Here is a 56,463-nt window from a genome sequence, read left to right as displayed (position 1 = left end):
GCAGACGACGAGCGTGGGGCCCGCGGTGGCGGGGTCGGTCTGGCGGTGCAGGTGCAGAGCGAGCAGGGTGATGGTCTTGCCCAGGCCCATGTCGTCGGCGAGACAGCCGCCGAGACCGAGCTCGCACATCTCGGCCAGCCAGGCGAGGCCCCGTTTCTGGTAGTCGCGCAGCGTGGCCTTCAGCGCGGGGGGCTGCGGGGCGGGGGTGCGGGATCCGGGGTCGCCGATACGGGCGACGAGGTCGCCGAGCGCACCGACCGCCGTACAGCGAAAGGTCTCTCCGCCCCGCTCCGCTTCGCCGGTCAGCGCGGCGCCCAGCGCCTCCATGGGAGTGAGCGGTTCCATCCGGCGGCGCTTGGCGCGGGCCACCAGCTTCGGGTCGGCGATCACCCACTGGTCGCGCAGCCGGACGAGGGGGCGGCGTGTCTCCGCGAGGGCGTCCATCTCGGCCTCGGTGAGCGGGTCTCCGCCGAGTGAGAGCTGCCAGCGGAAGTCGAGGAGGGCGTCTGTGTCGAGCATGGCGCCCGCACTGGAGCCGGGCGCGGTGCGTTGCCCGATCTCCGCGGTCGCGGTAAGTGCTTTGACGAGTTCGCGCGGCCAGTGCACGTCGACTCCGGCGGCGCGCAGCGTGTCGGTGGCGTCGCCCAGCAGGTCGAGGGCCTCGTCGTCGGTCAGCCGCAGCTGGTCCGGAGCGGCGCTCTTCAGCAGCCGGTCGAGCGGTGGCCAGACCTGGGCGCCGCGGCGCAGTGCGAGCAGCGTCTCGGTTTCGGCGCGCGGGCCGAGCAGACGCTCGGTCTCGGCCGGCTCGCTCCACAGCTGTGCGGCCTCCACGACGAGCGCCGGATCCACAGCGCTGTGCAGCTGGAGGACGGCTCGGAACTGCCGGCGGCGTCCCTCGGGTACGTCGACCCGCAGCGAGAGCCTGACGTCGGCGGTGAACGCGGCGGCGGTCTCCTCGGCCCACTCGTGCAGGGTGGGCACGGCACGCGTCTCGCGCCAGGCATACGGCAGGGCTCCCACGGCGAGCGGAGCGGCCGGAGTACGGACCAGGGCGTCGGCGACCGCGTCGCAGAACCGGCTTACCAGCGGGGCCGGTTCGGCGATCCGAAGCGGGGCGGGTCCCGGCTCCGGCAGGCAGTGGCCGTGAGGCGGGAAGGCGGCGGCGAGGGCGTCCAGCGTCCGACGCTGGGCGGCGGTGAAGGGGCCCGCCTGCCAGGTGTCGTAGCCGGCGGGGGTGAGGGCCGGGTGGAGACGGCCGTCGGCGAGCAGCCGGAGCGCGAATCGGGCGGCGGCCTGCCAGGCGGCGGCGGACGGGTGCGGTGGCTGCGCCCCGGACAGCGCGGCAATACCGAGGGCGACGGGCAGCGCGTACCCCTCCACCTTGCGCAGTCTGACCGAGCGGCCGTGCGGCAGCACGAGTTCCGCCGCCGCGGTCTCGACGCCGGGTGCCGTGCCCTCGGCGGCGGCTGCCCCGGCGGGCTGCCAGAGCAGCAACCGGCCGAGGCGGGCAGGCTCACCGGGCAGGAACACCGCCGCCCAGCCGTCGTCGAGCAGGCTCCTTGCCCAGGCAGTCGACTCCGGTGCGGCCAAGGGCGGCACGCCCCCCGTGCCCGTGCCCTGCTCCCGTACGAGGACTCGTGCCACTCTCTTTCGCCTCACCGTCGCCCAGGCGGTCTTCACCGCATCTTCGTTCACCAGCAGGCTGGCGCTGCCGTCACCGGCGGGAGTGGGCCTTGTTCGCCGCGGTACGCATGCGTTTGGCCAGCCGCTTGTCGACGCCGCGCAAGCCCTCGCCCAGTTCGGCGAGCACTTGCGCGGTGGCTGGGTGCTCCACTCGCCACAGCTCGTCCACCCGCTGTTCGAGCGCTTCCGGCGACGTGTTCCAGTTCTCCAGGAAGCCCCGTGTCAGCTCCTCGCTCTCCTCGGTACCGGCGAGGACCGACAGCCCGTCGACGAGCAGCCACAGCCCGGCTTCCTCCGCCCGCTCCGGTTCCACGCCCGATTCCGCCCCAAGGCGTGCGCCCAGGGTCGCGGTGGCCACCTGGCGGCACCCGTCGGCGTCGGAGTCCGCCGCCTTGCGCAGCACACGCAGTGCCCGGGGGTCATCGAGGTCGGCCAGCACCAGTTGGGCCACGGCGCGCTTCGCCGCTGCCTCGGGACCGTCTCCCGCGCATGCGTCGAGCAGCCCTACCGCGGCATCCGTCGCCGAACGGTGTGCCAGCCACCCTTCGACCTCCCGGCGCATCTCCGCGGGGGAGTAGCCCAGGAGTCCCCGGAGCAGAGCGTCAGCGTCCGCTTCGGCGTACTCACCGAGCAGGGGCGCGGACACACCGCACTCCATCAGGTACGCGCGGAGCCCGTAGCGGCCGAGTGGGGTGAGCCGCATACGGTGCCCGCGCTTGTCGTCCCACGACCGGTCCGATGCTGCCGTCGAGGTTCCCGAACCGCCGCCCAGCTCCTGTCCGACCATGGCGTTCAGGAGTGTGTGCAGAGGCTCCTCGGCCGAATCGTCGCCGTCACCGCGCTCGTACTCCACCGCGCCCAGCAGGAGGAGCCCTTCCCCGAGCTCCCGGAAGGACGCCGCGAGCAGCGCATGGAAGAGATCGAACTCCGGCCCGTCGTCGCCCACCTCGCGGGCCTTTGCACGCAGGTCGTCGACATCCACCCAGGCATCGTCCGAGGCGTCGTACAGCAGGCCGGCCAGTCCGTCGGCGATCTCGGCCGTCAGCTCGCCCAGCTCACCGTGCCACCCGTCCAGCACCCCCGTCTCACCGATCTCCTCCAGCAGATCGCCCATCGTGGCGGCCCAGAACTCCAGGAGGCCCTCACCGGTGAAGTCGGTTGCCGCGCCACCCCACGCGCGGCCCCCGCTGATCGTGATCAACCCGCCGTCCACGGCGAGCCACCACGGATCATCGAGAACGGCCACGTCCTTGGCGCTGCGCAGCGACTTCAACGCACGAGCCCGCGCGACGGCATCGGCAAACGGCGAGTCGTCGCCGGCCAGCTTCCACAGCTGGAGCTCCTCGACGGCCTCACGGGCGAGCGCGGGCCGCAGCACCCGGCCGGCGGTGACCTGCCGGCCCTCGTGGCACCAGGCGGCGAGCCGCAGCGCAGCGTCGAAGAGCGGAATGCCCCGCACGGTAGCGACGAGGTCCTCCCGCGGAGCCAGGGTCACTGGGCGCAGCACAGTCGCATCCTCGGCCGGTCCGTCGACTCCGGCATCGACCGGATCGCCCACCCCGCAGTGCCCGCACGTACACAACGCCACGTCGTCGGCAGTCAGCCGACGGACATTGCTGCGTCCGACCCGGTCACCGGTCGGCGGCTTCGCCTTGCCGGACACCGTGTCCGGCGTCAGCTGGGCCAGCCGCGCGGTGATCCCGTCCCGGTCGAAGGCCGCCGGATCGTAACCGGCCGCCCGCAGCTCGGTGACGAGCTCGCCGTACGGGCCATCCCCGGCCCCGTCCGAGGTCTCGAGGAACTCCAGCACCTCGGCCAGCCCCCACACGCCGCCGATGTCCTCGGCCGGTACATCGGCGCGACGCCCGCCGACGCAGCGCACCGTCCGCTCCGCGCCGACCGGGCGCGGCAGTGACTTCTCCAGCGTGATCCCGTGCTCCCAGTCATCGCCGAAGTCGTAGACGTAGCGCAGCCGTGTTCCCTCCTCGGCCAGCACGTCGCCGAGCGCGGTGGCGTCCTCGTCGCCGACCTCGTGGCCGAAGCCGAGATCGATTCCGGTGAGTCGGGCCGCATCACCGTACCCCCGGCCGAACTCGTCGGTGAAGAGATGCAGATGGCCACCGTGCCATCCGAAGGCGACCTGGATGGCGTCGTGCAGCGTCCCGAGCGAGGTATCGGACGGCAGCACGAGGCGCCGCCACAGGGGCGGTCTCGTGCCGTGCAGCACGATCTTCAGCTGGAGATCGGACGGGGCCGTCTTCCCGTCTCGCCGCATCTGCTGCTCCTACCGCACCAGGGCCACTCGAACGGCCCCATCATGGCGCTGCCGGTGTGCCCGGCTCAAACCCGGTTGTGGCGGCCAACGTCCTTCTGGATGCACACGGTCCCGACGCCGCCCGCAGCGGATATCCTCTGCCCTCGCGAACTTTCGGGGTGGCACAGGCGCTCGGGAGCGCATGGCCTACCGGCCACGGCTGTCGCAGCCCTCGGCATGTGCGGGACGCGGCGTGACTTCGGGATTCGTCGCCTGACCAGGTGCGGTCTCGTCCGGATTCGATCAGCGCATGGCCTACCGGCCACGGCTGTCGCAGCCCTCGGCATGTGCGGGACGCGGCGTGACTTCGGGATTCGTCGCCTGACCAGGTGCGGTCTCGTCCGGATTCGATCAGCCGATGTCCGGATCGTCGGACTCTCCGAGGAGTCGGGCCGCGAGGTCATCGGCCCACTCCACGGCCCAGGTACGAAGAGCGGCGATGGTGGTCTCGTCCAGACCGTAGGCGGCGAAGGCTTCGTCATCGGTCCACTCGGTGCCCAGGAGCCGCCTGTGCAGCTCCGCATGTCCGTCACGCGGCTGCCCGAATGCGGGAGGCGAGCCGGGGGAAGGCGTCCTCCCACACGGTGCGCACGGTGCGCCCGACGAGGGTACGCAGCACGGGCCACAGCTGGAGGAGCAGATCCCGGTTGAGGTGGCGGGGCAGGTCGTCGTGCAGACCGTCGTGCAGGACGATGCGGTACAGACCCATGCGCTGGCGAGGCTTGTGCAGGTCGTATGAGGTCATCCCGGACCAGGCCAGGTGCAGCGGCAGCTCTACGACACCACGCGTCGGCCGGTGCAGCTTCTCCAGCGACTCCGGCACACGGCGCCGGAACTTCTCGCGGTACAGCGCGAGGTCCTCGGCGTCCGCGCCCGAGAAGTCCCTCGGCGCGGGTGCGGGGTACTGAGGGCTGGAGGACATGCCTCCATCATGACGGCCGCAGAAGCGGTGCGGGCCATGATGCGAGCCCGCGCCCGGAGTGAGTAGCGCAGACCCGGTGGCAGTGGCAGAGGCTCTCCGGTGCGAGGGTGAGGAGATCGCCCGCAACACTTCTCCCCAGGCACTCCCCAGAGTCCGAGATGGGCGGTTCGTGTGGGAGGTGCAGGTGCAAACCGTGTGCGCTGCACGAGTGGGCCGGTCGCCCCCTATAGCCAGTCCCGCCGCTTGAAGACTACGTACAAACTGACGCAAACGACCCCCATCAAGCCGACCGCGAAGGGGTATCCGAAGCTCCAACCCAGCTCCGGCATGGAGTCGAAGTTCATGCCGTAGATGGTGCCCACGAGAGTGGGTGCGAACAGGATGGCGGCCCAGGCGGAGATCTTCTTGAAGTCGTCACCCACACACCGCTGACCTGCGGAAACCGGCTGGTCAGGCGCTCTGACCTGCGACGATCCGCCTTTCAGGCTCTTTCGCCGTGCTGCCCGTTGATGCGCCCGGCCCTCCCCAGCCGCTCCCCAATGGGGCTGCGTTCTCCCCAGTTTCTCCCCAGCCGCAGCAGCCTGGGAAGACGGATCGTCACCGGCCAGAGCCTGATCCGAGCGTCGCTCCGAGTAGATCGTTTTCCCGGGACGTCGCGGCCCGGCGCAGGGCCTCGTTCTCCTGTGTCAGCACTTGCTACGCCAACGTGCTTCGAGCTCTCCTGGCTGGTTGTTCCGGGCTTGGTCCCATCGTCGATGTCCGCCCGGCACACCCACTTCCCAGCGTCATCGCGTGGACTCCGAAGTCGGCGGCCACCTGCTCGATCGTTACGCCCGGGCCGCGGATACTCGCCACCCCGCGACGTCCTGGCGGGATTGTTCCGGGTTGGGGGTTTAGGCGCAGCGACATCCTTTCCACGCGCCCCGCAGTGCAAGCCAGATCAGATGGCACCCGACGTGCGGCAGCCCCGGTGCCCACCGGCAGCCCCTGCTACAAGCAGTTGGTGGCTGATACCTGTATCTCTCTGCTTCGCCGATCCATGCCTCTCAGGTAACAGTAGAAACAGTAGGCATCGCGCGTCACATTAACCTAGTGAATCTGATGGCGGAAACAGGTCGCGAGGTGGCTTGCAGAATCAAGTGAATTTCGGATTCTCCGTCATCTCGCCGGACCGTGTGGACGCTACGGCTATGCGACTTCATCTCCTGCGCTGGATCCTCGACCCCGTCACCAGCTGGCAGGCGCTTCGGGTGTCCACGGCCAGCCGTGGACGCACTTCATTCGACGTGGCCTGGCGGCGGGCCAGGGTCGCTAGACACCCTGAAGAGGCTCCCTATGTGTGGCTCGGACACAGGGCTCCCGCTGGCACCGAGCAGCATGACCAGACCGGCAACAACCGGCCACATGGCCCGATTCGACACGACTAGTTTTCGGTCGACAACAGCGGTGATCGAGAAGGCCGTGGGCTTTCCGCCACATTCTGAAAAGGATTCCTCGACGCTTGGCCGGTTCGTGAGAATCAAGAGCCTGCCAGCCAGACAACGGGGGAGAGTGTCATGCCGGATCCTGTAGAGATCGCCCTGATCAGTTCAGCCGTGCCCGCCACGCTAACCTTCCTGTTTCAGCGACTGGAACACCTGCTCAGCCCACGCCGCCGTGAGAACGAGCCCGACGTCAGCCTTCCCGACACCCTGGTCGGAGCGCTTCAGCTGCCCCTGCACCCGAACGAGGAGCGCCTTCAGGTCTACGAACGTGAACTCGAAGTGCTCCACCTCGTCCTCCAGGGTTACGCCGGCCGTAGCCTGGACACAGACATCACAGACCCGAACCTGCTGCGCAGCATGACGATGCTGCGGGCCGCTCTCGAGGACATCTACGGGCAGCGCCTGACCTTTGAAGGCGAGAACCGCCCAGCCTCCGGGCCGTTCGTCGAACAGAAGCTGACCACACTCACCGGTGAGGCCACCGGCATGGATGCCGACGAGATTAACGGGAACGCCCGGGTCGCTCAGCAGGTGGAAACGGTCGAGGCAAACGCCAAGCTTATCGGAATGAAGGCGCGCCGGATCGGCGGATAGCAGCGCCGAAACGCCACCCGCTGCGCACCCGCGCAACGGCGCCATCCGTCCGAAGGGCCGTGTGTTGACACTGAATGAACCGACCGTCCCCAGCCAGCCCCGCGGCCTGCCGGCACTGGCTCCACCCTCCAACGGCACCGACGAGACCAAGCCTCCCGCCGCCCTCCCCTCCGGGGCCGCCTCTACTACCCCTGCGCCTGCCACAGTGCTCGCGCAGGACGGCGTCCAGCCCGCTGCCGAGCAGTCACCGGTGCCTGCGGAGGCGACCACCACAGCTGATCGCGTGTCCGAACCGGATCGCCATGCCGAAGACCTCACCAGCGACGCCGACTTCGCGCTGAGGGTCGAACAGAAGGTTCCGAACAACCAGGGCACGGTCATCGGCGTTCAGAACAACCACGAGATCCAGCGACTACGCGGAACCCCTCTGACCGACGACTGGGTCCGCGGGCGCCTGCGCAGCTTTGCCAGCAACGACGAAACGACGAAGGCACTCGAGACGATCCTCGAAGCCCACCGCGTCGTGGTCATCCACGCGCTGCCCGGTACCGGCCGTTACACCACTGCCCTGCACATCCTCACCACCTTGCGTATGCGCTCCATCCGCCAGGTCAGGCGTCTCCCCGACGACAAGATCGAACTCGAAGGGCTTCTGGACCAGGACACCGGCTGGATTTTGGACCTGCGACACGAGACACAGCCGCTACCCACCGCCACCGGACTTCATCTGAGAGAGATCGCGGATCATCTGCGCGAGACCCGATCGTTCGTCGTCGCCGTCGTCCACACCGACACCTGGACGAGCGTGGCTGTCGAAGCATCAGATCTGGATCATCAGCTCAAGCCCGCGGACGGGCTCCGTGTCGCCCGCGCGCACCTCGCCGACCAGCCTCTCAAACCGAGCGAGGTGGACCAGTGGCTCAGCGACAGCGGGATCACCAGCCACCTCCAGCACGCCACACCAGCGATGGCGGTCAGCTGTGCCCACACAATCGCGTCGGCCGTCACGCTGAACCGCTCAACGGCGGAACCGAAATCCTTCGACGAACTCGTCGGCTTCGTCATCCAGTCCGCGCAGAACTGGCGTAGCGAACTCCTCAATTGGCACAGGGAGCAAACCGACAGCGGTCACCGCACCTACCTGCTCGCAGCCGCCGTACTCGACGGAGCAACAGCCCAGACCGTCTACGACTCCCACCTCAAGCTCGGCACGGCACTCGAAGACACACCCGTACCCACTAAAGGCCAGCGTGGCCCCGGCATCATTGAACTCACCAACACCATTAATGCAGACCTCGGCGCCGACGACCGCGTCCGCTTCCTACGCCCGGGATACGCCGAAGCCGTCGTCGACTACTTCTGGGTCGACCGCCCCCACCACGTCGAGGCCTTCACCCACTGGACAGCCGAGCAAGCAGCCCTCCTGTCCGGCGGCCTCGGGATCCGTCTGGCTGATCGCGTCAGCCAGTGGGTCATCCGCTACACCCTTACCAAACAGAGCCTGACTGTCCTGCGCGCGACCGCCACCCACTGGGCAGCCACAAAGAACCTCAGCGGCCACGCGGTGGACCTCCTGGTTGCCGCCGCCATTGACCCGCAAACCGGCAAGCTCGCCCGCGATAAATACCTTCAATGGGCCAGCGCCCCCGACCAGCCACCCCCCGATGAACGCGGTCACACCCCGGTCGCCCTCAAGCGCGTCCTCGCCGAAGCAATGGCACAACTCGGCCCCGCCTATCCCAGGGTCGCAGTGAGGCGACTGGCAGACCTCGCCGCCCACACCGGCAACGCCACCGTCACACAAGCCGTTGGCGAGGCCCTGATGGCCATGTGGGACCAAGAAGGCTTCGCGGAACGGATCCGCGACACACTCACCACGTGGTTCACCGCAGCACAGCACCATCAAACCGCGGCCGCCCGCCGCGCCTTCCTGCATCTCGCAGAACGGACCGGCCCCTACGGCATCCCCATCCTCCTGGCCACAGACAACAGCGGACCAGACCCTTGGACCCTCACGGGCTGGCGCCGATCCCTCGACGACGCCAGCAGTAGCCAGATCCAAGGCGCCGTCAACGCCTGGCTTGACGCCGCGCTCGCACACCGCGACCTCCGCACCACAATCGTCACCACCTTCACCGAAGCCGTCTTCCGATCCGATACCGATCGCACCTACCTCGCTCAGCGGTACATCGTTCTCAACCACGCCGCCAATGGATGGGAACCTGCCCACGCCGGGCAGCAGCCCACGGAACGTACCCGCCTGCGCGACGAGGTGCTGATCGCCATCCGAGAGGCAGACCCCACAGCCCCGATCCACGCCGGCGATGCGCCGACTACGGCGTAGAGGGGGTGGCTGGCCTCAACCCCGGGCGGGCAACCTCAGCATTACTTGCCCCATGCCCAATGTGATGCCCGGCCACCCCTTCACCCTCACCCTCACCGGGGCGTGGGAAGAACTCCCCTCGCCGCGTCCCCACCACAATCCCGACGCTGCCGCCAGCCACCACGCCCTGACCATCGTCCGCAACATCACCTCGAACCTCACTCCGGCTGACGCCGTCCTGGCGGCGGCCCGCATCAACACGCTCCTCGGTCAGGCCTCCGACATCCCGGGCATCCCTGTCAGGCTCGTCTGGGCCCACGTCGACCTGAGCACGGACCTCGAGGCACTCAGCGCCACGACCCGACACCAACGTCACCAGTACGAGGAGGAACAACGCCGCGCCGAACAGGCCCGCCACCTGGAGACGGCTCGCGCCTTCCGGACCACAGTGATGAGCGACCCCTCCCTGGCCCTGGCCTACTGGTACGCCACCGCGCCGCACACCATCGACGAAGACACGCTTACTCGCCTCGAACAACTGCATAGCCAAGTAGCTGCCTACGCACCACAAGGTCGCTGGGCACTCCTCGCCCGTCTGCTTCACACCTTCACCAGTGACCTGACCACCGATGCCAAGAACCACCTGATCGACACGATGGCTGCCCTCACCGACCGTTACGGGCAACCTGACATCGCCAGCGAGATCCGCACCCTGCACACCCCAGACCTGGCCGAGCAGCATGTCACCGCTCAGGGGTCAACCCCCTGAGCGCCCCAGATGCGACGAGGGCCGCCGATGACAACGGGGAACACTCACGCAGCGCCGGCCGCCGAATTGGCGGGCCGACGGCTGGCGCGGGTAAGCCGCAGGTCATCACCACTCCGCCTGGAACAGGCGAAGCTAGGTCCATGGCTCTCGACTTCGGCCAGCCGCACTTCAAGCGCGCTGCATCGATCCGGTGCTGCGTTGTCCAGGCACCGTACGAGTAGCGTCCGCACGCCCTGCTGCATGAGGCGTCGCTCGCATAGTCTCCCAACTCACAAGACCTGCCCCTGCCCTGCAGCTTGGAAAAGAATCATGTGATTCGCACGGGCACTTGGCGACCGTCCAATAGTTGGGCCAGCGCGTTGATCTCCTCCTCGGGCAGGGCGATGGCGGCCAAGCGGCGGGCGCGAGTGACGGCGACGTACCAGACACGCAGCACCTCGTCGGTGGCCGGATCCGAGGTGGCCCATCGTTGGACACTTCCGAGGTCGGGCAGCAGTAGCAGGACCCCGTCGGCTTCGTCGCCTTTGAGCTGGTGGACGATGTTGGTACGTATGCCGGTGGCCGGCTGGGAGCGGGGCAGTGTGGGTTTTCCTGCAAGGCGGCCCTTGCTGCCCTGCGGAGCAGCCCCGGGCAGAGGGGGCCAGGCCTTCATGGCCTGCCACACCTGTGGACCCCATTCCTTGTGGGGTGCAGGCAGGCTGTGGAGGAACGCGAAGGCCGTGCGGTAGATCTGACCTGCCGATAGGCGGTGAGCAGCCGTGATGCGGTCGAGGCCGCCCGTTTCGCCTGGATACCAGTAGCCGAACAGGGCGCGTATGGCGGTGGCGCAGGCCCGGGCGAGGTCGTCGCTGGAGGCGCCCGTGGTGTGGACAGCGGTGCGGGCCCAGGCCAGGCTCGTGATGGCGTTGGTGTTGGGCTTCTCCCGGGCAATTCCCGGCAGGGTGGCGTATCTGTAGGCGGTCACGAGGCAGTCCTTGGCCTCGATGGCGTACTCCTCGGCGCGTGCACGGAAGGCATCGACGATGTTGTCACCGGTCGGAGAGTGCAGGTGACGGCTGCCGGAGGTGGCGAACCGGGTGGGCAGCAGCAGGACAGGGATGTCGTCGTCGCGCATGACGGATGTGTCCGGTGGGCGTTGTCCCGTGCGCAGGGTGGCCGCCAGGTGGCAGATGACGGGAGAGCTTCGCCAGTTGCCCGTCAGGCGGTGAGGAGTGTGGGACAGACGGGCTGCGAAGTTCGCAAGTGCGTGCGGTTCGGCGCCGCGCCAGGCGTAGATGGCCTGGTCCGGGTCGCCGACGAGGATCAGCGGTAGGCCGGCGTCGTGCAGTAGCTGGAGAATTGCCAGGTCGGCGGCTGAGCAGTCCTGGGCCTCATCGACGACGATTTCCGCGAACCGGGAGCGTAGCGGGGGCAGTAGCTTGGCTGAGGCCTCGGCGTTGTGCAGGTTCCACAGAGCCAACAACCGTGCCTCATGCCCGGTGAAGTATCCCTGCTGGCACAAAGACTTGCGGGTGGCGAAGATCTTCTCCTGCCAAGCCATGCGGTCGTAGGCGCTGGCTTCGATGAGCTGCCTGGTGTCGTAGTCGAGGTTGTTCCAGACCACCTCCTCGCGCGCTGGATCGTGCGAAGGGTGCAGGGCCATGGGGAAGCGGTGCAGTGAGATTTCGCGGTCTGTACCCGGCACCGGGGCCTTGATGCTCGCCCACGAGTCCAGTAGCCGGGGCACGGGCTCGGCTGGACGCCGAGGCTTGACCAGGAACTCCCACAAGAACGAATCGAGCGTGCCGATGAAGTGTGGTGCCTGGACGAGGTCGGCGCGGCCCGCCTGGCGGCAGCGGCGGGCCATCTGATCCCGCGCTACCCGAGTAAACGAGATCAGTGCCCGGCCTTGGCGTAGCAGCCGTCTGGGCGACTGCAGATGGCGGTTGGTGATCACATGCGTTTTGCCCGCGCCTGGGCAGGCGGGTACGTAGGCCGGAGCGATCACCGTTGTTGCGGTGTTCTGCTGTGCCTCGGCGTCGGCTCGCACCGTCTTCGTCTGCTCCGGCTCGCTCATGGCGTGATCAACCCGGCAGCGCTGTCGATGGCGACGATGAAGCGGATGGCGTCCGCCAGGTAGTCGGGCACGGTGAACTCAACTGCCGGATCGCCCAGCACATCGGCGAGCTCCTGGGCGAAGAGGCCCTTGGAGATCTCGGTGCCCTTCACGACCTGCTCGTCCGCGCCCGTGGCAGTCCTACTGGTCTTCGCGACGAACAACTCCCCGAATGCCAGGGCGGGGTCCTTTGCCTGGGCGACTTGCTCCCAGCGTTCCTTCGAGCGCGGCGCACACCGCAGGAACGCGGCCTTCAGGGCGGCGATGTTGTCGGCCGACCACAGCGCCGGTTCCAGCGTGCGGGGTGCCGCGGCCAGGTGTAGCTCACCAGGCGAACCCCAGCGGAGGGGAAGCGCCCGCAGTGACTGCAGCCGGCGCGGTTCCGGCTGGTCGGGTGCCACATCGGTGTCGGTGATCAGCACCACCCGCCGTCCCAGGCTCATCCCGTCCACGGGTGCCAGAAGTACCCGCAGATAGACCTCGAATCCGACGCCGTCGACGATCACCCGGGTGGTGCCGAAGAAGCGTTCCAGTGCTTCGGACGCTTCCCGGACTGCTCGTGCGTCTGAACCCGCCGGGGCGGCAAGGACCCGCTCGGCCAGGGCGGGCAGCAGAAGAAGTTCGGAAATGCCCTCCACCAGAATTGCTCGTGACGCGAATAGTAGGGCGCTCTTCGTGGCATCCAGGTAGCGGTCCAGATGCCTTATCCGATCTGGGCTCAGATGCAGCCGGGGAATCGGCAAAGGATGTGCCTGCCAGCCGCTGGACCACCCGGCCGGGCACCGGGCCATAATCACCAGATTCTCCACGCTGGCGGCAGCCGACAGGATCGGGGAATGGGTCGTGACCACCACCTGCAGATGCCCGGCCGGCTGGGACGGGTCACCGGCAGGACGACAGCGCGAGGCCCGCGCCCGCTGCTGCAGGTAGCGCAGCAGCAGCGTCTGCAGTTGCGGATGCAGGTGCGCTTCAGGCTCCTCGACCAGCAGCAGGGTCAGGTCGGCGTCCGCTGCTGCGTCCAACTCTGCCATCACTGTGGCGATGAACAGGGCATTGGAGTAGCCCAGCCCCGAGGCCGACAGCGGAAGAGGCTGGCCGACGGCATCACCCAGCAGCACCCGGAGCGACCGGGCGATCGACGCGAACGTAGGCTCGGCCAGCGCGAGTTGACTAGTCTGGGGGTGTGCGCCGACGGTCATGTTCCGCAGAGGGTCATTAATTTTCTCGCTGACTCTAGCCACGTCCGGATCCGCAGCCACCCTCTTCAGATCGCTGCCGATCCGTTCCACGAAGGCATCAACCTGCTCATCGTCCCCCAACAGCCCGCGAAGGATCATCCGCACCCGGTCCCCGCCAGCCGAGGCCAGCTCTCGCTCCGCGTCGCGCAGCGCGGGCAGGTAGACATGCCGCACGCCCCCACGAGCGGGAGGATCGCCTGTGACGGGGAGGCCCACGCCCTGCGTCCAGACGGTACTTCCTCGGCGTCCGCCCGGCTGTGGTGGTGTCCAGGACACCTGCCACCGCGCGGTACGACTATCGGGAGCTCCTTCGGGCAGCAGTGCCTCCAAGTACGCCCCACTGTGCTGCGGACCGATGCCTGCTACGTCCAGTTGCAGGAGAGGGCCGCCCAGCGTGGCCGCAGCCTGCAGGACGTCAGCTTCCTCGAAGTACCGTATTCGGCGCCCATCCAGGGGATCCGCGAGCAGTCGGAGCGCGTCGATCACGCTCGACTTGCCTGCGTTGTTCTCCCCGACCAGGACCGTAACTTCCGGCCGCAGCGGGATCTCCACCCGCTCGCATGATCGGAATCGCTCTACCAACACCTTGGACGCGTACACCGCTCGCCCCACCCCTGATCCGTCACCCAGAGCAACAGTGATCATATGATGGTAGGTGTTGTGTGGCGTGATCTGTCCGTCATCTCCAACACTTCTTGCCGCAAGGGCACGTCGAGTCTTGGCTGCGCTCGGCGATCGTTTCCCGGCGTGGCATCCGTCGGCTGCCCGATCGGGATACCGCAAGCGCCGCCCGCTACGTGCATGCCGCCATGGCGGCACCTCGCCGTGAAGAACGTTGAAACGTCATGCTCTCCGGGTGCGATGCGGCGAGGTAAACCCGGCCGTGCGGAAGGTGTTGCGGATCTCCGCCAGGGGCTCGCGAACGCGGTTGTAGCGGAGCTTGTTGGTGAGGAGGACTGCCCAGCGGTCCTGGGCAGGGCTGATCCACATGCCCGTGCCGGTGAAGCCGTAGTGGACCCAGACGTCTTCGGCGGGGTCGGTGCCGGGGGCATGGTGCCAGAAGAGGCCGCGGGCGGGGGTAAGGGTGCCGGTGTGGATGCGGAGGGAGTCCGCGGTCCAGGTGGGGCCGAAGGCGGCCTGGGTGGGGGCGAGCATGTGGCGGAGGAAGAGGGCGAGGTCGTCGAGGACCGAGAAGGCGCCGGCGATGCCGCAGACGCCGCCGAGGAGGCGGGCGGAGAAGTCGTGGGCGGTGCCCTTGATGTGGGTGCCGGTGGTCTCGTCGTACTCGGTGGGGGCGCAGCGGACCGCCTCGGTGGCGGGGAGGGGGCCGAAGCGGGTGCGGGTCATGCCCAGGGGGTGCCAGATGCGGTCGGTGGCGAGTCGGTCCAGGGGCTGGCCCGAGAGGTGTTCGGCGAGGTAGCCGAGGATCAGGGCGGCCCGGTCGGTGTACTCGACTGCCTCGCCCGGCGGGCGGTGGAGGGCTTCGTGGAGGACGCCGTCCCGGATGTCCTGGGGGTCGGTGCCGTAGAGGTTCTTCAGGTTGGCGCGCAGGGGCAGGCCCGCGGTATGGGTCAGGAGGTGGTGGGCCGTGGCCCGGGCCAGGGGGTGGCCGGCGACCTCGTCCCAGAAGGTGCCCAGAGGGGCGCGGAGGTCGAGCTTGCCCTCTTCGGCGAGCGTGCCGATCGTGGACCAGACGGCGAGGATCTTGGTGAGGCTGGCCACGTCGAAGACGGTGTCCAGCCGCATCGGTTCGTCGGGCTGGTCGGGGTCGAGGAGGCCGACGGCTCCGCTCGCGCTGGTGCCGGCGGCGTCCCCGACCGCCCACACCGCGCCGGGGTAGACATCCCCGCGCACGCCGGTCTGGAGGAGGTCTTCGATACGGGCGGTGGAGGGCGTGGTCATGGTCTCCCGATCGTCGTACGGCCGCGGGCGGTCCGTCGGTCAGGGTAGTGAGGCCACCGGGGCGCTTCCGGCTCCGCCACGGGCAGAGTCAGGTGAGCCGGTGGTGGAGGGGGATCCTGGCTCGCATCTCCCGCCGACTCTCTGCGGGGACCTGGGTGACGAATTCGGGTGCGAAACTCGGCGTCGGCGTACCGTGCTGGGGGTGACGGATACGACTCGAGAAGACGGTCTGGCGGCAGTGCTGCCCACCCTGTCCGACGCGTTCGGGCTGGGCGCGGTAAGCGATCGGCAGTTCCTTGCCCATGGCCTGATGAACCGGAACTGGCGTCTCGTGACGGCTGCCGGCGTGTACGCGCTCAAGGAGATCACCGACGTTCCTCTGCCGAAGGCTCGCAGGAACCTCGCGGTCCTCGTGGACCTGGCTCGGGAGGGCATCCCGGTGCTGGCGCCGCTGGCCGACGCGAATGGGGACCTGGTGGTCGAAGTAGGTGGTCACGGCTACTGCGTCCTGCCGTGGGTGGACGGCGAGCACGTTCAGGGGACGGACCTCCCGCTCGACCAGGTCCGCGATCTCGGTGCTCTCCTCGGCCGCCTGCAAGAGGGCCTGCGGCGGCACGGGCCCGGCCCGGTTCCGGAGCGGGCACCGGTTGCGAAGGTCCGCGACGTGGCGGAGGCCGATCGGGCCGCCGCTGCTCTCGCGAGTCGCCTCCCGGCCGATCCGGTCACCGACTTGGACAAGGCCGCCGCCGAGGCCCTGCACAGCCGCCGAGGCCTCCTCGCCCGGTACGCCGGTGCCCGGCCGGACGGCGAGGTGTCGGCCGGGCCGTACGGGTGGACGCACGGCGATTTCCAGTACCGCAACTTGCTGCGCCGCGACGGCCAGGTGGTGGCGGTACTGGATTGGGACCGGCTCGGGGTCCGTCCGTACGGGGAAGAGGTGGCGCGGACCGCGCAGGTGCAGTTCGGGGTCGGTGGTGTCTTCGACCTCGACCGTGTCGCCGCGTTCTGCTCCGGGTACCGGTCCGTGATCGATCTGTCCGAGGGCGACCTCGCCGACGCGGTGAAGCGGCTGTGGTGGAAGCGGCTGACCGACTTCTGGCAGCTGGAGTTCTACCTCGACCGCCAGGACCCCACCTTCGGCGAGATGTTCCTGACGGACGAGGCACTGCTGAACTGGTGGACCGACCGCGCCGACGAGGTGCAGGCCGCCTACGCGGCTCGTTAGCCGGCGGAGGCTGCCGCCGGGATGAGCCCGGCGGCAGCAAGCTCGGGCAGGCACGGCCGGACCAGCGGCGCTGCGCCGGCACGGGCCTTCGCGCCGAGGTCGGCCCGGTCAGCCGTCTCGATCGCCTGCACCCAGGCGTCCACGTCGTCGGGGTGGACGATGATTCCGCCGTCTCTCACCGCCTCGGGAATGCCGCCGCGGGACGAGCCGATCGTGGGGACGCCGTGGAGCCCGGCTTCCACAATCACCCGGGGGAAGGCGTCGTCGACCTGAGAGGGCACGAGCAGCAGGTCGTTCGCGGCGTAGATCGGGCCCATCGCGTAGGTGCGGGGAACCCAGCGGACGTTCGGGTACGCGCTGAACTCGCGTGCCGTGTCCCACCAGCCCTCGACGAGGGTGAACCGGAGGGCGGGCAACCGGTGGATCAGCTGGTGCAGGAGGGCCGCGCCCTTGGCGGGGATGGGGTTGACCATCAGCACGCCGCCGGGGACGCGGGCGGCTGTGCCGTGCTCCGCGGCGAGGAGGGGCCCGGCGCCTTCGGCCGGCGCGAACGGCGGGTAGAAGACGACCGCCTTCGTGTCGGTGTGGGCCTGGGCCCGTCCGGCGACGAACTTCGACGTGGCGAGGGCGACGTGCGGTCGGCCGTGGAGGACACCCATGCTGTTGGCCGAGACCGAGTGCAGCCATCCGGCGACCCGCGAGGACCGGCGTGCAAGGGCGGCGAGGTCGGCCGCCCGTTCCTGCGAGGTCACCACCAGCTCCGGCCGGGCCTCAGCCAGGAGGCCCTTCAACGTCGCTCCCACCCTGTCCTGCGGCACGGCCCGGCACGAGACGCCGTTCCACTGGTAGCGGACCTCCCCGCCGGCCTCCCCCCACACGGTTCCGTGGGCCCGAAGGTGGGCGTGCAGGTGGCCGATCTGGGGAGACCCATTCCAGGGGGCCTCGTGGCTGCCGAGGTAGACGACCCGCCAGCCGGCCCGGACGAACTCTTCCGCCAGGAGCTGCTGGGAGACCTCCGCGCCCCCGACCAGCAGCGGTGGCGGGGTCCGCCGCCATGCGAACAGCACCGTCGGGCCGGTCACCGGACACCCGCCCAGTACGTGAAGAGGGCCTGCACCACGGCGGCAGTCTCCGTCCGGTCGCCGTCCCCGGAGGCGACGGCCAGCTCCGCAGTCGCCGGGCTGTGGACGGGGCGGCAGAAGTAGTCGCGGAAGTGCGTTAGGAAGGCGGGGTCGTGGAGGAAGTAGTCGGGCTCGACCTCGTGGTGTCCGGCCGCCTTGCGCCGCAGGTGCAAGAGCTCGGGCGTCACGTCCAGGTACAGGGTGTGGTCCGGCCTCAGGTGCGGCATCTCCTCGACCCGTCGGCACAGTTGCGGCAGGATGCCGAAGCCGTGGATCTCGTCCATGGCGTGGGCGTGGGCGAGGAGGGTGTCGACGGTTCGGTCCAGGATGACCAGCCCGCCATGCCGACGGGCGGCGCGCACGCGGTCGCCCTCGATCTCCATGAACGTCATGAACGCCTCCACCTGCTCGGCGGCCGACCGGGTGGCGGGGGTAGGGATGTCCTCGCGGCGCGCGAATGACTTCACGTAGCAGGGGAAGAACATCGCGTCCCGCATCGCCGGCACCCGGTGCAGCCGTCCCAGGGCGGAGGTCTTGCCCCCGTACGAGGGGCCTTCCAGGCCGAGGATCACCACGACCCCCCGACTCGGTGGAAGCGTTCCGCGAACTGGCCGCGCGGACGGCCGTCCGGGTCGGGCAGCAGGTTGGCGGCGACGGTGTGGGCGTGCCGGATCGGCCGGTACATCTTCCGCGCGGGGTGCATCTGCGAGCCGTGCATGTGGAGCAGGGTCACCTTGTCCAGGACGGTGTCCGTGATGTCCTCGACCTCCGGGGTGAGGATGTCGCGTGCCCGCTGCCGGAACAGTTGCCGGTCGCATCCGGACAAGGCGTATGTGGACCAGAAGGCGGCGTCCTCCCAGAACCACCGGCAGCCCAGGCGGCGCGCCGCCTCGTGGACGGCGAGGTGATCGGGGTGTCGGGTGACGGCGGCCGGGGCGAGCAGTTCCGCGTCGTCCATCCCGTCCAGCACCTCGGCGAGCTCGGAGGTGATCCGGTCCACCTGCGCGGGCACGGGTGCCCGGTACGGCTTCTCGGCATCCTTGTGCCCCAGACCGACCCGGGCCGCTCCCAGGGGCAACAGGGACTGGGCGGCTTCGCGGTCGCGGAGTTCGGAGACCGCCTCCACGCTGTTGTAGGTGCTTTCGAGGGAGGGGTGGACACTGCGCGAGCGGGTGAAGACGGTGACCACGGTCAGCGGTCGGGGACGGGCGAGGAAGGTCCCGGAGGCGGACAGGACGAAGTCGTCGTGGTGGGGTTCGATGACGACCACCGGCCGCCCGGACGGCTTGCGCGGCTCGATCCAGTACGGCGCGAGGGTCAGCGGCGCCGTCAGCGTCATGATCTCCTTCGACCCGGTCAAGGAGTCCATCCAGGACCGGTGCGCGGTCAGGAGGTCGGTGGGGAAGGTGTAGATGCCGTCGGCGTCCGGCAAGGGAAGGCGGGTCACCTGAGGTTCTCCGATCATCGGACGGTGGTGGCGTACCAGTTGCGCCAGAAACGGGGCGAGGTCAGGCCGACGCGGACGATCAGCGGGTTCTGCCACCAGAGCATCCGGGCCGTGGACCAGGCGTCGTAGCGGCGGGTGGAGGGCCGCACCCGGAGGTCTTCGAGGACCGCGACCGGCCCGCCCGTGCGGCGGCCATAGGCGGTCAGTCGGGCGAAGAACTCCATGTCCTCGCTCATGAAGTAGTCCGGCCGGTACCCGTGTACAGCCTTGAAGGCGTTTCGGGTGCAGAACTGGTTGACGCCTTGGGCGCCGCCGTGGCGGGCGCGGTGGTGGTCCCAGTAGGCGCAGAGCAGACGGGCCCCGAACCGGGCGGGGGTGTAGAGCGGTGGGATGGCCCCACCGACGGCCCCGGCGTCCATCGCGGCGACGGCGGCCGTGATCCCCTCCAGCGGTAGGGCCACGTCGGCGTCGATGAAGAACAGCATCCGGCCCTCGGCCGCGCGGGCTCCGGTGTTGCGGACCAGGCCGATGCTGCGGACCGGCTCCGTCACCACCCTGGCCCCCAGCTCCTTCGCGATGGTCGCGGTGTCGTCGGTGGAGGCGTTGTCCACCACGATCACTTCCCCGGTGAGGCCGGACAGGGCCTCCCAGGCCCGGAGGGAAGCGAAGACGGTGGGCAAGTAGCGGGGCAGGTACTCGGCCTCGTTGTACGCGGGGATGATCACCGACAGATCGGGATCGGTCACAGCACGGTCCTTCCTGGTTGCGGGGACAGGGCAAGGTGCAGGCGGGCCGCCCAGGCGTCGTGGTCGCGGCCCTCCCGGTGGGCGGCGTAGGTCCAGCCGCGAACGGCCTGGAAGGCCACATAGGCGTCCAAGAGCCGGGTATCGACGGGCCGTCCGTAGGCGGCGGCCATGAACACCCGGTCGGACGGCTCCAGGGCGTCGCAGGTCACGAGGGTCTGGGCGAGGTCGTACTCGGGGACCTCGACGGTCGCGGCCTCGAAGTCCACGAGGTAGTCGGGGAGGCGGGGCTGGCCGTGTTCGCCGGCGGTGAGGCGTCGGGCGCATCCGCGGATCACGTTCTCCAGGTGGAGGTCTCCGTGGCACCACACCAGCCGTTCCACGCGGGCCCCGGCTGCGATGACCTCCAGGGCGGGCGCGAGCCGGACGAAGACCTGTTTGGGGCAGTGCGCGGCCAGGGCGCTGACCTGCTGGCCGATGCCCGGCGCCAGCGGGACGCCGGGTGGGGCCTTGGTGCTGTGGAAGGCCGCCATCAGCAGGGCGAGCCGCAGCAGGACAGCCGGACGCGGGATCCGCCCGGCCCGGACGGCGTCGCCCAAGGTGCTCGTTCCGGCATCGGCGGTGACCAAGGCGGAGACGGGCAGACCGGGAACGGGGCCGTGCCCGATCACGGCCGGTACCCGCACCCGCCCGGCGGCGGTGACTGCGGCCAGGAGACGGGCCTCGTCGGCCGCTCCGTGGGTGGTGTCGGCTGCGAACAGCTTGACCACCACCGGGCGGCCGTCGGCGAGACGGACGCGGTAGACGGTCGTCTTCGGCCCGTGGCGGACCTGCACAGTCTCGGCCGGAGCCGACCCGGCCAGCTCCGTGCAGGCCCGCTCCACTGCCGGGAACGTGCCGCCGCCGGTCACCGTGCGCCCGCCCCGGCCAAGTGCCGCACTGTGCGGCGCATCTGCTGCCGATAAGCACGCACGTCCTCCGTGCCGGGGCACGAGCGCATCCACGGCTTGTGGCCCCCGACGAAGTGCACCACGTGCCCGTCCCGGCAGGTGACCGGGCGGCGGAGGACCCGGCGGACCCAGTCCCCCCGTTGGAGGAACCGGTCCACCTCGAACCGGTTGAACACCGGCCCGACCGGATGCACGGCCCCGGAGGACAACAGCCAAAGGTTCAAGGCGCACTGGTCGTTGTGCTTGATGTACCGCCACCCGCCGACCAAGGCCCGCTGGACCCCGGCCCGCATGGGGGAGAGCATCGGCGCGGGGACCCACAGCATCCCGGCGTTGAAGTAGGTGCGCCCCACCAGGTGGGGCCAGCGCTCGGCGACCCCGGGGAGTGCCGGGCACTGCCCGACGGCCGGGTTGAACTCGTCCTGAACGGCGCCGATCCGGTCCGCAGGCAGTCCGTCCAGGGGCGCGGAGACGTCACCGCGCACGTGTACGTCCGCGTCCACGTAGATCAGGAACGGCCGGTCGAGGAAGCCCGGGGTGAACCCGAACCTCAGGTGGGTGGCGACGGAGATGTAGGCGGTGTCCGCCATGACGCTCTCGGCCGGCGGGGTCTGCCAGCGCAGGTCGAAGGAGCCGAACCCGCAGCGGCGGGCGAAGGACTCCATCACGGCGGCCTGCCCCGAGGACAGGCCGTTGGTCAGTACCCGTACCGCGCTCTCGCGGCGGTCGGCCACCGGCAGGTGGTCGGCGACCGACCCGAGGGTGACCAGGGCGGGCAATAGGTAGCGGGCATCGACGCACATGCCGATCGCGTACATGCGGGTGCCTCCAGGGCGAGGTTCGACTGAGCCCGGCGCCGGGCCGGGCAGGTGGCGGGCTTCCGGCACCGGCGCCTCCGGGCAGGCCGATGCCGGAAGCGGTTCAGGACTGACGCAGGAGGTCCGTGTACCGGGCGAGGTGGGCCACTGACTTGGCCAGCAGCCGCAGCGCTATCGCCGGATCGCTCCCGCAGTCCCGGGCGACCTTGCGGGCGAACCGCACGGTGGCGGCTGCGATGTCCTTCTGCCGGCTCTCCGGCAGCATGTCCGCGTACCGTTCAGCGGGTGCCGCGAGGGTGCGGACGCGCTCGCGCAGCCGCTCCCGCAGCCGGACGGACGCCTCCCCGGCCGGTTGGTGGTCGGCGAGGGCGAGGGCGGCCTCGACGTCCCCGGCGACGGCGGCAGTCGCAGAGGTGATCGCGGTCTCCTGGTCGGCGGAGGTGACCGTGGCTGCCTCGCTCGGTACTGCTGCTGCTTCGTGCGCGAGTACGGTCACGATTCCGCTCCCATCCGGCTGCTGCCAGTTCGGCTGTGCGGACAAGTAACCTGCGACCGAGCCGCGTTGGACATGACGAATCGGCTCGTGCCTACTCGCGTGACCACTGACGAAAAGTCCCGACCTCCGCTACCTCGGATGTCAGCCCCACCCCTACCGTGGCTGCATGGTGCGGAAGCGGAACGCGGAATTAGAGACCTGGATGAAGGAACACGGGCTCAGTGCGGGCGCTCTTGCCGAGCAGGTCAACGACGCCATGGCAGACCTCACAGGCCACCGAGGCGCCGTCACCGAACGGACGGTCTACCGGTGGCTGTCGGGAGAGAACCGCTCGCCCCAGGATCGCCAGTGGCAGGCTCTGGAGGTCGTCTCCGGGCTTCCTGCGACCGACCTGGGGTTCGTGCCCCGTGCCCGCCCCCGCCCCGCAACGCCCTCGGCACGACTGGAGGACCCTGTGCTCGGCCGTCGAAGCTTCATCTCCGTAGCCACCGGCGCCGCCGTCGCCGTGTCCACCGGCACTGCGACCGCAGCCCCCCGACCCACCGTCGGGCATTCCGACGTCGACCGCCTGCGCGTTCTGCTGGCCGAACTGTGGCTCCTGGACGACCAGAACGGCGGCGGCCCCGTTCTGGAGAGGCGCGCCGCCGACCTCGCCGCCCGTACGCTCAGCCTCCAGCAGCACGGTTCCGCCAGCCAGCGCGTCCGCTCCCGCCTCTACGCCGTCGCCGCGTCCTTCACGGCCTTCGCCATGTTCTCCGCCATCGACGCCCGCCGGCTGGGGGAGGCCCAGCGCTACCTGGAGCAGTCCGTCACGCTCGCAGGGCTCTCCGGAGACGGTCAGGTCCAGCACCAGACCTGGCGGTACGCCGCCATGCTCGCCGGACAGCGCGGGCGGTACGCCGACGCCCTTGCCGCGGCCGAAGCCTGCACCGGTACCCGGGCGCATCGCACCGACCCCCTCTACGCCTCGCTGACCCATTCCCGGATCGCCCTGACCTCCGCCAGCCTCGGTGACAAGACCCGGGCCCTCCGAGCCCTGGACCGGGCCCACGGTGCCTACGACCGGGCCGATCCCGCCGAGGCCCGCCCGTCTTCCGTCGCCTTCTACACGCGGGGCGAACTCCACGGCCTGACTGGCATCACCCACTACCGGCTCGGCGAAGCGGAGAAGGCCGAGTTCCACGCCCACCGGTGCATCGCCGACCTCCGCGACGACCAGCACCGCAACCGTGCCTACTACCTGTCCCAGGCGGCCCTCGCGCAGGTCGCGCAGGGCGACGTCGAGCAGGCCGTGGCCACCGCCACCCGCGTCATCACCCCGACGGGCGCCGACTCGGGCCGGGTCCCGCACCTCCTGGGCAGCTTCACCTCCGCACTCAACCAGGCGGCCCCCAAGTCCGCCGTCACCCGCCAGTGGAACGACCGCGCCCGCACTGCCTGAACCGTCACGAGACAAGGAGCACCATGCCCGCCCCGGAGATCACCCTTCACCGCTACGGCACCGACCAGCTGCCCACCATCCGCCCCACCCTGGTCGGCGTGTACGCCGAGGTGTACGAGAAGGAGATCGGCGAGGACCCGTTCTTCTCCGTCGACCGCTTCGAGGGTCGTCTGACGGGCCACTCCTCCCGCCCGTCCTGGGAGGCCGTGGTCGCCTACGACGGTGGCGAGGCCGCCGGCTACGCCTACGCCGCGGCCCTGCCCCAGAACACCGGCTGGTGGGCCCACATGCTCCAGCCGCTTCCCGAGGCGGACACGACCGAGGACGGCACCCGCACCCTCGCCCTCTTCGAAATCATGGTTCGCGCACCCTGGAGGGGCACGGGCCTGGCGCACCGGATCCACGAGGAACTGCTGGCCGGTCGCACCGAGGAACGCGTCACGCTGCTCGTCGAGCCCGGCCACCCGAAGGTGAAGGCCCTCTACGAGGGGTGGGGGTACGAGCACATCGGTGATCAGCAGCCGTTTCCCGATGCTCCGGTGTACACCACCATGCTCCGCGCACTCCGGTCTGATGGCAGTCCATCTGTAGGGCGGTCCTGAGGCCTGGAACCGTCCTGAGGGCGGCTCGGGCGAAGCCGGCGACGGTGACGCCGACGGCCCTGGCGGCGGTCGCAACGAGCGCGTGCTCGTCGTTCAAACGGACGCTGCACACTTTGGAGTGCTGACCGTCCCTGTGGATACGTCATTGTGCACGAAGCTCAGGCGCGGTAGCGAAGGTGCACGCGACTTCGCGCACGCAGTCTGCTGCTCTTTCCTCGGCTGCGATCCGCCCTCGGTCGCTGCCTGGTGGACCGGTCCCCCTGGCTCCGGTCCGCTCCCGCAACTCCAGGGGCGGGATTGGTCGAGACACTCTCCCCCGACGGGGAAGAGCGTCTTGGCCGATAACTTGCTCCATCTGGGGCTTGGGTAGGGGTCGCCTGCTTGGAGGTTGTGGGGACGCGTGGCAGTGGGGTTGTCGTGCAAGAGCGTCCCTCCTGTCGGTCGGGCTGGAATGGCATCGAGGCTGTGGGGATGGGGAGTAGGAACGCCAGCTCGCCCCGCGACGGATGCGCGGGGGAGCAGCGTGATTTTCAGACCGGGCCTACGCGGCGTCTGCTTGGCTGCTGTTGAGTTCGGCCTGGACCTGCCGGGTGATCTTGTTCCGCCGGTCCCTGCCGATGGGGAGGCCGCGAGCGCGGACAGCCGTCTCGATGTGGCGGCTCGACGCGCGTCCGTCGCGTCCGAGCGGGGCGGTGAGGGCGATGGCGAACAGCTCGTCGTCGGTGGCGGCGGGCTTGCGGCCGGTGCGCTTCTTCGGCGGGACGTGGGCTTCCGCCACTTGATCGGACTCTTCCGCCACATCGACTGATGCGCCCTGTACGGCGCCAGCCGGAGTGGGGCGGTCACCCTGGCGGCCTGTGTGCCGTTCCGGGTCCGGGAGCTGCGGTGTGGCGGAGTGCCCGCGGGGACGCTCCAGGTCCGCGGGATGTGCTGAGGGTTCCCCTGCCGGACGGCGACTGTGGCGGGACTCCTCGGCAGCGACGTGGCGATGGATCTGCCGCATGAGGACGCCGAAGGCGAAGAGCGCGGCTGCTGGTGGGACAGCGGCAACGACGTAGTCGAGGGCCGGGGCCGGGAGTCCGCCGGACCTGCTGACGCCGGCGACGTTCAGGGCGATCGAGCCCAGCGATCCGGCAGCGGTGAGGGAGATCGCCCACCCGTCGGATTCCTGGCGGAGGCTGGCGCGGAGCATGAGCACTTCGCCGGCGACGATGAAGGCATCGAGCGTGGCGGGCCATGCCCACTGGCGGGTGGGGGAAGTCCCGAGGCCGTGCCGCCCCGCGACTTCGGCGAGGTGGGCGTAGGAGAGCCAGAAGCCCGCGGCGGTGAGAGCGACGATGACGCATCCAGCGATGGCGAGGGCGTACCGCTCGGCCGTCTGCGTGCGGGGGGAGGTGGTGGTCAAGCGGGTGATGCTCCAAAGGGGTGGGCGCGCTCAAGCGGTGGGGGAGGTGCGGCGGCGGTCGGGCCCGTTGAGGATGACCCGGTGGGTCATCTCGGAGAGGCGGGAAGCGACGCGGTCACCGAGGGCGGCGCGGAGATCGTCGATGGGGAGGTTGGTCGTGAGAAGGGTGGGGCGCAGGTACTCGTACCGGTGGTTGATCAGCCGGTAGGTCAGCTCCTCCGTCCACTCGCTGCCCTTCGCGGCGCCGAGGTCGTCCAGGACCAGCAGCGGGCAGCGGGCCAGGGTGTGCAGTTCACGCTCGGCGTCGAGTCCTGGTCGCGGCCTCAGGCGGGCGTACAGGTCGGCGGCGGTGACGGCTTCCCAGCGCAGGCGGACGCCGGCCGCGAGCAGGCTGCGGACGGCCCCGTAGGCCTGGTGGGTCTTGCCGGTGCCGGTGGGGCCGGCGATCAGCAGCGACGGGCCCTCTGCGATGCCCCGTGTGCCGGACGGGCCGGGGCGCCCGGCACGCCTGATCTCGTCCACCCAGGCGGTGACCTGGGGGTGATCGGCGAGGGCCTGCCGGTAGCGCGGGGGGATGCGGGCGTCGGCCAGTTCCAGGGAGGTGACCGGCTGGGGCGCAGGCTCCGGTTCCTGCGATTCCATGACGGACGGGTCCATGCCCCGGCGGCGCAGGATGCCAGCCATGGCCCGGACGCTGTGGTCGGCGGGCTGCGGGAGGGCGGTGGTGGTCAGAGGGCACCCCCGTAGGCGGCGGCGACGTCGGTGGGGTTGGTCCAGGGGCGGTGGGCGGCGATGGGCGTTGAGGCACCCGCGTTCATGACCTCGTGCACGAGGCTGGGCAGGGTCTTCGGGTGGAGGCCCTTGGCACGGTGGCGGTCGAGACCGGCTCGTACGTGGGCGGGGTCGATGCCCTCGTCGAGGAGCTTCTTGGCCTCCTGCCCGAGTTGGCCGAGCACGGTGGAGGGAGGGCGGTGCTCGCAGGCCGCGGCGTACTCGGTGATGAGGTCCTGCGCCGAGACGGTCTGGGGCGCGGGGGCGCTCACGCCTCCCAACGGGGTAGTTCCTAGATCCCTGTTCCTAGGTCCTAGATCCGGACGCTGAGGGCTCACGTCAGGCGCAGTGAGCCCTCCCTCAACCGGCTGTGAGGGCTCACTAAACTGCCCCTGACCTGCGGATTCCCTGCTCATGGCGGGCTCACTGCCTGTGGCCTGACCCGTCCTGGAGACCTCAGTGACGGCTTCGTGCACCGGCAGTGAGGGCTCACGCGGGACGCCGAGGTCGTGGTGCGGGCAGGACGGGATCCTGCTGATGCTGGGGCGGTTGATCTTCTGGTGGAGGGCGAAGGCGACGACGTGCAGGTACTGCCTTCCGTCCTTGCCCTCGTAGCGGCAGATCAAGCCGGCCGCGTCGAGCTGCGTCAGATCGTCCTCTACCTCCACCGGGCCGTGTTCGCGGCGCAGCGACCACAGCTGTCCGGCGATGACGGCGGACTGGTCGCGGATGCGGCCCTTGTCGTCGGCTTGGGTGAGCAGACCGAAGAAGGTCCGCTCGGCGCTCAGGGACACGGCCGCCAGGGACTCGGAGGCGAAGGCCTCGGGCTTGATGGTGCGGATACGGGCGATGGAGATCGACCGCCTTTCGAAATCGGGGCAGGCAAACCGGCGGGGCCGGGGTACGTGGACAACACAGCCACACCCCGGATCCAGAAGTCCAGACCTGGCTCAAGCGGCCGTGAAAGGTTTTCCGGTCGCACGACCGTAAACCCGAAACCCCGGTCGGCGAAATTGCCCGCGATATCCGATGTCGGCCGGGGATCGCTCACAGCAGACGGGGAATGCCTTCCCGAGCCTCCGGCGGGCAAGCTACAACACACCAATGCCGCCACGCCCTCTTGAAATCGGACCCGCCGGACGCGCCGCCGCCCAGGCCATCGAACGCACCCGCGTGGCCCGTGGATACTCCCAGCGCCAGCTCGCCGCCCGGGTCACCGCACTCGGCCGCCCCATGACCTTCACCGCTCTCTCCCGCATCGAACGCACGGTACGCCGCTGCGACATCGACGACCTCGTCGCCATCGCCGCAGCCCTTGGATCCTCGCCGAACGCGCTTCTCGCTGGTCCGTCGTGCCGCCCCGAGTCGCTGAGGGTGGGCGGAATATAGCCGACGATCCCCGGTTTCCGAAACCGGGGATTCTCCGCACCATTGGTGGTTCCTGGAGGCTGCTGCGCCTGTGAGTGGCCAGTGCTCTATTTCCCCGTTCCCTGCGTAAGGAACTTCGCTTGTCCGTCATCGATCCGATTTCACCTGTCGGTGCCCCCGAGTTTCGTCACCGTTCCACCGTCGGCCGTGCGTTTCTCGGGGTCCAGGACACGGCAGCGTATCTCGGCATTTCACCCAAGACGCTTTACGTCTGGCGTCACCGGCGGCAGGGTCCGCCCAGTTTCCGGATGGGCGCCCGCGGGCGGGTGACGTACAGGGTCGATGAGCTCGACGCCTGGATACGTGCGCAGGAGCAGGCTGACTCCCGCTCCAACCCCGACCTCAACCCCGTGAGCGCCGCACCGAAGCGGCGCGCTGCCTGCCCGGCAACCGTCTGACGCTTCCGGCCGACCGTCCCGAACCCCTATCTGCAAGGAAGCACTTGGCCGGCTACATCGAAGACCGCTGGATCAACAAGAAGAAGGACCCCGTCACCGGCAAGCGCGAGCGCACCGCCCGGTACGGCAAGGGCAGCCGGTATCGGGTCACGGGCATCCCGGGTGTCCGGGGCATGTCGTTCGACACCCTGGAAGATGCCAAGGCGTGGCTCCGCCGGGCCGGCACCGACAGCGAGCGGGGCGAGTTCGTCGACCCGCGCGACGGTTCTATCACCTTGGCCGACTTCGTCACGTGCCACTGGCGCGTTGGCGTTCGCGGCGCGCCCGGCACGATCAAGCGGATCGACGAGCGTGTACGACTCCACATCCTTCCGCACCTCGGTGCGGTGGCGCTGCGCGACGTGTCGGCGACCGTCCTGCGTGGCTACATAGCCATGCTCGAAAGCGAGTGCTCTCCGCGGTACGCCCGGCAGATCCTGACCTCGCTGTCGAACATCTTCGAGACCGCGATCGACGACAAGCGCTTGGTGCGCAATCCGATGCGGGCCAAGACGGTGCGCTGGCCGAAGGCGCCGGACGAGGATCGTGACGCGTGGCCACTGGCAACGGCGCAGAGGGTGCGGGACGTGATCAATCCTCGCTATCGGATCGCGGTCGTCGTCGCGCTGGGGTGTGGGCTGCGCCAGGGCGAGGTGTTCGGGCTATCGCCGAAGGACATCGACTTCGAACGCGGAGTCATCCGGGTGCGCAGGCAGGTGCAGCTCCTCTCCGGGCGCCTCTACTTCGCCCTACCCAAGGGTGGCAAAACGCGCATCGTCGACATGCCCCGGTCGGTGGCCACGGAACTGGCCGCGTACTTCCTCGACCATCCAGCCGTCGACGTCGAGCTCCCCTGGGGCGGACCGGAACCCGACCGGGAGAGGCAGAGTTTCCCGCTCATCCTGACGACGACGTACGGGAATGCCATCCGCGCCAACATCTTCAACGACGAGGCCTGGAAGCCGGCCCTCGCAGCGGCCGGAGTCATTCCCGTACGGGAGCGGGGCACCCGGTGGAAGGCCTCCCGCAAGGACGGTTTCCACGTGCTCCGGCACACTTACGCCTCGGTCCTCCTCGAAGCGGGCGAGTCCATCGTCACGCTCGCACGGTGGCTTGGCCACTCAAGTCCGACCATCACCCTCGACCACTACGCCCACTTCATGCCGGAGGCCGGCGGCAAGGGCCGCGCGGCCATCGACGCACTGCTCGGCACGGTGCCCGAGTACGTGCCTCAAGGCCTGGTCACGGCGTGATCAATGGGTGGCTGGCTGCCGGATGTCAGTGGTGTTGGCGGCGTTTCCAGCGTGACAGGGCCCGGAGGCGTCGGTCAGAAGCGGTCGGTTGGATGGCGCTCCAGGTCTAAGCGCAGCTGACCATGATGGACTCGGCACACTACGCGGCGGCCTCGTGAGCCGTTGGGGTCGGGTTCGGCAGTCGTAGCGGTGGGTGTAGGGCGTGTCCGGACGGGTGGGAAGGCGACGGCCATCCCACCCGTGCTCTCGGCGCGTTGTGTCATCGCGGGTCCCGAGGAAGCGTCAGAAGCCAGCGCCCTGACCTGCATCAGCCAAAGAGCGCCGAGCCTGCCGCGATGGTGGCCTGCAGGCCCTGGTCGGTTCCGGCTGTGACCAGCGCGGGCGCGATCATCCGGCGGATGGACCGCCAGATCCTGGCCCCGCGCCCGGGATCGGTGCCTTCCCGTTCCAGGCTGTCGATCTCCCCGGCGAGGTCCTGGGCGTCTTGTTCGGGCAGTTCAAGGCTGGGCGCGAGCTCCCGGAGTTGGGTAACCAGCGCGGAGAGAGCAGCCGGGGCAACACCGTTGTTGGTCAGGGCGTTGCCGCTCCCGGTGGATATGGCGCTGTTGGTGATGTCGCCGTTGAAGAACATGCTGCCGATGTTGTTGGTGATGCTCGGCCCGGGCGCCTGCTGGTTGTTCATGAAGGTCCTCAAGGTTGTAGGGCCATGTGCGAAGTCGGTGCCCATGGCGGTTGGCGCGATGTCGGTGTAACCGGGGGTCTGCTGGACCCGGAGAAGTCCGCGCTCGGCGAGGTAGGTGACTGCCGCGTTCACTTCGTCCCACGTGACCTGCGTCCCACAGAACCACCACGCCTCGTCCAGGGCGAACAGCTGCAGGCTGGCCCAGCCGCCCGCCGGGGCGTTCTGATAGGCCCAGCGCACCAGCATGTTGTGCAAGTGGGTCTCACGCTTTGCCTTGGATTCCGAATCCGTCCGCAACTGGCACGCCTTCTCCAGACCGCCCGCCGTCAGCCTGATCAGGGGTGAGGAGCCATCCGCCTGGTCGACCACACGTGTCACCAGCCCGCGGGAGAGCAGCGACGAGATGATCGCCCGTTCATCGGCTTCGTCCAATCGGGCGCTGCTCAGGATCTGCTCAGTGTTCAGGATCTCCTGCAGATCACCGCCTGAGACGTCGAGGGCACACTGCATGAACTGGTCGGCGTACCGCTCGATCGACATCCTCAGATCGTATTACTGGGCAGGCGACCCAGCCCACTGCTCGGCCGTGATCTCCGAGCTTTCCCGGGCATGTGACAGTCCCCTGCCGGGCAGGTCTGGTCTGCTGGGTGCGTGCAAGATGTCGGTCCATGGATAAGTGGTTCGATTTCTTCAAGGACAACCCCGAGGTCTTCACGGGCCTCGTCGCGGGTGTTGCGCTCGTCTCCTCGTTCCTCGGGAGCTGGCTCTCGGCATGGGTGCAGGCCAATGGTGGCAAGGCGCAGGCTGCTGCCGCACGGGATGCGGCTCGGATCACCGCTGAGGCGCAGCACCTGGCCGCCCTGCGGGACGACCGACGCGTACAGATAGCCGCGTTCATCCGCGCCTCTCGGGACGCGACGAGGCACGCGACCGGGATGTTCCTGCGGGAGGGGCAGGTGGAGCAAGTGGGGGCGGCCTGGGAGGAGGTCGGTCTACGGAAGGCAGAGATTGAGCTGATCGCCCCGGCAGCGGTCGTGGCCCTGACCGGCCCTGTGTACGACGCGGTCGACGAGTACACCACCCTGGCACTGCTGCGCGCACCCGCCTTCCGCGCCTTGAAGGCCCTGGCGGGCGTCGCTGCCGGCACCGCCGAGTACTCAATCGCCCACCAGGCGTACTCGGCGGTCGAGGAGCTGCGCAGGTCGTGCGTCGATGAGTTGGCGGAAGAGAACGAGCGCAACGGGCACCGCCAGAATGCCTACGGACTCCTGGCGCGGGCTGACTGGCTGACGCAGGACCAGAGGGACCAGATCCTGGCCGACGCGGAGCTCCCGGCGGTCAGAGCAGAGCAGGAGCAGCTGTTGAACGCCCACTCGGTGGCCGTGCTCGCCCTGGCGGAGGCGACCCGGGAGGTACTGCGTGCCAACGACGTCAATGCCCTACCGGCTGCGGTACCCGCCGCCCGGTCGTGGTGGCGGCGTACCGGTGACTGACCCGGGGTTCGCGCCCGGACCAGGAAAATCATGTGCCCGAGGTCCCGTCGCCCTGAACAGGACATTCAAGGATTCGAGGTCCGCTCATTGCCCCTTTGGCCCTGATCTCGGCCAGCCCGGCGAATAGCCACACACCCGACGGCATCGACGCCGAGCAGGTGCTGGGGCCGTGTGAGGGTCAGGGGTTGGGATCGCCGCTGTGGCCGAAGATCAGCGCGGCTTTCACCGTGTCGAGATGCTCAGGACACGAGAAGTACGCCTTCCGCTTGCGGAAGAGGCCCCGCGACTTCGAGACACGATGCGTGGCCCATTCGGGCATGTTGAAGTCAGCCGTCTCCGGCCGCCGGTAAGTGCAGCTTTGGATGTCACAGCCTGGAGGAACCATCCGCGAAGGGTCGATGAGGTACAGCGCGTTCTCGACCACATCACGCGTAGTCATGCCCATCTCGCGGCGCTGAGCGGGGGTGATGTAGGTGACCTCCTGGGTGACGACGAGCGTGCCGTGTATGAGCTCTTGATGCTGTGGCATGAGCGGACCCTACTGAGGGCGCGGGCCCTTGCGGAACGGCCCCAGCCGTCCGTCACTCGTTCGGGGTTTCGTCCTGGCCCTCGGTTCGGCGGGCCCGGACGACCCTGGCCCGCTCCGGCACCGTTCTGGACGCGCCATCCGCGAGTTTGGCTACGCCCCCCTTCGGGAAACTCGAACCCATGGCCTTTGCGTTTTCCCCATCCTGCGCGAGGCGACATGACGTGTCACTGAAGGCGGTTGACGGCACGGGCGCAGCGCGGAGCGTGGGGGAGTGGCCTGCGGGGGCGGGCTGCGCATTCTCCCCAGATTCTCCCCAGGGGGCCCTGCGGGCCACTTTCAGGTGTTCGCAAGAGCTAAGTTGATCAACGGTGTTGATGTGTGGTCTACAGCCAGTCGCGCTTCTTGAAGATGACGTAGAGGCTGACGCAGACCACTGCCATCAGCAGGATCGCGAAGGGATAGCCACCCGCCCACTTCAGTTCTGGCATGTCTTCGAAGTTCATGCCGTAGATGGTTCCCACCAGTGTGGGTGCAAAGAGGATGGCCGCCCACGAGGAGATCTTCTTGATCTCCTCGTTCTGTTCGAAGCCGGCTTCGGCCAGGGCGCGCATTTCGGCGTTCTGCTGTTGGGAGACCAGGGTCGCGTTGACCGTCAGGATCTCCGTCAGGGCCTGGCGGAAGCCGTCGACGCGTTCGCTGGTGTGGGTCACGTGGTCGGCGACGTCGCGGAGGTAGCGCTGGAGCTCCTCGTCCGTGCCGTACTTCGCGAAGCCCGCCATCAGGCCGTGGAGCATGGCCACCAGGGGGCGGGTGGCGCGCTGGAACTCGACCATCTCCCGGGAGAGTTCGTAGATGCGGCGGGAGACCTCCGGGTCGCCGCGGAACACCTCGGTCTCGATCTCGTCCATGTCGTTCTGGACGCCCTCGACGACCGGGGCGTAGCCGTCGACCACCGCGTCGAGGATCGCGTACAGGGCCGCCTCCGGGCCGAGGGAGAGGAGCTCGGGGGTTTCTTCCATGCGGCGGCGGACCGCGGGGAGGTCGGGGGCGGCGCCGTGCCGGACGGTGATCAGGAAGTCCGGGCCGACGAAGATGTGGAGCTCGCTGAACTCCACCTCCTCCGGGGCGTCCAGGTAGCGGGCGGCGCGCAGGACCACGAACAGGGTGTCGCCGTAGCGCTCCAGCTTCGGGCGCTGGTGGGCTTCGAGGGCGTCTTCGACGGCCAGCTCGTGGAGGTTGAACTCCTCGGCGAGGGAGAGGAGTTCCGTCTCGGTGGGGCGGTGCAGGCCGATCCACGCCATGCGGTTGGGCTGTTCGCGCAGCCGGCGGAAGGTTTCCGCGAGCGTCGCCGGAGTCGCCACGCGTCTGCCCTGGCGGTAGACCGCGGAGTCGATCACGCTGCGGTGGTCCCCGGGCGTCTCGGCCGGTGTCTCGGCCGGCGGGGGCGTGGCGCGGCGCCACCCCGGTCGCTTCGGCGACGGCGGGGGGCGGCGGTCTGGGCGCTCCGGCATCGCAGGTCAACTCCCGGCGGGTCGAGGGTTCGGGCAATGAGTGGCGGGTGGTGGGTGGTGGGTGGCGGGTGGTGGGTTGCTTTCCTGTGCGTTCCGGTTCGTTCCCCGGTTTGTTGCGGACAGAAGGTGTCCGCGATCGGGGATAGCTTGGCGGCATGGCCTCCAGGACGACGCATCCCGTACTCGACACCCGTTCACTGAACCGTGCCACGCTCGCCCGCCAGCTACTCCTCAGCCGCGCCGAGATGCCCGCGTCGGACGCCGTCGCGCACCTGCTCGGGCTCCAGGCGCAGAACGTCAGGCCGCCGTACTTCCAGCTGCACGCACGGCTCGCCGGGTTCCGGCCCGCCGAGCTCGCCGGGCTGATGGAGTCCCGCCGGGTGGTCCGGACGGTCACCCTGCGCTCCACCATCCACACCCACACGGCCGAGGACGCGCTCACGCTCCGCCCCCTCGTGCAGGCGCCCCGGGACCGGGAGCTGGGGAACTTCCGCAAGGGCCTCGTCGGGGTGGACCTCGAACGCCTCGGCGAGCTCGCCCGCGCGTTCGTCGAAGCCGGGCCGCGCACCCCGGGGGAGATCCGCGAGGAGCTGCTGGAGCACTGGCCCGACGCCGACCCGCAGGCCCTGTCCGTCGCCGCGCGCTGCCTGCTGCCGCTCGTCCAGGTCACGCCGCGCGGGGTGTGGGGGCGCAGCGGGCAGGTACGGCTCACCACCGTGGAGCGGTGGCTCGGCGTCGAACCGGCCCGGGAGCCACAGGGGGGCGAGCCGGGCCGGGACGGGCTCGTGCTGCGCTACCTCAGCGCCTTCGGGCCCGCCTCCGTGAAGGACATGCAGGTGTGGGCCGGGCTCACCCGTCTGCGGGAATCCTTCGAGCGGCTGCGGCCGCAGCTGGCCGTCTTCCGCGACGAGAACGGCGTGGAGCTGTTCGACCTGCCCGACGCGCCCCGGCCCGGGGCGGACACGCCGGCGCCGCCCCGTTTCCTGCCCGAGTTCGACAACCTCCTGCTGTCGCACGCCGACCGCACCCGGGTGGTCCCCGCCGACTTCAAGGGCCGCACCTGGACGGGCAATCAGGCGCACTGCACCCTCCTCGTCGACGGGTTCCTCGCCGGGCTGTGGCGCCTGGACGCGGACGGCCGGCTCACCGTCGAGCTGTTCGGCAAGGCCACCCGGCAGGAGGAGGACGCCGTCGTGGCCGAAGGCGAGCGGCTCGTCACCGACATGGCCGGGGGCCCGGCCGGGGCGGGCGCCGTCCGCTTCGGGTCAATCCACGGCTGACCCGCCTCTGGTGGGGCGCGCGGCCCGCACGGCACGATGCCCCTCATGACGCACAACACCGTCGAGAATGCAGGGGCGGCGGCCGGGAACGGCGCCGCCGCCGGGTTCCGTGCCGCGCGGGACTTCCTCCTCGCCCACCGCGAGGACTACGAGGGCGCCCGCGCCGGATTCGGCTGGCCGCGGCCCGAGCGCTTCAACTGGGCGGAGGACTGGTTCGACCACCTCGCCCACGGCGACACCGGCTCCGCCGACGCCCTCCGCATCGCCGAGGAGGACGGCACCAGCCGCGGCCTGACCTTCCGCGAACTGTCCGAACGCTCCTGCTCCGCCGCGAACTGGCTGCGCGAGCAGGGCGTCGCCGCCGGCGACCGGGTGCTCGTCATGCTCGGCAACCAGCGCGAACTGTGGGAGGTCATGCTCGGCGCGATGCGGCTGCGCGCCGTCGTCATCCCCGCCACCCCGCTGCTCGGCCCGGCCGACCTGCACGACCGCATCGAGCGGGGCCGCGTCCGCCACGTCATCGTGCGCGCCGACGACACGGGCAAGTTCGACGGGGTCCCGGGGAACTACACCCGGATCGCCGCCGGACCGCAGGTGCCCACCGGCTGGCGGCGCCTGGAGGACATGTACCGGGCCGCCCCGGTCTTCACCCCGGACGGCGAGACCCTGGCCGGCGACCCGCTGATGCTGTACTTCACCTCCGGGACGACCGCCCGCCCCAAGCTCGTCGAGCACACGCACGCCTCGTACCCCATCGGGCACCTGTCCACCATGTACTGGCTGGGCCTGCGCCCCGGTGACGTGCACCTCAACATCGCCTCGCCCGGCTGGGCCAAACACGCCTGGTCCAACCTCTTCGCCCCCTGGAACGCCGGCGCCACCGCCTTCGTGTACAACTACACCCGCTTCGACGCCGAGCGGCTGATGGCGGAGATGGACCGGCACGGCGTGACCACCTTCTGCGCCCCGCCGACCGTGTGGCGGATGCTGATCCAGTCCGACCTGGGCAAGCTGAGCAACCCGCCGCGCGAGGCGGTCGCCGCCGGCGAGCCCCTCAACCCGGAGGTCATCGAGAAGGTCCGCGACGCGTGGGGCGTCACCATCCGCGACGGGTTCGGCCAGACCGAGACCACCCTCCAGATCGGCAACTTCCCCGGGGCGCGGGTGAAGCCCGGCTCGATGGGGCGGCCCGCGCCCGGCTACGAGATCGTCCTCCTCGACCCGGTCACGGGCAAGGTGTCCCCGGACGAGGGCGAGGTCTGCGTGGACCTCGGCGCGCGCCCGGCCGGGGTGATGACCGGCTACCGCGACGACGAGGAGCGCACCGCCGAGGCCATGGCGGACGGGCTCTACCGCACGGGCGACATCGCCTCGCGCGACGCGGACGGCTACCTGACCTACGTCGGGCGCTCCGACGACGTCTTCAAGGCCTCCGACTACAAGATCAGCCCGTTCGAGCTGGAGAGCGCGCTGCTGGAGCACGAGGCCGTGGCGGAGGCGGCCGTCGTACCAGCCCCGGACCCGCTGCGACTGGCGGTGCCGAAGGCGTACGTGGCGCTGGCCGCGGGCTGGGAGCCGGGTCCGGAGACGGCGCGGGCGCTGTTCGCGCACTCCCGCGCGGTGCTCTCCCCGTACAAGCGGATCCGCCGGATCGAGTTCGCGGAGCTCCCGAAGACCGTCTCCGGGAAGATCCGCCGGGTGGAGCTGCGGGAGCTCACCGCGGCGGGCTCGGGGGCGGAGTACGACGAAGCCGAGCTGGGCTGACGGCCGGCGCCCCGGTCGGTGCCGCCGGATGCCGCCCGGATGCCGCCCGGTGCGGGCTGATCGTACGGTCGGCCCGCACCGCGTGCGTCGGGTGGTTACGCGGGCAGGTGCGCCTCGATCGCCGCGACGACCTCGGCGGACTCGGGCTCGACCCGCGGCCGGAACCGGGCGACGACCTCGCCGGCGGGGGAGATCAGGAACTTCTCGAAGTTCCACTGGATGTCACCCGTCTCGCCGTCCGCGTCCGGGGTCTTCACCAGTTCCTGGTACAGCGGGTGCCGGTTCTCGCCGTTGACCTCGGACTTCTCCAGCATCGGGAAGGTCACGCCGAAGCCGGTCGCGCAGAACGTCTGGATGTCCTCGGCGGTGCCGGGCTCCTGCTCGCCGAACTGGTTGCAGGGCACGCCGATGACGGTGAAGCCCCGCTCCTCGTACGCGAACTGCAGGCGGGCCAGCCCGGAGTACTGCGGGGTGAGCCCGCACTGCGAGGCGGTGTTCACCAGCAGGATGACCTTGCCCTGGTACGCCCCGAGGGTGGTGGGCTCGTCGGACAGGGTGGTCAGCGGGATGTCGTACAGGCTCATCGGGCTCTCCTCGGCAGGGGCGGGACGGGTCGCGGCCAGCGGATATCGCCTCCGAGCCTACGTGCTGGCCGGTGGGGCGCCGGGTCAGGCCCCCGCGGTGACCAGTGCGTCCGCGGAGTCGTTGAGCGGCTGGGGCGTGCCGGTGAGGTCCATGACGAACAGCGGGATCCGCAGGTCGTCGGCGCGGGTACGGGCCTCGTGGGTGTACCCGGCGAGCGCGAAGTAGACGCTGGTCGCCGACGCCGTCAGCCCGTTCAGCCAGACGCACTCCACCGCCCGCAGCCCAGCCGGCGCGGTCGTCGGGTCGACCTGGGCGACGAGGCCGGGGGCCCGCAGGTCCACGGCGGCCGTCGGGACCGACGGTCCGTCGGGCTGGCGGACGTCCCGGAAGCCGAGCCAGCGCAGGTAGAGCGCGGCCGCGGCCACCGCGTCCCGGGCGGTGCGGATGGTCATCGGGCGGAAGGGCTGCCGCGGTACCACAGGGACCCCGGCCCCGGGCTGCTCCGGACCGTACGGACCCGGCGGGCCGACGGGCGCCGGCCCGTGGGCCTCGGCGGGGATGTTCGCTGCCGCCCGCGAGTCCGCCGCCCGGGCGTCAGCCGCCCCCGAGTCCGCCGCCCGGAAGTCCGCCGCTCCGGCGCCGGTAGCCCGGGGTCCGGAGCCCCGTGGACCTGCTGACCCGTCCGTATCCGTATCCGTGGGCCCGTCCGCCCCCGCGGTCCCTGCCAGCCCCGCGGTCCCCACCGGCCCGACCGGCCCCACGGGGTGCACCGCGACCCGCACCACCGTCCCGCACGAACCGCAGCCCACCTCGGGCTGCGGCCACTCGCTCACCAGCCCGCAGGCCCCGCACCGCGCCGCCACCCACGAATCCGACCAGGTCCGGTGCGTCAGCGGTACGGGCGGCGCCGTCAGGTCCAGCGGCAGGGCGGCCGGGGTCCCGCAGGCGCAGGGGAAGACCGGGGCGGCGTAGCTGCTCTCGCGCAGGCACACCGGGCAGCGCACCGGCACCGCTTCCGTCATGACCTCGTCCCCCTCCGTCGCCGTGCGTGGATCCATGCTCCACCACCTGCGACCGGCGCCGCGCCCGTCCGGTGATTTTCCGCCGGGCGGCCGCCCCGCGGGGCCCGTTTGTGCGACCCGCGCCCTCCGGAGGCGGCTTTTGGTGGGTTCCGCGGTGTGGACGCTCCTTGACGCACGCGAAACAGACACCTAGCTTGTTTCGCATAACAGAATAAGACTTCCGCATTGCGGAAACAGTCTGCCCGCCGGACCGCCAGGAGTTCTCGATGCCCCGTATGACAGCCGCAGCCGCCGCCGTGGAGATCCTCAAGCGCGAGGGTGTCGCGCAAGCGTTCGGCGTGCCCGGCGCTGCGATCAACCCGTTCTACCGAGAGCTCAAGAACGTGGGCGGCATCAACCACACCCTCGCCCGCCACGTCGAGGGCGCCTCGCACATGGCCGAGGGCTACACCCGGGCCAAGGCGGGCAACATCGGTGTCTGCATCGGCACGTCCGGCCCCGCCGGCACCGACATGATCACCGGCCTGTACTCCGCGATCGCGGACTCGATCCCGATCCTGTGCATCACCGGCCAGGCGCCGGTCTCCAAGCTCCACAAGGAGGACTTCCAGGCCGTCGACATCGCGGCGATCGCGAAGCCCGTCACCAAGGCCGCGACCACCGTGCTGGAGGCCGCGCAGGTCCCCGGCGTCTTCCAGCAGGCGTTCCACCTGATGCGCTCCGGCCGTCCCGGCCCGGTCCTGATCGACCTCCCGATCGACGTCCAGCTGACCGAGATCGAGTTCGACCCGGAGACCTACGAGCCGCTGCCCGTCTACAAGCCGTCCGCGACCCGCGCCCAGATAGGGAAGGCCCTCCGCTTCCTGCTGGAGTCCGAACGCCCGCTGATCGTCGCCGGCGGCGGCATCATCAACGCCGACGCCTCCGACCTGCTCGTCGAGTTCGCCGAGCTGACGGGCGTCCCGGTCATCTCCACCCTGATGGGCTGGGGCACCATCCCGGACGACCACGAGCTGGCCGCCGGCATGGTCGGCGTCCAGACCGCCCACCGCTACGGCAACGCGACCTTCCTGGAGTCGGACTTCGTCCTGGGCATCGGCAACCGCTGGGCCAACCGCCACACCGGCTACAACATGGACGCGTACACCAAGGGCCGCACGTTCGTCCACGTCGACATCGAGCCGACCCAGATCGGCAAGATCTTCGCCCCGGACTACGGCATCGCCTCCGACGCCAAGGTCGCGCTGGAGCTGTTCATCGAGGTCGCCAAGGAGCTCAAGGCCGAGGGCGGGCTGCCGGACTTCTCCGCCTGGGCCGCCTCCGCGCAGGAGCGCAAGGCCACCCTGCAGCGCCGCACGCACTTCGGGAACGTCCCGATCAAGCCCCAGCGCGTGTACGAGGAGATGAACAAGGCCTTCGGCCCGGAGACCCGCTACGTCACCACCATCGGCCTCTCCCAGATCGCCGCCGCCCAGTTCCTGCACGTCTACAAGCCGCGCCACTGGATCAACTGCGGCCAGGCCGGCCCGCTCGGCTGGACCATCCCGGCCGCCATCGGCGCCGCCACCGCGGACCCGGAGACCCCGATCGTCGCCCTCTCCGGCGACTACGACTTCCAGTTCATGATCGAGGAGCTGGCGGTCGCCGCCCAGCACAAGGTCCCCTACGTCCACGTCCTCGTGAACAACGCCTACCTGGGCCTGATCCGCCAGGCGCAGGGCAACCTGGGCATCAACTTCGAGGTCAACCTCGAGTTCGACAACATCAACACCCCGGAGCTCGGCGGCTACGGCGTCGACCACGTCAAGGTCGCCGAGGGCCTGGGCGTCAAGGCCATCCGCGTCACCGACCCGGAGGAGCTCGGCGCGGCCTTCGAGCAGGCCAGGAAGCTGGCCGTCGAGCACCAGGTCCCGGTCGTCGTCGAGGCCATCCTGGAACGCATCACGAACATCGCGATGAGCAAGACCGTCGACATGAGCGACGTCACCGAGTTCGAGGAGCTGGCCACCGAGCCCGGCCACGCCCCGACCGCCATCAAGGCCCTGAGGGTCTGACCTGCCCCTGACCGGAAGGTCGGGCAGGAACGTACGCGAGCGGCCCCCGCCCCTCCCGCGAGGAGGAACGGGGGCCGCTCGCGCGTCCGTCACGCACGCCTACCGGCGGGGGCCGAGCTCCGCCTCGACCGCGCCGGCCAGCAGCTCACGGGCCCGCTCCACGTCGAGCGAACCGCTCAGCCAGCGCCCACTGAGCCCCTCCACGAGGGCGGTCAGCCGCTCGGCGACGTCCAGCGGCTCGACCCGCGGATCGGCCAGGCCGGCCGCCCGGGCGTCCGCGACGAGCCCGGCGGTGTCCCGGACCCAGTCCCGGGTGGACCCGACGAGGTTGCCGCGCAGGCTGTCGTCGAAGACGGCGCTGGCCCGCAGCTCGCCCCAGGCGACGCTGTTCTCGCGGACCGCGCCGGTCTCCTGCACCTCGCTCAGCAGCAGCCGCAGCAGGGCGTCCCGGGCGTCCTGCGCGCCCTGCAGCGCCTCCTCCGTGTAGCCGACGGCACGGTCGTTGATGAAGGCGAGGGTGCGCTGGACCAGCCCCGCGCGGTCCTTGAAGTGGTAGTAGATCAACGCGGTGGACACGCCGGCCTCGGCGGCCAGGTCCTCGACGCGCAGTCCCCTGATGCCGCTGCGGGCGATGACGCGTACGGCTGCTTCCAAGATCAACGCCTGGCGGTCGGCCACGGTTGCTCGTACCTCTCGGTCGATCGGCTCTGACTGATCATTCAGTCAGCAGTCACGATAGCGCCGGGGCGCCCTGACCGAACCCCCGGTCAGGGCGCCCCGGGCGGACCGGGAATCCGGTCGGACGCGCAGGTCCTCGACCTCCACCGACAGCTGCGGCCACACGGCGGCGAGCCGTACGAGGAGGTCCGCGGCCAACGGCCCGCCGGCCGTGCGCAGTCCGGGGACGGGCAGGAAGCGGACGGACGTCCCGGTGGTCCCGTCGTCGTCGATCGGCGTCAGACCGGTCGCGGGAACCCCGTACGCGTACTCCTGGACCCAGGCGCCGCCCGCGCGGCGGTTGGTGTGCACGAGCCGTTCGCTGAGGGCCGCGACGACCGACATGCCCCTGCGGGGACGGCCGTCGGGGAGCAGCTGCGCATCGGGGTGGTCGAAGAACCGCAGGTCCTTCGTCGCCATCACCGGCTTCTTCACGACGCGGCCCGCGGAGTCGAGGCGGGTGTCCGTGCCCCGCCCGTCGTCCGTGACGGACACGGAGCCGTCGGTGTGGAGGGTCACGGTGCAGTGCCCGCCGCCCGTGCACTCCGCCTCGTCGGCCGCGTAGGCGACGACTTCGAGGACCAGGTGCGTCAGGCCGCCCGGGGCGAAGGCGGCCGGGTCGTTGCGGATGAGCGTGAGGTGGTCGGTGTCCACCGTGCTCGCCCAGTCGTGCGTCGTGTTGCGCCAAGAGGCCGCGGAACCGTCCATCGGGGCAGTATGCCGACCGTCCCGCCGCCGCGAACCACCCACCGGGCAGGACGAAGCGCCGGGTTCACGGGACCGTCCGTGAACCCGGCGCTTCGGATGTGACCGCCCGACGGTGCGAGGCTGGCGCGACAGGACGTTCGCACCGCCGGACGGAGTGTGGGGAAGGTGGTGCTCCCCCCTACGGGCAGGGGGCGCTGTGCGCGGCCCTGCACGGACGGGGAGAGCGGCTGGGACCGTGGCGGTCGGCGACGGGCACCCGGCTCCGTCTCCCTCAGGTCAAGAGACGGGCCTCGGAACCCATGACCACCGCACTGGCTCGCACGCCCGCCACGGTCCTCACGCGGCGCCGGCCACATGGACCGGCGCGGTCTGCCCGTACTGCGGACCACCCCTCATCCGGGTCCGCAGTACGGGCCCAGCACCCGGAGCCGGACCTCCCGCCCGGCTCCCGGCGCAGCCTGCGGCTCTCAGCCCTCGCGCAGGGCGCGGACGGCCTCCTCGACGCGCCTGCCGTAGTCGGCGTCCGCGGCGTGGAAGTGAGCCAGGTTCTTGTCGATGACGTCCTCGCGGCCGACCTGGGAGAGGCCGCCGGCGATGTTCGCCACCAGGCGCTCCTTCTCGGCCTCCGACATCAGCCGGTAGAGCTCACCGGCCTGGAAGAAGTCGTCGTCCTTGGTGTGCAGCGGGGCCGCGTGGGTGCCCGTGTAGCCGGAGACGGCCTTCGGGGCGCCCAGCGCGAGGCCGGTCTCGGCCGGCCCCAGGTACGAGTTGGGCTCGTAGTTCTTGTCGGTCCGCGCACCGTTGCGGGTGGCCATGAAGCCGTCGCGGCCGTAGTTGTCCGCACGCCCGCCGGACACGGCCTTCGGGGCGTTGACCGGCAGCTGGGTGTGGTTGACGCCGAGGCGGTAGCGCTGGGCGTCGGCGTACGCGAACAGGCGGCCCTGGAGCATCTTGTCCGGCGAGGCGGTGATGCCCGGGACGAAGTTGTTCGGGGAGAAGGCGGACTGCTCGACCTCGGCGAAGACGTTGTCCGGGTTGCGGTCGAGGACCAGGCGGCCCACGCGCTGCAGCGGGTAGTCGGCGTGCGGCCACACCTTGGTGAGGTCGAACGGGTTGAAGCGGTAGTCCGCGGCCTCGGCCGCCGGCATGATCTGCACGTAGAGGGTCCAGGACGGGTACACGCCGCGCTCGATGGCCTGGAGCAGGTCGGTCTGGTGCGAGTTGGCGTCCTTGCCGGCGAGCTCGGCGCCCTGCTCGGCGGACAGGCAGCGGATGCCCTGGTTCGTCTTGAAGTGGTACTTGACGAAGAAGGCCTCGCCCTGGTCGTTCGTCCACTGGTAGGTGTGCGAGCCGTAGCCGTTCATGTGCCGGTACGAGGCGGGGATGCCGCGGTCGCCCATCAGCCAGGTGATCTGGTGCGTCGCCTCGGGGGCGTGGGCCCAGAAGTCCCAGACGTTGTCCGGCTCCTGCTTGCCCGTGAAGGGGTCGCGCTTCTGGGAGTGGATGAAGTCGGGGAACTTGATCGGGTCCTTGATGAAGAACACCGGGGTGTTGTTGCCGACGAGGTCGTAGTTGCCCTCTTCGGTGTAGAACTTCAGCGCGAAGCCGCGCGGGTCGCGGACCGCGTCCGCGCCGCCGAGCGAGTCCGCCACGGTGGAGAACCGCAGGAAGGTCTCGGTCTTCTTGCCGACCGTGTTGAGGAACGCGGCGCTGGTGTAGGCGGTGACGTCGTCGGTCACCTCGAAGTAGCCGTACGCAGCCGAGCCGCGGGCGTGCACCACGCGCTCCGGTATCCGCTCGCGGTTGAACCGGGCGAGCTTCTCGAGGAGCTGCTGGTCCTGGATCAGGAGCGGGCCACCGACGCCGGCGGTGGCGGAGTTCTGGTTGTCGGCGACCGGGGCGCCGGACTCGGTCGTCAGCGTGCGCTTCGACATGGTGACCTTCCGTACGGGAAACTGCTGACGGAAAGCGTTTTCCGTCATGCGGAACAGCCTAGGTTCGGGCCGATCGCAGCGTCAACAGTTTGTTGAAACATGGTGGGAGAGGTGATCCGGACGGTGCCGGCGCCTGGGCGCGACAGGACAGGTGTCAGCGCCGGCACCGTCCGGAAACTCGGGTCCCCGGCGGGGGAGGGGCGGCCCGATCGGGCTGCCGGGTCGACTCGGGCGGACTCGGGCGGACCGGGTCGACCCCGTCGAACGCGGGCGGTCGGACCCGTCAGACCCGGTCGCCGGAGAGGCGCTCGACGGAGCGCAGCAGGGCCGAGTGGTCCAGGCCGCCGTCGCCCTGGGCGCGCAGCGAGGCGACGAGCTGGGCGACGACCGCGCCGACCGGGAGGGCCGCGCCGACGTTGCGGGCGGCGTCGGTGACGATGCCCATGTCCTTGTGGTGCAGGTCGATCCGGAAGCCGGGCTTGAAGTCGCGGTTCAGGAAGTTGTCCTTCTTGCGGGTCAGCACGGTGGAGCCGGCCAGCCCGCCGTTCAGGACGTCCAGGGCGGCCGCCAGGTCCACGCCGGACTTCTCCAGGAAGACCACCGCCTCGGCGCACGCCTGGATGTTGACGGCGACGATGAGCTGGTTGGCGGCCTTGACCGTCTGGCCGGAGCCGTGCGGGCCGCACAGGACGATCGTCTTGCCGAGGGCCTGGAGGATCGGCAGGGCCGCGTCGAAGTCGGCCTGCTCGCCACCCACCATGATCGACAGTACGGCCTCGATGGCGCCGGCCTCGCCGCCGGACACCGGGGCGTCGATGACGCGGATGCCCTTCTCGGCCGCGTTCCTCGCCAGGTCGACCGAGGTCTGCGGGGTGATCGACGACATGTCGACGACCAGCGCGCCCGCCCTGGCGTTCTCCAGGATGCCCTCGGGGCCGTAGGCGATGGCCTCGACCTGCGGGGAGGCCGGCACCATCGTGATGATCACGTCGGCGTCCTCGACGGCCTCGGCGATGGAACCCGCCGCGGTGCCGCCGGCCGCCGCGAGGCGGTCCAGCTTGTCCTGCTCCAGGGTGTAGCCGGTGACCGGGTAGCCGGCCTTCAGGAGGTTCTCGGACATGGGGGAGCCCATGATGCCGAGGCCGATCCACGCAATCTTGGGGAGGTTGTTGCTCATTGTGACGGGGTCCTTCTCTGAAAAGCTCTGGAAGCGGGTACGAAAAGCGGCGGGCGCGTCCGGGGGAACCTCCGGACCTCGTCCCCCTACCGGGCGGCGCGGGCCCCGGCCGGCAGCCAGTCGAAGGACGCGGCGGCGTCCGCGGCCTTGTACTCCAGGCCGACGAACCCCTGGTAGCCGGCCTTCCGCAGCTGGTCGAGGAGGTCCTCCAGGGGCAGGTCGCCGGTGCCCGGGGCGCCCCGGCCCGGCTTGTCCGCGATCTGGACGTGGCCGGTTTTGGCGGCGTACTTTTCGATGACCTCGGAGAGGTCCTCGTCGTTCATCGCCAGGTGGTACAGGTCGAGCAGGAACTTGGCGTTCCCGAGGCCGGTCGCCGCGTTCACCTTGTCCACGACCTCGATCGCGGACGGCGCGCTCACCAGCGGGTAGAGCGGCGACTCCGGCTGGTTCAGCGTCTCGATCAGCAGGAGCGCACCGACCCGGTCCGCGGCGCGGGCCGCGATCGCCAGGTTCTCCAGGGCGAGTTCGTCCTGGACGGCCGGGTCCACCCCCTCGACGCGGTTGCCGTAGAGCGCGTTCAGCGCCTTGCAGCCGACGGAGGCCGCGAAGTCCGCCGCGACGTCGATGTTGGCGCGGAAGCGGTCCGACTCCTCGCCCGGTACGGAGACCGCGCCGCGGTCGGGGCCCGGGAGTCGCCCCGCGTAGAAGTTCAGGCCCACCAGCTGGGTGCCGGCGTCCTCAAGGGCGGTCTTGAGGGCGTCGAGCTCCGCCCGGGCGGGGGTGGGGGTGTCGATCCAGGGCCACCACAGCTCGACCGCGGTGAAGCCCGCCGCGGCGGCGGCCGCGGGGCGCTCCAGGAGCGGGAGTTCCGTGAAGAGGATCGACAGGTTCACATCGAAGCGCTGGTCCGTGTATCCCATGAGGGGCATGCGCTCCTTCCGTATTGCGGAAGTTTGTTTCTGCTTGATGGAAGACTGCATGGGCCTGTGCGTGGATGTCAAGTGGGGGCTGCCGGAAATTCCGTACCTCGGGGTAGCTTGACCAGGTGCGATTGAGAGTGGAGTTCACGACCGAGCCCTTCGACCTCGAAGAGGCCCCCGCCCATGCCGTGGCCGCGCGCGAGGTCATCCAGAAGGCGCAGCTGGACGCGGTCGACGTCGGCCCGTTCGGCAACACCGCCGAGGGCGAGGCCGGGCAGGTGCTCCAGGCGGTGTCCGCGCTGCTGCGCGACTCGCTCGACGCCGGGGCCACCCGGGTCTCCCTGCAGGTGAACGTGATCGGGGAGGGGGGCGCATGACCGAGCCTCGCGACCACCCGTTCGTCGCCGCGGTCAAGCCGCTGGTCGACGCGATGGGCGGGGTGCTGATGGACCCCGCCCAGGCCGAGCCCGACGACGTGGTCCTCGCCTGGGAGGGGCAGGACGTGCTCGCCGTGCGCCTGCCGCAGCTGGGTGAATCGCTGGACCACATCCTGGCGGCGCTGGAGCGCCGCCACGGGGTGCCGCTCGCGCAGCTGGACCGCAAGGCCAAGCAGGACGTCGTCCGGATACTGGAGGCGCGCGGCGCCTTCACCGTCCGCCACGGCGTCGAGACCGTGGCCACCGCCCTCGGCGTCAGCCGCTTCACCGTTTACAACTACCTGAACAGGGAAAACCCCAATAAAACCGATCCGAGGTGATGTCGCCGTCACCCCTGGTCGCGAGCCGCCGTCCGGATCAACCGGACGGCGGCTTTTGTCTACGCGAAGTTTCAACAAACTGTTGACGCCGTGTTGTCGAGGGCGTTAGCTATGCGCAGCCCGTCAAAGCAATCAGGCCAGCGATCAAGCAGGCCACGGAGGCTTCCCGTGACTTCGAGTCCGACCCCGGGGCTTTCCCGGTTCAACACCTTGGACGATGCAGCGGCCGCGGCTGAACTGCACGAGGTGTGCGCCAGCGCGGCCTGGGGCGGCCGGCTCCTCGCCCGGCGCCCCTTCGCCGACACCGCCTCCCTCTTCGCCGCGAGCGACGCCGCCATGGCGGAGCTCACCCCGGCCGACCTGGAGGAGGCCATGGCCGGCCACCCCCCGATCGGCCGTCCGAAGCCGGGCGACCCGACCTCTGCCCGCGAGCAGCGGGGCATGGCCGGGGCCTCCGAGGAGCTCAAGGCCGAGCTGCTCGAACTGAACCTGGCCTACCAGGAGAAGTTCGGGCACGTCTTTCTGATCTGTGCGACCGGTGCGACCGGCGAGCAGATGCGGGACGCGGTCAAGGTCCGGATCCGGAACACCGCCGAGGTCGAGCGGGAGATCGCCCGCGGAGAGCTCGTGAAGATCAACCGGATCCGTCTGACCCGCCTCGCCGAAGGAGAGTGACACGCCACATGAGCACCGAGACCACCGCGTCGGTGTCCACGCACATCCTGGACACCAGCATCGGCCGCCCCGCCGAGGGCGTCGCCGTCTCGCTCGCGGCCCGCAGTGGCCACGACGCCGAGTGGACCCCCCTGGGCGGCTCGGCCACCGACGCCGACGGGCGTTGCAAGGACCTGCCGGCACTGCCGGAGGGCACCACCCACGTACGCCTCGACTTCGAGACCGAGGCGTACTTCGCCAAGAAGCAAGCCGCCGAGGCGCAGCAGGACGCCCCCCGCGTAAGGGACAGCGGTGCGTTCTTCCCCGAGGTGACCATCACGTTCGCGGTCGACCCGGGCGAGCATTACCACGTACCGCTGCTGCTCAACCCGTTCGGCTACTCCGTTTACCGAGGGAGCTAGCAGACCATGCCCACGATTCTCGGCCAGAACCAGTACGGCAAAGCAGAGAACCGCGTCGTCAAGATCACGCGGGACGGCGACACCCACCACATCAAGGACCTGAACGTCTCCGTCGCCCTCTCCGGCGACATGGACGACGTGCACTACTCCGGCTCGAACGCGAACGTGCTGCCGACGGACACCACCAAGAACACGGTGTACGCCTTCGCCAAGGAGTACGGCATCGAGTCCGCCGAGCAGTTCGGCATCCACCTGGCGCGCTGGTTCGTCGGCAGCCAGGAGCCGATCTCCCGGGCGCGCATCCGCATCGAGGAGTACGCCTGGGAGCGGATCCAGACCTCGGACGCCAACTCCCGGTTCATCGGCGCCGACGAGGTCAAGCACTCCTTCGTCCGCAAGGGCCAGGAGACCCGCGTCACCCAGATCACGTACGACGGCCGGAGCTGGGAGGTCATCTCCGGCCTCAAGGACCTGATCGTCATGAACTCCACGAACTCCGAGTTCTGGGGATACGTGAAGGACAAGTACACGACCCTGCAGGAGGCGTACGACCGCATCCTGGCCACCCAGGTGTCGGGCCGCTGGCGGTTCAACTGGACCGACGACGAGCAGCGGATGCCCAACTGGGAGAAGTCCTACGAGGCCACCAGGAAGCACATGCTGGAGGCCTTCGCGGAGACCTACTCCCTCTCCCTGCAGCAGACGCTGTACCAGATGGGCTCGCGCATCATCAACCACCGTTCGGAGATCGACGAGGTCCGCTTCTCGCTCCCGAACAAGCACCACTTCCTGGTCGACCTGGAGCCCTTCGGCCTCAAGAACGACAACGAGGTCTACTTCGCCGCGGACCGCCCGTACGGTCTGATCGAGGCCACGATCCTGCGGGACGGCGCCGACGCGCGCATCCCGGTGGACCTGACCAACCTCTAGGCCCCGCCGGCACCCGGTGTCCCGGGGCTCCGCAGTGGCCCCGGGACCCGGACCCGCCCGCAGCACGCACCGACCGCGCCCCACCCGCACCACCTTCGAACTTCCCGAACTCGGCACCCGGAGCATCACACGGGGCGGCAGTACTGTCAGCTGCCAGGCCCCCGGTTTCGGCACTCAAACCCCTGGGTCCTGCCGTGCCCGCACCGCCACTGAAAGCACGAGGAAGCCCCCATGGCAGCCACTGACAGCGAGACCCGGCGCATCGTCATCGAGAACTGCGCGATCGCGACCGTCGACGCGAACGACACCGAGTACGCCTCGGGTCACATCGTCATCGCCGGGAACAGGATCGAGGCCATCGGCGCGGGCGACGCCCCCGAGAACCTCGACGACGTCGTACGCCGCATCGACGGCACGGGCCACCTCGTGACCCCCGGTCTGGTCAACACGCACCACCACTTCTACCAGTGGATCACCCGCGGCCTGGCCACCGACCACAACCTCTTCAACTGGCTCGTCGCGCTGTACCCCACCTGGGCGCGCATCGACGAGCAGATGGCCTACTCGGCCGCGCAGGGCTCCCTGGCCGCGATGGCCCGCGGCGGTGTCACCACCGCGATGGACCACCACTACGTGTACCCCAAGGGGGCCGGCGACCTGTCCGGCGCGATCATCCGCGCCGCCTCCGAGATGGGCGTCCGCTTCACCCTGGCCCGCGGCTCCATGGACCGCAGCGAGAAGGACGGCGGCCTGCCGCCGGACCACGCCGTCGAGACCCTCGAAGGCGCCCTCGCCGACACCGAGGCGACCGTCAAGAAGTTCCACGACGCGTCCTTCGACTCGATGACCCAGGTCGCCGTCGCCCCGTGCTCCCCCTTCTCGGTCTCCACCGAACTGCTCAGGCAGGGCGCCGAGCTGGCGCGCCGCCTCGGTGTGCGCATGCACACCCACGGCAGCGAGACGGTCGAGGAGGAGAAGTTCTGCCACGAGCTCTTCGGCATGGGCCCGACCGACTACTTCGAGTCCACCGGCTGGCTCGGCGAGGACGTGTGGATGGCGCACAGCGTCCACATGAACGACTCCGACATCGCGGCCTTCGCCCGGACCAGGACCGGTGTGGCGCACTGCCCGTCCTCCAACGCCCGCCTGGCCGCCGGCATCGCCCGCGTCCCGGACATGCTCGCCGCCGGCGTCCCGGTCGGCCTCGGCGTCGACGGCACCGCCTCCAACGAGTCCGGCGAGCTGCACACCGAGCTGCGCAACGCGCTGCTGATCAACCGTCTGAACCCGGTGCACCGCGAGGCCGCGCTGAACGCCCGCCAGTCGCTGCGCCTCGGTACGTACGGCGGCGCGCAGGTCCTCGGCCGCGCCGACAACATCGGCTCCCTGGAGGTCGGCAAGCTCGCCGACCTGGTGCTGTGGAACCTCAGCACGTTCCTGCACTCCTCGATCGCCGACCCGGTCACCGCCCTCGTCTTCGGTGCGGCCGCCCCGGTCACCGCGTCGTTCGTCAACGGCAAGCAGATCGTCGAGAACAACCGGCTGCTCACCGCGGACGAGGACGCCATCGCCCGCTCCACGCGGGACGAGGCCCAGCGCCTCGCGCGCATCGCCGCGCAGGGCTGATCCCCCACCGGCTCCGGCCGGGGGGGACGGCCCCCGGCCGGCGGCCGTGGACCCGAGCGGGGTCCGCGGCTCCCGTTCCCGGGCGGCACCGACGGCTTGCCCGAGGTGCCCCCCGGGGTCGGTGACGGTGACTCGTGCCACCTGCCACAGATGCCGCCTCACACAGGTGCCACCTGCCACTCGTGACACTCGTGCCACCTGGCGCCCGTACGGCGGAACGACTCGGGCGAATCGCTTCCGCACCTCTTTCGACTCGCACCGCTTTCGCACCACCTCCTTGACACCCACGTCCCTGCCGACGTGTCTAACCGACCGGAGGAAGCCGTGGCCCAGGCGCCCAGGTTTCGCAAAGATGCAGCATCAGCATCAGCAGCAGTCGCAGTAGCAGTGCCGCGGGAGAAGCATCCGGTCGACGAGACCCTGCCCCCGCTGAAGATGTTCACCAGCGGCCTCCAGCACGTGGCCGCCATGTACGCGGGCGTCGTCGCCCCGCCCATGATCGTCGGCCCGGCCGTCGGACTCTCCGCCCGGGACACCGCCTTCCTGATGGGCGCGTCCCTGTTCACCGCGGGCCTCGCCACCCTGCTCCAGACGCTCGGCGTCTGGCGGATCGGCGCCAAGCTCCCCTTCGTCAACGGGGTCTCCTTCGCCGGCGTCACCCCGATGATCGCCATCGGCAAGGACCGGGGCGCCGATGCCATCCCGATCATCTTCGGCGCGATCATCGTCGCCGGGCTGCTCGGCTTCCTGGCCGCCCCCTACTTCGGCAAGCTCGTCCGCTTCTTCCCACCCGTGGTCACCGGCACGGTCATCACCCTCATCGGCATCTCCCTGCTCCCCGTCGCCTTCAACTGGTCGCAGGGCGGCAACCGCACCGCCACCGACTACGGCTCCGTGCAGAACATCGGCATGGCCGCCGGCACCCTCCTCGCCGTCCTGCTGCTGCGCAGACTGCTGCGCGGCTTCCTCCAGCAGATATCCATCCTGCTCGGCCTGGTCGTCGGCACCCTCGCCGCCGTCCCGCTCGGCATGGTCGACACGGACGCCCTGCGCACCGCCGGCCTGGTCGGCTTCCCGACGCCCTTCCACTTCGGCGCCCCGCAGTTCCAGGTCGCCGCCATCGTCTCCATGTGCATCGTCATGCTGGTCTGCATGACCGAGTCCACCGCCGACATCCTGGCCCTCGGCAGGATCGTCGACCGGCCTGCGGACGCCCGCACCATCGAGGGCGGGCTGCGCGCCGACGCCCTCGGCAGCGCGCTGAGCCCCCTGTTCAACGGGTTCATGTGCAGCGCCTTCGCCCAGAACATCGGGCTCGTGGCCATGACCAAGGTGCGCAGCCGGTTCGTGGTCGCCGCCGGCGGAGGCATCCTGATCCTGCTCGGCCTGTGCCCGGCGGCCGCCTCGGTCATCGGCGTGGTCCCGCTGCCGGTCCTCGGCGGCGCCGGCATCGTCCTCTTCGGGTCGGTCGCGGCCAGCGGCATCCAGACCCTGGCGGGCGCGGCCATGGAGCGCGGCGAGAACGCCCTGATCGTCGCCGCCTCCGTCGGCGTCGGCCTCATCCCCATCGCCGCCCCGGACTTCTACCACGCCTTCCCCAAGGACCTGCTCGTCGTCCTGGACTCCGGCATCAGCACCGGCTGCGTGGCGGCCATCCTGCTCAACCTGGCCTTCAACCACCTCGGCGCCAGGCGCGGTACGGCCGCGGCGGCCACCGCCGACGGCCGAGCGGAACCGGTGCCCGCGCACTGATCCCCGTACGGTCCAGCCGGCGCGCGGCGGTGCGTACGCCACCCACTGCGGGCGTGGCGTACGCACCGCCGTGCCGGCGCTCGCGCCGTTGTGCGGAACGACCGCTGACGCCGCTGCCCGCCGCCCCGGCGCCTCTCGACAGGCCCGCCAGCCGCGCGCCGCCGGAGGCCGAACCGTGAACCGGCGCCCGGTGCAGCGGCGTCGGGTGAGCGGCTCTGCCGTGCCCGGAGGGGTTCACCACCTCACGGCTTCCAGCACCCGCTCCGCGCTCCAGGTCACCGGCCGCCCGTCCGTCGTGATCCGCACCGTGCCCGGCGGGGCCTCCCGGTCCAGGACGGCAGCCATGCGCAGGCTCCGCCCGATGTGCTCCGCCAGCCCCGAGCCGATCTCCCGCCGGGCCAGCCGCTCCCCTACGGTCGCCTCCCGCGCGGTGAGCAGCACGCTCGTCGTGCGGACCGGTCGGGCGTCCGCGCCGGTGCCGCCCATGGCGCGGACGATCAGAGGACGGTCGAGGATGCTGACGGTGTTGGCGTAGACGAGGCGGTGCTGCCCCAGCGCGGCGTAGTTGGCCCAGACCGGGGCCAGGTTCTGCTCGGTGATCGCAGCCCGGTCCGGATCTCCGTCCGGAGCCGGGTGGATCTGGTCCAGGAAGTCGCCCTCCACGTGGCAGTGGGCCGTCCCGCGGCGGCGCAGCACGGCGGACACCTCCCAGCCGACCGTCGACTTCCCGCCGCCCGCCGCCCGCCGCCCGCCGCCCGCCGCGCCGCCGGTGAGCAGGACCTCGTACGCAGTCACGGTCCCCGGCGTGGCAGCTCCCGGCCCGCCCCCGCCAGGCCCCTTCCCCGGGCCGGCAGCGAGGCCGGGTCCCCCCTCGACGGCCGCTACGGGTCCTGCTATCCAGAGGAGGTGACTGGCGACCGGGGGGCCCGAACCCCCTTCGACGCGCTGCTCTGCGACCTCGACAACGTGATCCGCTTCTACGATCCGGGCCTGCTCCCGGAGTTGGAGCGGCGGGCCGGGCTGGCGGAGGGCACGACCGCTCGGGTGGCCTTCGCTCCCGAACGGGACGTGCCGCTGCTCCTGGGCGAGATCACCAAGCGGCAGTGGGTGGATTCCATCGTGCTGGGCCTGACCGACTGCGTGCCGGAGCCGGTCGCCCGCGAGTTGGGCACGGCGTTCGCCGAGGCCCCCTTCCGGGCCGACGAGGCGGTGGTGGCGCTGCTCCGCCGGGCACGGGCCCACATGCCCCTGGTGCTCGTGACGAACGCCACCGAGGAACTGGAGGCGGACCTGGTGACGCTGGGGCTGGCCGACCTCGCGCACCACGTCGTCAGCAGCGCCCGGGTCGGGGTCGCCAAGCCGGACCACCGGATCTACGAGATCGCGGCCGAAAGGGCCGGCGCCGCCGTGTCCCGATGCCTGTTCGTGGACGACCGGGCCGAGAACGTCGAGGCGGCGGTAGCGATCGGCATGACGGGCGTGCACTACCGAGAACTCGCCGACCTCAGCGCGGCGCTGGACTTCCTACCGGCCCGCTGAAACCGCCGCGCGGGGCGCCACGGCCCGGCCGGTTCGGTTTGCGCCGCGCAGTCCCCGACCGCACGGCGCGCGCTCAGCGGGCCTCGGCCGTGTGCCGGCGGCATTCGTCCAGGACCTGCGCGACCTGCGCCGCCGTCGCGCAGTCCGCGGGCGGGGGCGGAAGGGCGCCCGCGGCGGCCAACGCCGTCCAGGACGGGGCGGTGTTGCCCCGGGGTATGCGGACGGGCTACCGGGCGAGCAGCGGGAACGCCGCGGTGAGCTCGCCCTTGACGAAACGCCGGGACAGGCCGTGCCCGACCCCGCCGCGGACCCCGCCCAAGGCCGCCCCGGCGGCCTGCAACAGCCCCAGCACCTCCTGCTCGCGCTCGTCCAGCGCCCGCGGCACGTCGAACGACCCGAGCAGCTCCGGGATTTCGCCGAGCCGCCCGTCCTCGTCCGGACCGAACCCGGCGAAGAGCTCGGCCGACCGGCCGAGCTCTTCCCGTACCCGCGCGTCCGCTCCACCGAGCGCCTGGCAGACGGCCCACGCCGCGGCGGGCCGGTCGCCGCTGCGCGCCGCCAGTGCGGCGAGCACGCCGACGGGGCCCTGCCCTTCCGCCGGCAGGCGGCGGGCCGGCGCCACCGTGTCCGCGGCGGGGCGGGCCCGCCGTCCGCGGCACCGTCGTGCCTGTTCGGGCGATCCCGTCCATGTTCCCCCCGGTCGCATGAGGCGCCCGTCGCGCTCCGCGCCAGGCGCCTGGCGCCTGGCGCCCGGCGCCCGTGCGGAGCCGTGAGGCTACCGGACGTCCCCGGCGGTACCGACGTCGGTACCGGTACCGCTACCGGCCTCCGCCGGGCCCTGCCACAGCATGAGGTTGCTCATCAGTTCCGCCTGTTCGATCGCGTCGTCGAGCGCGTGGTGGGTGTGGCGGCGGCGGGAGCGGAGTTCGGCCGGCATGCGGCCCTTGACCGCGGCCCGCAGTGGGACCCGTGCCTTCGCCGCGTAGAGGGTCTTCATGTCCAGGCAACCGGAGTGCCCGAAGGGGCTGTCGCCGCCGAACCGCATCAGGTACCAGTAGAGGAAGGTCCAGTCGAAGGAGGCGGGGTAGCCGCACATCACCGGCTGTGCCCCCGCGTCCTCGGCCACGTTGCGCACCCATCCCCGGAACGCGGCCATGGCCGCGCCCGGGTCGGTGCCCTCGCGCAGCAGCCGGTCCCGGTCCAGTCCGCTGACGGCCAGGGCCTCGGGGTCGTACTGGTCGCTGATCGGCCGCAGTTCGCGGTAGAAGGTCCGCCGCTCGGGATCGGTGGCCGTGTACCGGGCGCCGTCCTGCCGGCCGGCGACGGCGGCACCGAAGCTGATCATGGAGTAGGGGCCGGGGATCGGGCCGTCGGCCTCGATGTCGACGGAGATGTAGATGCTGGGGCGCGCGGTACGGGCTGACATGCGCCGAGCATGCCAGCCCGTACGGCGGTCGTTCATCCGGATTTACGGGAGCGGGGTGAGGTACATCCCCGTCTGGTCCGTGCCCGCGGTGTTCTTGCAGCCGACGCCCGAGGTGGGGCCCTGGCCGACGGCGAGCGCCAGGCAGCGGCCCAGTGCCAGCTGGCCGAAGTGGTTCGGGTGCATGGACTCCTGGACGAGCCCCTGCGTCTCGCTGCTGTCGATCCAGCGCGCCCACTCGCTCGTCTTCGCCGACGCCGGCGCGGCGGAGGTGACCTGCTTGCTGGTCTTCGCGCACACCTCGCGGCCCTGCATCATGTCCCGCAGGTCCAGGAACTGCACGCCCTTGGCCGCCGCCACCGCCTTGAGGCGGTTCGCGATCTGCGGGACGAGGGAGTCCCGCGCCCAGTCGGAGTCCCGGTTCCAGAAGGGGCAGCCGCCGGTGTTCAGGCGGCTCCAGTCGCTCTGGGCGTAACGGTTCTCCGCGCCGCGCGGGATCGGTGACGGGTAGGACTGGAGCACGATCCTGTACGCGGAGTCGCCGTAGCCGGCGGCGCGCATCACGGCCCGTACCTCGTCCACGGACTTCCCGACGTTCGCCATGACGCCGTCGATCTTCTGGTCGACGCCGTACTGCTGGTCGTCGTAGCAGTACGAGTTCCAGATCACGAAGTCGAGCGCGCAGTCCTTGATGATGTCGGCGAAGCCGAGGTCGTTGCCGCCGATGGAGAGGGCGATGACCTTGACGTCGTGGCTGGCGGCGACGGCGGCGAGCTGGTCGGCCTGCGGGGCCTCGCCCTTGTAGGGGACGCCGCCGTTGGCGGAGCGGAAGACGTTCTCGGTGGTGGCTCCGGAGCAGGCCAGGTTGATCGCGACGTCCGCGATCGCCCCGGCGCTCCTGACCTCGGCGGAGTCGGAGCGGTGGCATCCGCCCGCGGTGGTGCCGTACACCTTCGAAGGGTCGTACACGCTGCCGCTGACCCAGGCCCGGTCGGTGCCGCTCCGACTGCCGGTGTTGGTGAGGCTGTTGCCCTTCCAGCGCCCGGCCTCGCCGGAGATGTAGCTGTCGCCCATGGACACCACGGCGGTGGGCCCGGACCCGGGGGCGGCGGCCGCGGTCCCGGCGGGGGCGGCGACCAGTGCGCCGACGGCGAGCGGCAGGGCCAGCCCGGCCCCGGCCAGTCGGCGCACCCGGCGGCGTGTCCTGTCCTTGCTGGCGTAGCGGAATCCGATCACGACGGAACTCCTGCGGTAGGCCATGCCGGAGCCGGAGCGCGCGAGAACTCCGGGGCATGGCTGGGGAAGTGGGGGACACCGCCGGCCGGTGGCACGGAGAAGGTGACACGCCCTGGCTTGTTACCGCTAGGTAGCCGCAGATTACGATGACGTAACGACCGACCGGTCGTTCGGCCGCCCGAGTTCCGCTTCAGGCGGCCCGGAATTCCGTGCGCACCGCCCCGCCGTGCCCGGTACGGTCACCCGACCGGACCAGGAGATACGGGGGTTGAGGGTGGTGCGACGGC

At 70.3% G+C, this 56,463-nt stretch carries 52 protein-coding genes and 1 pseudogene (2 of these 53 running past the window's edge); 22 read left to right on the top strand and 31 right to left on the bottom strand.

Annotated features, from left to right (window positions below; translation table 11 throughout):
* The 4 genes and pseudogenes from ACSHWO_RS07770 to ACSHWO_RS07755 form a co-directional block, all read right to left on the bottom strand.
* Nucleotides 1–1,590 carry the 5' portion of a DEAD/DEAH box helicase gene (locus tag ACSHWO_RS07770; protein ID WP_438318990.1) on the bottom strand. 1,227 nt of this gene lie to the left of the window's left edge, so 1,590 of the gene's 2,817 nt are visible here — the first part of the coding sequence; its start codon is at nt 1,588–1,590; its stop codon lies beyond the left edge, outside the window.
* Nucleotides 1,591–1,714: 124 nt separating this feature from the next.
* Nucleotides 1,715–3,958: an IS1096 element passenger TnpR family protein gene (locus ACSHWO_RS07765; protein ID WP_438310682.1), complete on the bottom strand. Its 2,244-nt coding sequence runs from the start codon at nt 3,956–3,958 to the stop codon at nt 1,715–1,717.
* Nucleotides 3,959–4,526: 568 nt separating this feature from the next.
* Entirely contained in the window at nt 4,527–4,919 is a 393-nt protein-coding gene (locus ACSHWO_RS07760; RefSeq protein ID WP_438310680.1) for a hypothetical protein, read from the bottom strand.
* 224 nt (nt 4,920–5,143) lie between these two features.
* A pseudogene (locus tag ACSHWO_RS07755) lies at nt 5,144–5,335 on the bottom strand (CorA family divalent cation transporter); the annotation flags it as partial.
* A gap of 1,140 nt (nt 5,336–6,475) precedes the next feature.
* Between ACSHWO_RS07755 and ACSHWO_RS07750 the strand changes: the two are divergent.
* The 3 genes from ACSHWO_RS07750 to ACSHWO_RS07740 all read left to right on the top strand — a co-directional run bounded on the left by ACSHWO_RS07750 (nt 6,476) and on the right by ACSHWO_RS07740 (nt 10,089).
* Complete coding sequence (locus ACSHWO_RS07750; RefSeq protein WP_438310678.1) at nt 6,476–6,997, top strand: hypothetical protein; 522 nt, start codon at nt 6,476–6,478, stop codon at nt 6,995–6,997.
* 205 nt (nt 6,998–7,202) lie between these two features.
* Nucleotides 7,203–9,341, top strand: coding sequence for a hypothetical protein (locus tag ACSHWO_RS07745; protein WP_438310676.1), 2,139 nt, complete (start codon nt 7,203–7,205; stop codon nt 9,339–9,341).
* Nucleotides 9,342–9,393: 52 nt separating this feature from the next.
* Complete coding sequence (locus ACSHWO_RS07740) at nt 9,394–10,089, top strand: hypothetical protein (protein WP_438310674.1); 696 nt, start codon at nt 9,394–9,396, stop codon at nt 10,087–10,089.
* 307 nt (nt 10,090–10,396) lie between these two features.
* On the opposite strand, the gene ACSHWO_RS07735 is transcribed toward ACSHWO_RS07740, so the two are convergent.
* The 3 genes from ACSHWO_RS07735 to ACSHWO_RS07725 form a co-directional block, all read right to left on the bottom strand.
* Nucleotides 10,397–12,145 (bottom strand): UvrD-helicase domain-containing protein, encoded by a 1,749-nt coding sequence (locus ACSHWO_RS07735; protein ID WP_438310672.1) that lies wholly within the window; start codon nt 12,143–12,145, stop codon nt 10,397–10,399.
* Nucleotides 12,142–14,067 carry an ATP-dependent nuclease gene (locus ACSHWO_RS07730; RefSeq protein ID WP_438310670.1) on the bottom strand — a complete coding sequence of 642 codons (1,926 nt, stop codon included), beginning with the start codon at nt 14,065–14,067 and terminating at the stop codon, nt 12,142–12,144. The genes ACSHWO_RS07735 and ACSHWO_RS07730 overlap by 4 nt, the downstream gene beginning before the upstream one ends.
* A 198-nt stretch (nt 14,068–14,265) precedes the next feature.
* Nucleotides 14,266–15,324, bottom strand: coding sequence for a serine hydrolase domain-containing protein (locus tag ACSHWO_RS07725; RefSeq protein WP_438310667.1), 1,059 nt, complete (start codon nt 15,322–15,324; stop codon nt 14,266–14,268).
* A 103-nt stretch (nt 15,325–15,427) separates the two neighbouring features.
* Between ACSHWO_RS07725 and ACSHWO_RS07720 the strand changes: the two genes are divergently transcribed.
* On the top strand, nt 15,428–16,549 hold the full coding sequence (locus tag ACSHWO_RS07720; RefSeq protein ID WP_438318987.1) for a phosphotransferase: 1,122 nt from the start codon (nt 15,428–15,430) through the stop codon (nt 16,547–16,549).
* Here the strand turns inward: ACSHWO_RS07720 and ACSHWO_RS07715 are convergent.
* From ACSHWO_RS07715 to ACSHWO_RS07685, 7 genes are all read right to left on the bottom strand, one after another.
* On the bottom strand, nt 16,546–17,631 hold the full coding sequence (locus ACSHWO_RS07715) for a glycosyltransferase (protein WP_438310664.1): 1,086 nt from the start codon (nt 17,629–17,631) through the stop codon (nt 16,546–16,548). The genes ACSHWO_RS07720 and ACSHWO_RS07715 overlap by 4 nt on opposite strands.
* A complete protein-coding gene (locus ACSHWO_RS07710; RefSeq protein WP_438310662.1) occupies nt 17,628–18,245 on the bottom strand; it encodes a hypothetical protein in 618 nt (205 codons plus the stop codon). Before ACSHWO_RS07710 ends, ACSHWO_RS07715 begins: the two co-directional genes overlap by 4 nt.
* Complete coding sequence (locus ACSHWO_RS07705; RefSeq protein ID WP_438310660.1) at nt 18,239–19,135, bottom strand: PIG-L deacetylase family protein; 897 nt, start codon at nt 19,133–19,135, stop codon at nt 18,239–18,241. Before ACSHWO_RS07705 ends, ACSHWO_RS07710 begins: the two co-directional genes overlap by 7 nt.
* The gene (locus ACSHWO_RS07700) at nt 19,132–19,863 is read right to left on the bottom strand and encodes a glycosyltransferase (protein ID WP_438310658.1); all 732 of its coding nucleotides are present in this window, start codon (nt 19,861–19,863) and stop codon (nt 19,132–19,134) included. The genes ACSHWO_RS07705 and ACSHWO_RS07700 overlap by 4 nt, the downstream gene beginning before the upstream one ends.
* The gene (locus ACSHWO_RS07695; protein WP_438310656.1) at nt 19,860–20,771 is read right to left on the bottom strand and encodes a phosphotransferase; all 912 of its coding nucleotides are present in this window, start codon (nt 20,769–20,771) and stop codon (nt 19,860–19,862) included. Before ACSHWO_RS07695 ends, ACSHWO_RS07700 begins: the two co-directional genes overlap by 4 nt.
* Nucleotides 20,768–21,628 carry a glycosyltransferase gene (locus ACSHWO_RS07690; protein WP_438310654.1) on the bottom strand — a complete coding sequence of 287 codons (861 nt, stop codon included), beginning with the start codon at nt 21,626–21,628 and terminating at the stop codon, nt 20,768–20,770. Before ACSHWO_RS07690 ends, ACSHWO_RS07695 begins: the two co-directional genes overlap by 4 nt.
* A 103-nt stretch (nt 21,629–21,731) precedes the next feature.
* Entirely contained in the window at nt 21,732–22,124 is a 393-nt protein-coding gene (locus tag ACSHWO_RS07685) for a hypothetical protein (protein ID WP_438310652.1), read from the bottom strand.
* A gap of 166 nt (nt 22,125–22,290) precedes the next feature.
* Between ACSHWO_RS07685 and ACSHWO_RS07680 the strand changes: the two genes are divergently transcribed.
* Both ACSHWO_RS07680 and ACSHWO_RS07675 read left to right on the top strand, forming a co-directional pair.
* The gene (locus ACSHWO_RS07680; protein ID WP_438310650.1) at nt 22,291–23,565 is read left to right on the top strand and encodes a Tat pathway signal protein; all 1,275 of its coding nucleotides are present in this window, start codon (nt 22,291–22,293) and stop codon (nt 23,563–23,565) included.
* Between the two features lie 23 nt (nt 23,566–23,588).
* Nucleotides 23,589–24,167 (top strand): GNAT family N-acetyltransferase, encoded by a 579-nt coding sequence (locus ACSHWO_RS07675; RefSeq protein ID WP_438310648.1) that lies wholly within the window; start codon nt 23,589–23,591, stop codon nt 24,165–24,167.
* Nucleotides 24,168–24,708: 541 nt separating this feature from the next.
* Here ACSHWO_RS07675 and ACSHWO_RS07670 read toward each other — a convergent pair.
* Genes ACSHWO_RS07670 through ACSHWO_RS07660 form a run of 3 tightly spaced genes read right to left on the bottom strand, consistent with a single transcriptional unit; the run spans nt 24,709 to nt 27,194 of the window.
* Entirely contained in the window at nt 24,709–25,572 is an 864-nt protein-coding gene (locus ACSHWO_RS07670; RefSeq protein ID WP_438310646.1) for a DUF2637 domain-containing protein, read from the bottom strand.
* Between the two features lie 30 nt (nt 25,573–25,602).
* Nucleotides 25,603–26,256 (bottom strand): ATP-binding protein, encoded by a 654-nt coding sequence (locus ACSHWO_RS07665; RefSeq protein ID WP_438310644.1) that lies wholly within the window; start codon nt 26,254–26,256, stop codon nt 25,603–25,605.
* 44 nt (nt 26,257–26,300) lie between these two features.
* Nucleotides 26,301–27,194, bottom strand: coding sequence for a hypothetical protein (locus tag ACSHWO_RS07660; RefSeq protein WP_438318984.1), 894 nt, complete (start codon nt 27,192–27,194; stop codon nt 26,301–26,303).
* 253 nt (nt 27,195–27,447) lie between these two features.
* On the opposite strand from ACSHWO_RS07660, the gene ACSHWO_RS07655 reads away from it, so the two are divergent.
* The 3 genes from ACSHWO_RS07655 (at nt 27,448) to ACSHWO_RS07645 (ending at nt 29,461) form a co-directional block, all read left to right on the top strand.
* Nucleotides 27,448–27,732 carry a helix-turn-helix domain-containing protein gene (locus tag ACSHWO_RS07655; RefSeq protein ID WP_438310642.1) on the top strand — a complete coding sequence of 95 codons (285 nt, stop codon included), beginning with the start codon at nt 27,448–27,450 and terminating at the stop codon, nt 27,730–27,732.
* Nucleotides 27,733–27,851: 119 nt separating this feature from the next.
* Nucleotides 27,852–28,169, top strand: a complete 318-nt coding sequence (locus ACSHWO_RS07650; protein ID WP_438310640.1) for a helix-turn-helix transcriptional regulator — start codon at nt 27,852–27,854, stop codon at nt 28,167–28,169.
* Nucleotides 28,170–28,213: 44 nt separating this feature from the next.
* Nucleotides 28,214–29,461, top strand: coding sequence for a tyrosine-type recombinase/integrase (locus tag ACSHWO_RS07645; RefSeq protein WP_438310638.1), 1,248 nt, complete (start codon nt 28,214–28,216; stop codon nt 29,459–29,461).
* 307 nt (nt 29,462–29,768) lie between these two features.
* Here ACSHWO_RS07645 and ACSHWO_RS07640 read toward each other — a convergent pair whose 3' ends face one another.
* On the bottom strand, nt 29,769–30,683 hold the full coding sequence (locus ACSHWO_RS07640) for a hypothetical protein (protein ID WP_438310636.1): 915 nt from the start codon (nt 30,681–30,683) through the stop codon (nt 29,769–29,771).
* Nucleotides 30,684–30,811: 128 nt separating this feature from the next.
* Here ACSHWO_RS07640 and ACSHWO_RS07635 point away from each other — a divergent pair, with 128 nt between their 5' ends.
* Nucleotides 30,812–31,636: a hypothetical protein gene (locus ACSHWO_RS07635; protein WP_438310634.1), complete on the top strand. Its 825-nt coding sequence runs from the start codon at nt 30,812–30,814 to the stop codon at nt 31,634–31,636.
* 178 nt (nt 31,637–31,814) lie between these two features.
* Here ACSHWO_RS07635 and ACSHWO_RS07630 read toward each other — a convergent pair whose 3' ends face one another.
* Nucleotides 31,815–32,165 (bottom strand): hypothetical protein, encoded by a 351-nt coding sequence (locus ACSHWO_RS07630; protein WP_438310632.1) that lies wholly within the window; start codon nt 32,163–32,165, stop codon nt 31,815–31,817.
* A gap of 383 nt (nt 32,166–32,548) precedes the next feature.
* Nucleotides 32,549–33,676, bottom strand: coding sequence for a magnesium and cobalt transport protein CorA (locus ACSHWO_RS07625; RefSeq protein WP_438310630.1), 1,128 nt, complete (start codon nt 33,674–33,676; stop codon nt 32,549–32,551).
* A gap of 155 nt (nt 33,677–33,831) precedes the next feature.
* Between ACSHWO_RS07625 and ACSHWO_RS07620 the strand changes: the two genes are divergently transcribed.
* Together ACSHWO_RS07620 and ACSHWO_RS07615 are read left to right on the top strand one after the other, a co-directional pair.
* On the top strand, nt 33,832–34,956 hold the full coding sequence (locus tag ACSHWO_RS07620) for a winged helix DNA-binding domain-containing protein (protein ID WP_438310628.1): 1,125 nt from the start codon (nt 33,832–33,834) through the stop codon (nt 34,954–34,956).
* Nucleotides 34,957–35,001: 45 nt separating this feature from the next.
* Nucleotides 35,002–36,720 carry an AMP-binding protein gene (locus ACSHWO_RS07615; RefSeq protein ID WP_385804988.1) on the top strand — a complete coding sequence of 573 codons (1,719 nt, stop codon included), beginning with the start codon at nt 35,002–35,004 and terminating at the stop codon, nt 36,718–36,720.
* Between the two features lie 95 nt (nt 36,721–36,815).
* Here ACSHWO_RS07615 and ACSHWO_RS07610 read toward each other — a convergent pair whose 3' ends face one another.
* Nucleotides 36,816–37,304, bottom strand: coding sequence for a glutathione peroxidase (locus ACSHWO_RS07610; protein ID WP_361100732.1), 489 nt, complete (start codon nt 37,302–37,304; stop codon nt 36,816–36,818).
* An 84-nt stretch (nt 37,305–37,388) separates the two neighbouring features.
* Nucleotides 37,389–38,363: a hypothetical protein gene (locus ACSHWO_RS07605; protein WP_438310625.1), complete on the bottom strand. Its 975-nt coding sequence runs from the start codon at nt 38,361–38,363 to the stop codon at nt 37,389–37,391.
* 230 nt (nt 38,364–38,593) lie between these two features.
* Between ACSHWO_RS07605 and gcl the strand changes: the two genes are divergently transcribed.
* Nucleotides 38,594–40,381 carry a glyoxylate carboligase gene (gene gcl, locus ACSHWO_RS07600; protein ID WP_385804986.1) on the top strand — a complete coding sequence of 596 codons (1,788 nt, stop codon included), beginning with the start codon at nt 38,594–38,596 and terminating at the stop codon, nt 40,379–40,381.
* Nucleotides 40,382–40,480: 99 nt separating this feature from the next.
* Here the strand turns inward: gcl and ACSHWO_RS07595 are convergent, their stop codons facing one another.
* From ACSHWO_RS07595 to ACSHWO_RS07575, 5 genes are all read right to left on the bottom strand, one after another.
* Nucleotides 40,481–41,059, bottom strand: a complete 579-nt coding sequence (locus ACSHWO_RS07595) for a TetR/AcrR family transcriptional regulator (protein WP_361100741.1) — start codon at nt 41,057–41,059, stop codon at nt 40,481–40,483.
* 45 nt (nt 41,060–41,104) lie between these two features.
* On the bottom strand, nt 41,105–41,806 hold the full coding sequence (locus ACSHWO_RS07590) for an ATP-binding protein (RefSeq protein ID WP_438310622.1): 702 nt from the start codon (nt 41,804–41,806) through the stop codon (nt 41,105–41,107).
* 467 nt (nt 41,807–42,273) lie between these two features.
* The gene (locus tag ACSHWO_RS07585) at nt 42,274–43,740 is read right to left on the bottom strand and encodes a catalase (protein WP_361100783.1); all 1,467 of its coding nucleotides are present in this window, start codon (nt 43,738–43,740) and stop codon (nt 42,274–42,276) included.
* Nucleotides 43,741–44,023: 283 nt separating this feature from the next.
* On the bottom strand, nt 44,024–44,917 hold the full coding sequence (locus ACSHWO_RS07580) for a 2-hydroxy-3-oxopropionate reductase (RefSeq protein ID WP_361100747.1): 894 nt from the start codon (nt 44,915–44,917) through the stop codon (nt 44,024–44,026).
* Between the two features lie 86 nt (nt 44,918–45,003).
* Nucleotides 45,004–45,837, bottom strand: a complete 834-nt coding sequence (locus ACSHWO_RS07575; protein ID WP_385805031.1) for a TIM barrel protein — start codon at nt 45,835–45,837, stop codon at nt 45,004–45,006.
* A 125-nt stretch (nt 45,838–45,962) separates the two neighbouring features.
* On the opposite strand from ACSHWO_RS07575, the gene ACSHWO_RS07570 reads away from it, so the two are divergent.
* The 7 genes from ACSHWO_RS07570 (at nt 45,963) to ACSHWO_RS07540 (ending at nt 51,978) form a co-directional block, all read left to right on the top strand.
* Nucleotides 45,963–46,214 (top strand): hypothetical protein, encoded by a 252-nt coding sequence (locus tag ACSHWO_RS07570; RefSeq protein WP_361100750.1) that lies wholly within the window; start codon nt 45,963–45,965, stop codon nt 46,212–46,214.
* A complete protein-coding gene (locus tag ACSHWO_RS07565) occupies nt 46,211–46,594 on the top strand; it encodes a helix-turn-helix domain-containing protein (RefSeq protein ID WP_385804983.1) in 384 nt (127 codons plus the stop codon). The genes ACSHWO_RS07570 and ACSHWO_RS07565 overlap by 4 nt, the downstream gene beginning before the upstream one ends.
* A 168-nt stretch (nt 46,595–46,762) precedes the next feature.
* The gene (uraD, locus tag ACSHWO_RS07560) at nt 46,763–47,269 is read left to right on the top strand and encodes a 2-oxo-4-hydroxy-4-carboxy-5-ureidoimidazoline decarboxylase (RefSeq protein WP_361100757.1); all 507 of its coding nucleotides are present in this window, start codon (nt 46,763–46,765) and stop codon (nt 47,267–47,269) included.
* Between the two features lie 8 nt (nt 47,270–47,277).
* Nucleotides 47,278–47,670, top strand: coding sequence for a hydroxyisourate hydrolase (uraH, locus tag ACSHWO_RS07555; RefSeq protein WP_385804982.1), 393 nt, complete (start codon nt 47,278–47,280; stop codon nt 47,668–47,670).
* A 6-nt stretch (nt 47,671–47,676) separates the two neighbouring features.
* Entirely contained in the window at nt 47,677–48,600 is a 924-nt protein-coding gene (pucL, locus tag ACSHWO_RS07550; RefSeq protein ID WP_385804981.1) for a factor-independent urate hydroxylase, read from the top strand.
* Nucleotides 48,601–48,831: 231 nt separating this feature from the next.
* Nucleotides 48,832–50,226 (top strand): 8-oxoguanine deaminase, encoded by a 1,395-nt coding sequence (locus ACSHWO_RS07545; RefSeq protein ID WP_361100766.1) that lies wholly within the window; start codon nt 48,832–48,834, stop codon nt 50,224–50,226.
* A gap of 324 nt (nt 50,227–50,550) precedes the next feature.
* Nucleotides 50,551–51,978 (top strand): nucleobase:cation symporter-2 family protein, encoded by a 1,428-nt coding sequence (locus ACSHWO_RS07540; protein WP_438318980.1) that lies wholly within the window; start codon nt 50,551–50,553, stop codon nt 51,976–51,978.
* 234 nt (nt 51,979–52,212) lie between these two features.
* Here ACSHWO_RS07540 and ACSHWO_RS07535 read toward each other — a convergent pair whose 3' ends face one another.
* Nucleotides 52,213–52,773, bottom strand: a complete 561-nt coding sequence (locus tag ACSHWO_RS07535; protein ID WP_438310617.1) for a hypothetical protein — start codon at nt 52,771–52,773, stop codon at nt 52,213–52,215.
* A gap of 111 nt (nt 52,774–52,884) precedes the next feature.
* Here ACSHWO_RS07535 and ACSHWO_RS07530 point away from each other — a divergent pair, with 111 nt between their 5' ends.
* Complete coding sequence (locus ACSHWO_RS07530; RefSeq protein ID WP_438310615.1) at nt 52,885–53,517, top strand: HAD family hydrolase; 633 nt, start codon at nt 52,885–52,887, stop codon at nt 53,515–53,517.
* 226 nt (nt 53,518–53,743) lie between these two features.
* On the opposite strand, the gene ACSHWO_RS07525 is transcribed toward ACSHWO_RS07530, so the two are convergent.
* The 3 genes from ACSHWO_RS07525 to ACSHWO_RS07515 form a co-directional block, all read right to left on the bottom strand.
* Nucleotides 53,744–54,091, bottom strand: a complete 348-nt coding sequence (locus ACSHWO_RS07525) for a hypothetical protein (protein WP_438310613.1) — start codon at nt 54,089–54,091, stop codon at nt 53,744–53,746.
* A 201-nt stretch (nt 54,092–54,292) separates the two neighbouring features.
* On the bottom strand, nt 54,293–54,943 hold the full coding sequence (locus tag ACSHWO_RS07520; protein ID WP_438310611.1) for a 3'-5' exonuclease: 651 nt from the start codon (nt 54,941–54,943) through the stop codon (nt 54,293–54,295).
* A 42-nt stretch (nt 54,944–54,985) separates the two neighbouring features.
* The gene (locus ACSHWO_RS07515) at nt 54,986–56,176 is read right to left on the bottom strand and encodes a GDSL-type esterase/lipase family protein (protein WP_438310609.1); all 1,191 of its coding nucleotides are present in this window, start codon (nt 56,174–56,176) and stop codon (nt 54,986–54,988) included.
* 274 nt (nt 56,177–56,450) lie between these two features.
* Between ACSHWO_RS07515 and ACSHWO_RS07510 the strand changes: the two genes are divergently transcribed.
* Nucleotides 56,451–56,463, top strand: partial view of an NnrS multi-domain protein gene (locus tag ACSHWO_RS07510; protein WP_438318977.1) — the 5' end (the start) only. 1,580 nt of this gene lie beyond the right edge of the window; the window shows 13 of its 1,593 coding nt (coding positions 1–13); it begins with the start codon at nt 56,451–56,453; its stop codon lies off the right edge, out of view.

Origin of the sequence: Streptomyces pallidus (ex Mingjun et al. 2026), from assembly GCF_051550185.1 — a bacterium.
Lineage (GTDB): Bacteria > Actinomycetota > Actinomycetes > Streptomycetales > Streptomycetaceae > Streptomyces.
Note: the sequence above shows the minus strand (reverse complement) of the source record. Positions and strands in the feature narration are given on the sequence as shown.

Coding starts and splice junctions, on each gene's coding strand:
- ACSHWO_RS07765 (WP_438310682.1), bottom strand. CDS start 3,958: ATGCGGCGAGACGGGAAGACGGCCCCGTCCGATCTCCAGCTGAAGATC.
- ACSHWO_RS07760 (WP_438310680.1), bottom strand. CDS start 4,919: ATGTCCTCCAGCCCTCAGTACCCCGCACCCGCGCCGAGGGACTTCTCG.
- ACSHWO_RS07750 (WP_438310678.1), top strand. CDS start 6,476: ATGCCGGATCCTGTAGAGATCGCCCTGATCAGTTCAGCCGTGCCCGCC.
- ACSHWO_RS07740 (WP_438310674.1), top strand. CDS start 9,394: ATGCCCAATGTGATGCCCGGCCACCCCTTCACCCTCACCCTCACCGGG.
- ACSHWO_RS07735 (WP_438310672.1), bottom strand. CDS start 12,145: ATGAGCGAGCCGGAGCAGACGAAGACGGTGCGAGCCGACGCCGAGGCA.
- ACSHWO_RS07730 (WP_438310670.1), bottom strand. CDS start 14,067: ATGATCACTGTTGCTCTGGGTGACGGATCAGGGGTGGGGCGAGCGGTG.
- ACSHWO_RS07725 (WP_438310667.1), bottom strand. CDS start 15,324: ATGACCACGCCCTCCACCGCCCGTATCGAAGACCTCCTCCAGACCGGC.
- ACSHWO_RS07705 (WP_438310660.1), bottom strand. CDS start 19,135: ATGATCGGAGAACCTCAGGTGACCCGCCTTCCCTTGCCGGACGCCGAC.
- ACSHWO_RS07690 (WP_438310654.1), bottom strand. CDS start 21,628: ATGTACGCGATCGGCATGTGCGTCGATGCCCGCTACCTATTGCCCGCC.
- ACSHWO_RS07680 (WP_438310650.1), top strand. CDS start 22,291: ATGGTGCGGAAGCGGAACGCGGAATTAGAGACCTGGATGAAGGAACAC.
- ACSHWO_RS07675 (WP_438310648.1), top strand. CDS start 23,589: ATGCCCGCCCCGGAGATCACCCTTCACCGCTACGGCACCGACCAGCTG.
- ACSHWO_RS07665 (WP_438310644.1), bottom strand. CDS start 26,256: ATGGCTGGCATCCTGCGCCGCCGGGGCATGGACCCGTCCGTCATGGAA.
- ACSHWO_RS07655 (WP_438310642.1), top strand. CDS start 27,448: ATGCCGCCACGCCCTCTTGAAATCGGACCCGCCGGACGCGCCGCCGCC.
- ACSHWO_RS07640 (WP_438310636.1), bottom strand. CDS start 30,683: ATGTCGATCGAGCGGTACGCCGACCAGTTCATGCAGTGTGCCCTCGAC.
- ACSHWO_RS07635 (WP_438310634.1), top strand. CDS start 30,812: ATGGATAAGTGGTTCGATTTCTTCAAGGACAACCCCGAGGTCTTCACG.
- ACSHWO_RS07630 (WP_438310632.1), bottom strand. CDS start 32,165: ATGCCACAGCATCAAGAGCTCATACACGGCACGCTCGTCGTCACCCAG.
- ACSHWO_RS07625 (WP_438310630.1), bottom strand. CDS start 33,676: ATGCCGGAGCGCCCAGACCGCCGCCCCCCGCCGTCGCCGAAGCGACCG.
- ACSHWO_RS07620 (WP_438310628.1), top strand. CDS start 33,832: ATGGCCTCCAGGACGACGCATCCCGTACTCGACACCCGTTCACTGAAC.
- ACSHWO_RS07615 (WP_385804988.1), top strand. CDS start 35,002: ATGACGCACAACACCGTCGAGAATGCAGGGGCGGCGGCCGGGAACGGC.
- ACSHWO_RS07610 (WP_361100732.1), bottom strand. CDS start 37,304: ATGAGCCTGTACGACATCCCGCTGACCACCCTGTCCGACGAGCCCACC.
- ACSHWO_RS07605 (WP_438310625.1), bottom strand. CDS start 38,363: ATGGATCCACGCACGGCGACGGAGGGGGACGAGGTCATGACGGAAGCG.
- gcl (WP_385804986.1), top strand. CDS start 38,594: ATGCCCCGTATGACAGCCGCAGCCGCCGCCGTGGAGATCCTCAAGCGC.
- ACSHWO_RS07590 (WP_438310622.1), bottom strand. CDS start 41,806: ATGGACGGTTCCGCGGCCTCTTGGCGCAACACGACGCACGACTGGGCG.
- ACSHWO_RS07585 (WP_361100783.1), bottom strand. CDS start 43,740: ATGTCGAAGCGCACGCTGACGACCGAGTCCGGCGCCCCGGTCGCCGAC.
- ACSHWO_RS07580 (WP_361100747.1), bottom strand. CDS start 44,917: ATGAGCAACAACCTCCCCAAGATTGCGTGGATCGGCCTCGGCATCATG.
- ACSHWO_RS07575 (WP_385805031.1), bottom strand. CDS start 45,837: ATGGGATACACGGACCAGCGCTTCGATGTGAACCTGTCGATCCTCTTC.
- ACSHWO_RS07565 (WP_385804983.1), top strand. CDS start 46,211: ATGACCGAGCCTCGCGACCACCCGTTCGTCGCCGCGGTCAAGCCGCTG.
- uraH (WP_385804982.1), top strand. CDS start 47,278: ATGAGCACCGAGACCACCGCGTCGGTGTCCACGCACATCCTGGACACC.
- pucL (WP_385804981.1), top strand. CDS start 47,677: ATGCCCACGATTCTCGGCCAGAACCAGTACGGCAAAGCAGAGAACCGC.
- ACSHWO_RS07545 (WP_361100766.1), top strand. CDS start 48,832: ATGGCAGCCACTGACAGCGAGACCCGGCGCATCGTCATCGAGAACTGC.
- ACSHWO_RS07520 (WP_438310611.1), bottom strand. CDS start 54,943: ATGTCAGCCCGTACCGCGCGCCCCAGCATCTACATCTCCGTCGACATC.